Raw genomic sequence first — 57,671 nt, 5'->3', positions numbered from 1 at the left:
CCCAGGGCGAGATGGATGACGCAGATGACCACAGGTAGCCGAGCTAGGACTTCATCGAGGGCGGCGCCGCCGACCGCGCGTTCGAGTGACTTGAGGTGGATGGGAGTATGAGCAGAGCGAAGGAACGATGCCGCTAGGATCTGCGAGTGCCGGATCAAGAGTCACTCTTTGGAGATCTGCTCGATGACGGTCAAGGGGGAAGTGCGGGTGGTGAACCAGCCGCCCCTCGGCTGTCCGAGTGGAGGACCGACCTGCTGAGGGCAGCCCTTGATGAGCGAGGGCTCTCGTCGATGCTCGAGCGCCAGAACGCCGTGGAGGCGATTGTTGGACGCCAGATCGCATGCCTCCGTGAGCTGACCCCGGCCGAAGCGACGAAGGTGCTGGAGGCATTCTCTGTTAAGCGCGACCGCACCTCGTCAAGCTGGGATGGTCGCGAAGAAGACACATGGATTGATCGACTCTGATGGTACATCGTCACAGATGCTTCTTGGGCCTTACCATTCTCTGCCCCAAAGTCGGGATTTGCAGTTGAGTGCAGGTGTTACATCCTCTGAGGCGCAGTGGCGCGACGAGTTCAATGCAGCGCTCGACAAGCTGGCAAACTTGGCTGACATTGTTGAGGATTCAGACCCTATCGCCAGCCGCGTGACTGAGGCCCAAGAGTCCTTGGGTCCGCTGCGTCAGCAGGCAGCCTGAACCATCGGCAGCGCGCGTTTTGAGATCGATGATCGCCCGGCTGAATATCGTCACGAGGCGATTGTCGAGTACATGGAGGACATCGGGACTGAGGCGAAGAACATCCTCCAGTTCTGCCTTACCTACGCTATCGCGTGCAGGGTGGCCGACGCCGACATCGACTTTGAGAATGATCTTGACGTTCGTGACTTGGATGTTGAGGGCGCTTCGCAGGCGGGCGATTCGATCAGCCAATACGGCGATTCGCTACGACCGCAAATGATGACGACGCCGACGAGGCTCTGTCGCAGACCAGATCAACGGCGACATCTCGGAGCAGTCGCGCCTCCTACGCCATCACCTAGATGAACTGAGGGACGTGGCATGGGAGGCGGTGTACTGGCTCGCGGGGTGACGTGCCTGCATCCATCTGCGGCAGGAGGCCGACCGTCATCACCGTAAGGCAGCAGCCGCACATGATGGCTGGTTCGACGCTGTCGGGCTGTCGGGGCCATGAGCAATATTGACACTGGGCGTCTGGGGCCGCTCGGTGAGGAAATCGACATGTTCATGGCTTGGCTGCGAACGACGAAGTGAGCTAGAGAACGGCCAGTGGGCGTGCAACCGCGCCTCCATGAGATTCAACGCGCCAGCCACTACGGTCGGCCATGTGACTGATCGAGCACTCGTCCGGCTGCTCGTGGACTGCAGCCCGGAAGGCACTGACGAGATATGACGAGCTGGATCATCACGATTGACAAGGATCACCCCCAGCACTGGGGGATCGCCAAGCGACACGGCTTCTGGGACATGACCAAGTCCTTTCCCATTCAGCACGGGGACACGATCTACTTCTGGCAAGCCGGCGCCTCGATGGTGTCCAAATGCCGCGCCACGGCGTCAGCCCTGGCAATCAACGCTGGTCATCGCACGCCGTGGCTCGACGGTGGGCTGCGGGCCTACCGCGCTCGGGTTCCTTTCGTTGTTGTCTCCGAGCGGCCCAAAAGCCAGCCAAAGTGGGGTGAGCTCCAGGAGCGGATGAGCAAGAAGGTGATGCTGCAGACGCCGCGGTCATTCGACAGCCCGCGCGATGAAGAGGTGCTCGCTCGCATCTTCGCCTGACAGCCGTTCGAGGAGCGCAAACCTACCGGCGAGCGCTATCGCGATGCTGGGCCAGTAAGCCGATGTCAGGATGGTTCGACGGGTCTTTGGGAAGGCGGACCTTTCGCCCCTTGAGTGCCTCGTACTCGCTGCCCTTGAGCTGAGACGAGACTCCCACGCGCAGGCTCTCGGTCACCCACATGAGCCCTTTGTCGAAGAGGTCATGCACATCGCCTCGAAGAAGCAGTCCGTTGCGCACGGAGTTGTTCCCGGAGCTGGCGTACTCGTGGATATGGGCTGCTTGCAGAACCTCCTTCACCGCTGTCCCTGTCAACGCGCACTGTCCACCGTAAGCAGCCATGAGGCGAGACCGGAACAGAGGTTGGCCCTGCCGCGCGATGACGCTGGCGAGCTGGCGGGTCACATCGTGAGGTGCTGCGTCGTCGGTTCGTGGTGAGAACGACTGGTCTGCGCCTACAGCGGTCAAGAGCCCTGATAGCTCTGACGGCGTTAGCCTTCGCACCCCCTGCGTGTGCTTTTCAAGGATGCCAGGGACCGGATCAGCGGCCATTTGCCGGCATAGGGAATGGTCCCACTCGACCTGGAACGTCCACACGTCGCCGCCCTCGGCCTCCTCAGGCTCAGTGGTCACCGTGCCGCAGCCGACGAACGCGGCGAGTGGCAAGGTGGCTCGAGCCCAGATCACGTCACCGGCGTGGAACTCCTTCAGGCGACGGCTCAGGGTCCAGATGTGGTAACCGGTCGCGGTTTCTCCCGCATGGTCACCGGCAAAGAAGTCAATGACTGGCAGGCGGCTGCCGTCGGGACGGAAGTAGCCCCAGTTCTTATAGTGATCGTTGACCAAGTAGACCCAGTGCGTCGTCACGGTGATCTCCCTTCTAGTTGGGTCAGCATTGCACTGGGCTTGCCCGCCCGACTGAGAAGCGGCCTCCGGCGGGCTACCTGTCCACGAGTTGATGACTCAGTGACACCTGCCCCACCCAGAATGCTTCCTTGTCTTCGGGGCTGGCCTTTGCGCCGAGGAGACCCAAGTCCTGGGCGAGGGTGTAGAAGCCGTGTCCAACGTCTGCCTGGCCCTTCAGTGTCACCAGCGACGAGAGCATGACGCCCGAGATGGGGTAGTCGAGTCGCGTCACGTCATCGAGCAGGCTTCCGATCGCGTGACGACCGATGTCAGTCCGTAGATCGAAGGTCCGAATTCCGGTCTCTTCGGCGAGGCGAATGTTCAGCTCGCCGTAGGTCAGCGCGCCACGCTCGTACGCCGTCGAGCGGAGCAGTTTCAGTGTCTCGTCGACGAGCGTCACCCACTCCTCCGGGTCACGACCGTAGCGGCGCCAGGTGGCAGGTCGACCCGTCGTGGACGAACGGTCCCCACTTCCGGCCGGTTGTTTGGTGTCCGACACGGTGACAGGGACTGAGGTGGGGGCGACGGGCTCGTCCGTGCGCACGACTGCGTCGGTGGCGGCTTTTGCTGCTTCGTCCGAGCCGAAGGCCAAGGCACGGACCCGGTCGAAGCAGTGTCGCGCCTCGTCCGTCAACGACCGTCTGTCGAGGAGGCGCACCGCGTTGCGGTAGAGCTCTCCCTGGGTGTCCCACTCGAATCGGCTGTCCGCGACGCGAAGCAGCTCGGCGACCTCGCGGGCTGGGACCTGCTCGTATGAGCGAGGGCCTAGGTGCCGGAGCCGCACGAGCGGCTGGTTGGGGAGGCGGTAGGTCTTGCGCTTGACGCCACCCACCGAAAGAGGATCGTCCTCCACGAGCTCCTTGCTCTGGACGGCGCGTGAGATGGCCTGATTGAGCAGTTGGGTGACCTGCTTGCTGGGACGGCCGAGCGAGCACGCCTCGACGTAGGTGGTCTGGAGCCGATCCCCGGTAATCGGGCCCTCTGCCCGGACGATGTCGATGAGCCCCTCGTGGATCGCCTGGAGCGAGCTGCCTGTGAGCTTCGGAACCGTCCCTCTGAACGACGTGTAAGTGAGGATCTCACCTAGCTCAGGCTCGTCATCCTCTATGTCGTCCTCGGCCTTGTCGAAGAGGCTCCACTCGTAGGCGGGTGCCTCCGCGTCCTGTGTCGCGAGCGACACGGTGACAGAGTCGTCGGCCGCTTCCTCCACAGCGGCGTACGAGCCGTCGGTATCGACATCTGGTTCATCGTCGGCTTCGGCGGGGAGGGCCTCATCGCCGGCGGCGTCGACTGCTGCAACACCCTCGTAGTCGTGCGCGAGGACCTCCGCCTCGGCGGACTCGTCGAACGGCAGGATGCTGAGCTCATCGAGAAGCGGCCAGAGCCCGCTAAGCGCGGCATCACCGTCTAGGTAGAAGGCCGACTCGCGCACGCGGAAGAAGCGCCAACCGCAGCGTTGGAGCTCGCGCTGGCGCGCAAGCTCGGTCGCGTACGAAGTCTCGCCTCCCCAGGTGTCGCCCTGGCACTCGATGGCGAGTCGCCCTGAGGCGCCTACGACGACGAGGTCGAGCAGCCCTTCAGTTGAGAGGTAGCTGGGCATGACGGTGTACCCGCGCTCGACGATGCGGTTGTAGACACGCTGCTGGAACAGGTCGTTGAACCGTGCCTCCAGCGTGCTATCGGACGCGACCTCCGACGGCTGAGAGTCGAGTTCTGGGGCTCGGTTGACCACCGAGTAGCAGTACTCAAGCAGCTGGTAGCGCAGATCGTCCTTTAGCTTTAGGTCGGTCTGCGTCAGCGAGTGGAATAGCCACAGCTGGTCCTTTGCGCGTGACACCGCGACGTTGAAGCGCTGAAGATACATCTCGGTGTTGAGCGCGCCCAGAGTGATGTCCTCCCCGACGGACGAGACCATGGAGAGGAACATGACGTCACGCTCGGAGCCCTGGAAGTCAGCGGCGTCTCCGACGCGCAGATCCCGGGCGCTCCATTCTTCGGCCGGGATCTCGGCAAGCAGCAGCTTGAAGATGTGCTTAGCCTGCGCGCTTCCGACGAGGGAGATGATGCCAAAGGTCAATCCGTCGTAGCGCGGGTCGTCGAGCAGCGCCTTGATCTGGTCGACGAGGGCTCGCGCCTCCACAGGGTTGGTCTTTGCGCTCGAGCCCTGCTGGTGGCCGTCTGCGACGTGGACGACTTTGATGGGGTCGAGACGCCGTGCTCCGAACTGGCGAACGGGGATAAGCTCGACGTTGTTGGGTCGGTAAGCGACCGTATTAGAGAACTCGATGATCTCGGGCACACAACGACGGTGCTCCACGAGTGTCAGTTGACCGCCGTACCGCTTGACAGCCTCGTTGAAGAAAGACTGCTTCGGGTCGGCCCACGTGCCCTTATGCGGGTGGTCGGGAATGTACTGGTCGGCCAGCTTGATAAGGCTGTCGGTGTCAACACCGACAGCCGTCGGGGACACCTGCATGTCGTCACCGACGACAACGATCTTCTTGGCGAGGTACTGGAGGAATGTCGCCTCGTGTCCCGCCTGGGATGCCTCGTCGACGAGGACGACGTCGAACATGTCCTCCTCGGCGGGCAGCTGCTCGGCGATGCGGTAGATCGGCATGATCCACACCGGCACGGACGAGCGGCAGCGGTCCATTGACCGTCGGATGTCGGCCTGGACGAGGGCAGCGTTCTTGCCGGTGCCCTTGCCCAGCTTCTTGACCAACTGCGAGTAGTGCACCAGCTCGGCGCGCGCCGACGCCGGAAGGCGGGAAGGGCTAACTGCGTGTCCCCATGCGCGGTGCTGCGCCACTGCCGCGACGCAGTCGTGGATCTCCGCCTCGAGGGCGGTGAGCTGGGCTTGCACGTCGTTGACGTCGGTGCTGTCCTGCGCGACGAGCCACGAGCGGGTGGTCGCCCAGTTCCACGCTGCCGTCAGAGACGCAAGCCGCTCGGGCCACGCATCGTCGATGGGCGCGTTCTCTACGGAGTTCGCCAGGACCCCAGCGGAGAGCCGCACCCGCTCGCTCAACGACTCGCGCTCACGCAGCTGCTCTGCGACGTCGTGCAGGCGCTGGATCCGGCGCTGGGCTGCAGCGTAGGCCTCATGGTCGGTGCTGACGACGGCTTCACGAAGCTGGCGCACACAGGGGGCGGCATCGGGCCACGCGGCGATCGTGCCTAGCAACGTGGTGAGCGCCTCGATGGGCTGTGTCGCGCTGCGCCAAGCCTCGTCGGCGGCCGCGGCGTCGACGAGATGGGCGTAGTCGAGCACCTGCCGCACGTCGGTCCAGTCGGGTCGGGCCAGCCCGACGCTCGCGAGCGACTCCTCTTCGGCCATGAGCGTTGCGCCGAGCTCGAGGACCAGTGCGAGGCGACTCACCTGGGTCTCGTGCCAGGCGGCGCGCTCGCCGATGGTGTCTTCCGCAGGGATTCGGATGGTCGCAGGCCAAGCACGGTCGAGCTGCTCGAGGATACTGCCGGCCTCGACGTGCGCGAGGAACGCGTCGAGCGCGTCCGTTGTCGTCGGCTGACGGCGGTTGACCCGAACGGACTCGAAGAGCACGCGTGACTGCTTGACCGCGCCCGGCGTGAGCAGGCCAATCTTCGCCGTGCCATCGGGGTTGGTCTTGATCGTGCCGCCGCCCACGAGAAACGCCGTCAGGTGCTCGGCAAGCGCGGTCAGCGTACCTAGGTCTCCGGTGTAGGAGACATCGGTGCCGAGCGGCAGCCGAGCAGTGAGGGCATCCAGCCGCTCCAGCAGCGCGCGCACGTGCGTGGCGCGGTTGCTCCACACCTGCGGAGCGCCAGCACGGATATCGCTGAGGGCATCACGAACCCACTCTTCGCGAGCCTGCTCAAGCCGTTCGATCATCTGGATGATCCGACGCATGCGCGCCTGCAGGTCGTGCCGCTCGACAGCTGACATCGACTCGACTGCGCGCGCCGCTTCAAGGGAGAGCAGCTCCGAATGCGCGGATCGCACATCGCCCGCGGAGCGCTGCTGATCCACCAATGCCAGGAAGCTCTCGGGTGTGGGGACCTGCTCGAGGTCGACGAGACGCATGCGGCTCTCCGAGGCGTCGTCGTCGAGGGTCGAGTCACGCAGCAGCTTGAGCCAGCGGAGGGCTTCGGCGTCGGTCAGCGGCGCCGTGTCTCCGGGGAGTGCTGGCATCGTCACAGCAATCCAGTCGAACCGGGATTGCTCAGCGGTCAGCTGTTGCGCGATCGTGGAGAGAGTGCCCTCATAGGAGCCGTGGCTGCGCCGCACCGCCTCGGCCTCGCGTGCGCGGACGAGGGACGACGTGAGGTCGCTGCGTCGGGCGCCGAGGTCGTCGAGGCGTGCGAGCAGACGGTCGATCTCGTCGTTGTTCGCCTTGGCGTTAAAGTTCTGGGCGCGGTGCGCGATCGTCTCGACCGCTGTCTTCAGTTCAGTGAGCTCCTCGCGCGACGCGCCGATGACCGAGACAGCGAGGGCCTGAATCCCCTTCGGAAGCTTGCCGCGGACCTCCTCGAGGGCGCGGTCAGTGTGCGCCGTGACAAGGACGCGCTTTCCTTGGGCGAGCAGGTGTGACAGAAGCGCGGCAGCGGTATGCGTCTTTCCGGTGCCGGGCGGGCCCTTGACGAGCGTCTGCGCGTGGGTATCGACGCGGTTGATGATGTCGCGCTGCACGGTGTTGAGCGGTAGCGGCGAGAAGGTCTCGCCATCGACGACCTGAAGCGCCCCGGGTGCGGGGTCGGTGAGCGCCTGCGGCGGTTGGTCGGGGTCGACTAGGGTGCGCAGTCCTGCGGGCACCGTGTCGCTCGTCTCGATGTGGCCCGCGATGTCGTTGAACATACGGACGAGGCCGGCGTTGGTCCGCGGCCGAAGGATGAGCGCGGGGTCGCGAGTGATCGTTGGGTTGACCCCGGGTGCGGCGGTCACCTCCGCGTTGTACGTGCCCTGCGAGCCGAGGCTGTTGACAACGCTGAGAGCGAGGGCCTTGAGCGCGTCGGCATCGAAGGGGTGGGCGTCGTAGGTCTCGCCTGCGGACCGGGTCTCCTGCACCAGACTGGCGCGCGGAAGCAGGGACGCCTCGAGCATCTCCAGCTCGGCGCTGAGCCCGACCGTGGGGGCGTCGCACTTGAAAGTGAGGCGGCCGGTGCGGTTGTCCATCGTCGCAACGACCGGACACGTGAACACGTGGCGGCGCACCGTGGGGTGCAGGTCTCCCGGGTTCCACGAAAGGAGCCCGACACCGAGCACGAGCTCGAACTCGTCGTTTCGGGATTCGGCCTGGAGGAAGGTCTCGTAGAGGGCGGCGTAGTAGTCGCGGACGGGGGCGTCGAGCTTCTCGCGCTCGGACCACGGGCGCCACCGCGACATCCACCGCTCAAAGGTCGCGCTGATCTCGGGGTGGTCGATGAGCTGGTCGAACTCCTCGACGTCCTGCTGGGTGGAGAAGTCGAACCGCTTGCCCTTTCGGCGGCGCTCGAGCAGCGCTGGAACGACGGTCGCCTTGTCTGGGTCGCCCTTGAGCCAGGGCACGATCTCGGGCGGCACCTCGGGAGGGGCTTGGCGGATGAGGCGGTCGACCGAGAGCAGGAACCCGTCAGTGGGCTCGACGTCGCGGTACGCGCTCCTCACCGCCGAGTGTTCGGGGGCCTTCGCCACCCAGTGCACCTGACCACCCGCAGCCGAGCGCTTGTAGTCGTCGACGTCGCGCACGGGTCGCGAGCGCATAGCCTGCGCCTGCGCGAGGAACTGGAAGAGGCGGGCGGCGCGGTCAGAGAGATCGGTGAGGTCGGCGTTGTCAATCATGTGAGTGGTGCTCCTGCGGGACTTCATCGACCCGCGGGCACATCAGCGCTGACCCGAGAGACGAAGGTGCTGAGGGGCACGGCGACGACCCCTGTCTATGCCGAACCATATGCACCCTCGGCGACAGTGTTCGCAAAGCCACCAGTCATGTCCGAAATGTGATCTCGGGATTGAGCGCGACGAGTCGCGTCAATGTCCCGGATCTCATGCGTTGGGGCGGTAGGTTTACCGTTCTTGGGGACGGCCGGACCAACGACGGCCACGCAGGGTTGAGGGTGAGGAAGCGCAGTGGTGCAGACAGGGGATGACCGTTGGGTCGAGGTGTCCCCGTCGCAGTTCACGCACGAGGCGGAGGGCCTCGCCTTGATCCGCGCGATCATGCCCGACGAGACTCCGTTCCGCGCGTGGTCGAACTTCGAGTTTCGCGACAGCCACGGACGCTGGCACGAGGTCGACCTCCTGCTCCTCGGCCGGGGCCGCCTCCACCTCATCGAGCTCAAGCACTACTACGGCGTGCTCCGAGGCGATGACCACCGTTGGCTTCGAGACGGCATGCGCCCCGAGGACTCGCCCCTCAAGCTGGCCCGCCGCAAGGCGCAATACTTCGCAACTAAGCTGCGCGACGAGCTGCGCGTTTGGGCCCAGGAGACCAAGGCCAACATCCCCGACGAGCGCGACCTCATCCCGTTCGTCCAGCAGTCGGTGTTCCTCCACCACCCGCAGTTCACGAGCAAGCTCAGCGATGCGGCGGCGATGGGCCTCTACGGGCTCGACGGCGCCGAGGAGAAGTCGAACCTCTGGGGCATCTCCGAGCTCGTGCTTGAGCCGGCCGGGAAGCGGTCGATCACCCTCCAGCAGGAGCGCCTCCTCACGAATCTCATGTCGAGGATCGGGCTCGTCCAGCGGCGCCAGCGTGAGGCTGGGTCGTGGGTCATCGAGGACGAGTCGATCGACTCAGGCGATGGCTGGCAGGACTGGCTCGCCACCCACAAGGTCGTCCAACAGGACCGCGCTCGCATCCGCTTCCAGGTGCTGGCACCGAGCGCCACCACGACCGCGCGCGCAGATGTGCGACGCATCGCGGAGCACGAGTTCCGGCTCATGGGGCGCCTGCACCACGACGGCATCCTGCAGCCAAGAGACCTCGTGGAGTCCGAGCTCGGCGTCGGCCTCGTCTACCCCTACGCACCCGAGTGGGAGCGGCTCGACCTCTGGATGGCCGGGCAGGAGAACGGCGTCCCGCTTGAGACGCAGCTGTCGATGGTGCGCCAGATCGGCGAGGCACTGCAGTACGCCCACAGCAACAAGGTCGTGCACCGCGGGCTCTCCCCGAAGGCGGTGTGGGTGCGCGAGGTCCCGGGCACGACGCACGACGTGAAGGTGCGCCTCGGCGACTGGCAAGGTGCGGGCACCGTTGCGGCCGACGGGTTGACGCGCTCGTCCGTCCCTGGCGTCACGTCCCTCTTCGGCATCCACGCACCCACGCGTAGGAGCGACGCGACGAGTGCGTCGTCCGCCCCTGACACCCCTGACGCGGACGGCCGGATCGATGCGTCGTTCCAGGCACCCGAGGGCGTATGGAACGCCGCAGCCGACCGCGTGCGCCTCGACGTCTTCGGGCTGGGTGCCGTCGCCTTCTACCTGCTCACGGGAACCGCACCGGCGCCGAGCGCGAGCGCGCTCATCTCGCGGCTGCAGGCTCAGCAGGGACTTGACCTCAGCGTCGAGCTGCCGCAGATCTCCTCCGACCTGCGCTCCCTCGTGCTCAAGGCGACCCACCCGTCGCCGAGCCAGCGCACCCCGGACGTCAGCACGGTGCTCGCCCAGCTGTCCAAGGCCGAGCGCGAGACCGCCAGCGACCTCGCCCAGGAGGACCCGCTCGAGGCCCATTCCGGCGCTGTGCTCGACGGACGCTTCGAGCTGGTCCGCCGGCTCGGCCAGGGCTCCACCGCGGTGGGCCTGCTCGTCATCGACCGCCATGCCAGCGGCAGCGAGGCCCAACGGGTCCTCAAGGTGGCCCTCAACGACGAGGCAGCGTCGCGGCTCACCGACGAGGCCGAGGTGCTGCGCAGCCTCGACAACCCCCGCGTCGTCAAGGTCATCGAAGGGCCGATCGTCGTCGGCGGGCGCCCGGCGCTGCTGCTGGAGAACGCCGGAGCCGAGACCCTGACCGAGGTGCTCCGCACCCGGTCCCGTCTCTCGCTCGACCTCCTCGAGCGTTTCGGCGTCGACCTCCTCGACGGCATGGTCGTGCTCGACAAGGCTGGCGTCGACCACCGCGACATCAAGCCCTCCAACCTCGGCGTCCGTGAGAACCGTGGTGACCGCACCAAGCACCTCGTGCTCTTCGACTTCTCGCTCACCCGTGCGGCGGCGTCAGCCACGTCAGCGGGCACGCCGCCCTACCTCGACCCGTTCCTCACCGGCGCCCGCGACCGCTACGACTCCGCCGCCGAGCGGTATGCCGCGGCCGTTGTTCTTTTCGAAATGGCGACGGGCGCCACCCCGGTCTACGGGGACCGCGACGCCAACCCGGCCGCCGTGCAGGACGAGGCCACAATCACCCCGGAGATGTTCGACCCCGCGCTGGCCGAGGCTCTCGTCGGCTTCTTCCGCACGGCTCTCGCGCGTGACGCGGCCGCGCGTCACGACACTGCCGAGTCGATGCGGTCGGCGTGGCTGTCGATCTTCGCCGCTGACGCCACCACCGAGCCCGATGCGTCCAACGACGAGCTGGCGCGTGCGGCGACGATGAGCACGCCGCTCGCGGAGTCCGGTCTCACTGCACGCGCGCTGTCCGCGCTCGAGCCGTATGCCGTCACCACTGTCGGCGAGCTCCTCACCGTCGACCCCGTCCGACTGTCGCGGATGCAGGGCGTCGCCAACGCGACGCGTTTGCAGATCAGCGCACGGATGAAGGAGTGGCGCGAGCGTCTCGGCGACGCCCGCGAGACTGACGAGCTCGACGTCCGCCCGCCGACGCCGGCCGAGGCCGCAGACCTGCTCCTCTCGGCCGTGGCGTCCAAGCGTGCCCCCAACCGTGGAGCCATGGTGCGCCTCGTCCTCGGTATCGGTACCGACCTCGAGGCCTTCGCCACCCACGCGCAGCTCGCGGCACATCTGCCGGAGCCCGTGACCACCGCTCGCGGCACGCAGATCCTTACCGCTCTGCAGGAAGCGTGGGCCTCCGACGACCGCACCCGCCGGCTCCTCGACCTGCTCGCCGACGCCGCGAGCACGCGCCTCACGATGCTCGGTGGCGTCGCCACCCCGGGTGAGGTCGACGATGCCGTCGTCGGGGCGCTGAGCACGTCCGACGACCGCGACGAGCGACTCGCGCTCGGCCTGCTGCGCTTCGCCCTCGAGCGGCGGCGTGCCCTCAACCGGGCCGACGGCTCGGCCGACTCCGTGTGGCTGCGCCGTCGCGACGGCAAGGTGACCCTCCTCGCCGAGGACCAAGCCCTCTTCGAGGTGGCCGAAGTGCTCGGCGGCGAGGCCGAGCACCTCGTCCAGGCCATCGACGACCCACGCCGCGGTGTCGTCGCCGCCGCGCAGGTACGGGCCAAATTGGCCGCGGCCGTGCGTCAGCTCCGGGACCTGCCCGCCCCGCTGACCGACCCCATGCGCCAGGCTCAGCTCGCGGCGGCCATGTCAGCAAGCGGCGCCGTCACCGGCGGGGGCGAGCTGCACCACAAGGGCCTCACGCAGGTCGCGGCCCTCGAGCTAACGTTCAAGGACTTCGGCGGTGGCCTCCAGCTCGGTCCTGCGGAGATTCGCGACCGCGTCAGCGTCCGCTTCCCGTCTGTGCCAGAGCTGCCGCAACGCCCGACACTCGACGCCTTGGTGCAGGACGCCGGGCTTGGTCTCGTGTACGACGACCGCCTCGGTATCTACCGCTCGCCCAAGCTGGGAGCGACGACCGGCCTCGAGTCACGCCAGCCGACGAGCCTGTCGGTCACGACCTCGCCTGTTGGTGTCTCGGGTGCCATCGGAGCTCGTCTCGAGGGGTCCATCGCCAGTCGCTCGTTCTTGGCCCTCGGAGTCCGGGCCGACAGGCTGACGAAGTTCGTCTTGGCAGCCGAGGCGCAGTATGCCGCTCGCGTCGTCGACGTCACCGGCGTCCTTCTCGACGCGCTGCGGGCTGCCTCCGAGCGCACCGGCCTCCCGTGGGAGCTGGTGCGTGCAGCGGATGCCGAGTCGGAGACGAGCCGCGGCCGCCGCGGGCTCAACGAGCTCGTTAAGCGATCCTGGAGCCAAGTGGAGCAGGCGGTCGACGCAGCGCTGTCGAGTTCCGGCCACGATGCGCCGGTGCTGCTGACCGAGGCCTCACCCCTCGCGCGGTACGACAACATGGGCCTCCTCGCGAAATGGACCGACCTCGGCGCCTCGCGTCAGCAGGCCGTGTGGCTCGTCGTGCCCCAGCTCGCCAGCAACCACGGGCCGTTGCTCGACGGGCGGCCGGTGCCGCTCGCGGCACCGAGCCAGTACGTGGCTCTCGATAACGACTGGATCGACAGCGCCGCCACCGTGGGCGCGGCCGCACAGAAGGAGCATTAGACGTGGCTGTATCGCCTGACCTCACCGCGGCGCTCAAGAAGGTCGTGCTGTCCCTCGAGGACGACCTCCGCGACCGCGTGGAGACCCAGCAGCCGGACGTGCTCACCGAGTGGCGCTCGCTGCACGAGTCGGCGGTCGCCCGCGAGCGGACGGCCATGTCGTGGCAGGCCTGGCGCGACGACCGCGTCACGCAGGCCGCGGTCGCCTGGGTGTTGACGTCGGTGTTCGTCCGCTTCTGCGAGGACAACCGCCTACTCAAGCCGGTATGGATCGCGGGACCGGCCGAGCGTCGCCAGGAGGCGCTCGACGCCGAGCTCGAGTACTTCCGCCGCAACCCCGAGCACACCGACCGGGAGTGGCTGCTCCAGGCCGTCGATCACCTCCGCGCCATCAAGGGCACGCGCGACCTCGTCGAGTCGCACTCGCCGCTGTGGACGGTGTCCCCGTCCGGTCAGGCAGTCAACCAGCTCATCGGCTTCTGGCGTCAGACGACCGAGGCCGGCGACCTCGTCTGGGACTTCAGCGATCCTGACCTGTCGACGCGCTTCCTCGGCGACCTCTACCAGGACCTCTCGGACTACGCGAAGAAGACCTTCGCGCTGCTCCAGACACCGGAGTTCGTCGAGGAGTTCATCCTCGACCAGACGATGGAGCCCGCGCTTGCCGAGCGACCGCTCGAGGGCTTCACCCTCATCGACCCGACGTGCGGGTCCGGACACTTCCTCCTTGGTGCCTTCGCACGCCTCAACGACCGATGGGCGCGACAGGCACCGGGCCTGGAGATCCAGGCTCGTGTTCAGAAGGCGCTCGATGCCATTCACGGCGTCGATCTCAACCCCTTCGCCGTCGCCATCGCCCGCTTCAGACTCATGGTCGCGGCGCTCCAGGCGAGCGAGCTGATCTCGCTCGAGGACGCCCCTGCCTTCCAGGTCAACTTGGCGGCGGGCGACTCGCTTTTGCATGGTGGCCACCAGTTCTCGATGCAGTTCGATGGTTTGGACGCAGACTCCGCGGTCAGCGGCTTCGCCTATGACACCGAGGACCTCGCCACCTTGCGTAAGATTCTCGAACCCGGACGTTACGACGTCGTGGTCGGCAACCCGCCGTACATCCAACCGCCTGACAGGAAGCTCAACCTCGCCTACCGCGAGCTCTACACCACCTGTTCGGGAAAGTACTCGTTGACTGTCCCGTTCATGGAACGGTTCTTCCAACTCGCCAAGCGGCATGTCGGAGACAAGCCAGCCGGATGGGCGGGCCAGATCACCTCGAACGGGTTCATGAAACGCGAGTTCGGGGTGAAATTGGTCGAGCAGTTCCTGGCCAAGCAGGATCTGCGGCTCATCGTCGACACGTCAGGCGCCTATATTCCGGGGCACGGCACACCGACCGTCATCGTCGTTGGCAGACCGCAGCCCCCAGTCGAGCCAACACTCAGTGCTGTTCTTGGAGTCCGTGGTGAGCCGGGGCAACCGAAAGTCCCCGCAAATGGACGCGTCTGGACCGAGATTGTCGAGCGGGTCGGCGAGAACGATTTCGATGGCGAGTTCGTCACAGCCACAAGCCTGCCGCGCTCTTCCCTCTACACGCACCCATGGTCCCTGACTGGCGGTGGCGCCCCTGAACTCATGCGTCAGGTCGAGAACGCCGCGACTCGACGCCTGGGGTCAGAGGCGAAAGAGATTGGAATCATTGCAGTCATCGGAGAAGAGGACGCATTCGAACTTCCTTCGTGGAGCAGCGAGCCCTTTGCGGAGGCGGTGTTCGGCGAGGGGGTCCGGGATTATCAGGTCACCGGGGAGAAGCGCTTTTGGCCCTACGACGAGCATCTGCAGGTGCTGACAGACTCGCTGGACTCGCGTCACATGTGGCCGTCGCGTCGTGTCGTCCAGGGCTACCTGATGTTTGGCAAGACGCGCGCCGATCGAGGCATGGCGTGGGTCGAGTACGGGATGCTGGCCAAGGCCAAATTGCGGACCACGCTGTCCATAGGTTTCGCCTTCGTAGCGACCCACAATCAGTTCTCTCTGGACCGAAACAGGCGGATTTTCACTAGAACCGCGCCGGTCATCAAGTTGCCAGCGGACGCAACGGAGGATGAACACCTCGCGCTGCTCGGAGTCCTGAACTCGTCCACGGCCTGCTTCTGGCTCAAGCAGAACAGCCACAACAAGGGCAGCACGGTCGATACCAAGGGAGCACGCCAGACCCAGGCTCCATGGGAGGACTTCTACGAGTTCACCGGCACAACGCTGAAGGACTTCCCGCTGCCACGAACGCTCCCGCTCGAGCGGGCACGCACCATCGACCGGTTTGCGGGGCTAGTAACCGAGCGCTTCGAGGACACTGCTCGCCAACGCGATGGTGTCCCGAATGAGGGACTGTTGCAGCGGGCATATGACGGAATCATGGCCAATCGAGCCCTGATGATCGCCGAACAGGAGGAACTCGATTGGGAGGTGTATCGCTCGTACGGGCTCATCGACGGAGACCTGACGTACCAGTGCGAGCGCCTGCCCCCTATCTGCCAGGGAGAGCGTGCCTTCGAGATCGCACTTGCTCGTAAGGCTGCAACGGGGGAGGCCGACGCAGCTTGGTTTGTTCGCCATCGCTCGACTCCGATCACCGAAATCCCATCGCACTGGCCTGAGGACTACCGACAGCTCGTCCAGCGTCGCCTCGACGTCATCGAGTCGAACAAGTTCATCCGTCTGCTTGAGAAGCCGGAGTACAAGCGTCGCTGGGCGACCGAGCCGTGGGACAAGCAGGTAGAAAGTGCCCTCCGGGGCTGGCTGCTCAACCGCCTCGAGGATCGGCGGTTCTGGTTCGACAAGCAGGGTCGTCCCGCCGCGCGTTCCATCGCGCAGCTGGCCGACCTGGTCGAGCGCGATGACGACCTCGTCTCCGTGCTTGGGCTGTGGTCCGGCCGTAGGGACCAGTCTGTGACGCAGTTGCTCAGGAGCCTGCTCGACACGGAGAGCGTGCCGTACCTCGCGGCCTTCCGACTGAAGGACTCGGGCCTGCGCAAGCGGGAGGCGTGGGAGCACACCTGGGACCTGCAGCGCCGTGAGGACGCGGGCGAAAAGGTCGGTGACATCCCGGTGCCGCCCAAGTACACGTCAGCGGACTTCCGCAAGGCGTCGTGGTGGCAGCACCGCGGCAAGCTCGACGTGCCGAAGGAGCGGTTCATCCTCTACCCCGACGCGTCTCGCGAGACTGACGCGACACAGCTGCTCGGCTGGGCCGGCTGGGACCACGCCCAGCAAGCCCTCGCACTGGCATCCGTCATCCAGGAGCGCGAAGCGGAAGGCTGGAGCGACGAGCGACTTATCCCGCTCGTCGCCGGCCTTGCGGAGCTCCAGCCGTGGGTGCGGCAATGGCACGACGAGGACGACGCAACCTTCGGCGTCAACCTCGCCGACTACCTCGAGGAGGAGCTGCGCACCCGCGCGCTCCAGGTCGGCCGCACCATCGACGAGCTCAAGGCCTGGCGTCCCGCGCCTTCCACCCGCGGCCGCAAGCCCCGGACCACGTGAGCGCACCCATGAAAATTTACGCAGGAGCCATCGTGAGCACCCTTCTTCGCGACGTCATCGACATCCCCGAGCGGGCCGGCGCCGAGGACTACGTGCTGCGCCTCACCGACTCGGTCGGCGCCGAGGCCGCGAGCCGAACCATCGACGACTATGTCGTTACCGAGGCCATCGCCCAAGCCTTCGACGACGCGCTCGGGCTCGTCGCTGAGGCCGTCGGCTCCGGAGTGAGCCGCGGTGCGTTCCTCGTCGGTTCGTTCGGCTCCGGTAAGTCGCACTTCATGGCCGTGCTGCACGCCCTCCTCCGGCACGAGCCTGCCGCGCGCGCCAAGGCCGAGCTGCAGGCTGTCATCGCCAAGCACGACCATGCCCTCTACGAACGGAAGATCCTGCCGCTCGCCTTCCACCTCCTCGGTGCCAAGACGATGGAGCAGGCCCTCTTCGAGGGCTACATCCGCCAGATCCGCGAGCTGCACCCTGGCGCCCCGCTGCCGGCCATCCACAAGTCCGACGCCCTTCTTGAGGATGCGTCGAGCATGCGCGAGCGCCTCGGCGACGACGCCTTTTTCGCGGGTCTGAACGGCGGCGCCTCCAAGGGAGACGACGGCGCCGACCCGTGGGCCGCTGTCCTCGGGTCCGGCAGCTGGGACGGGGCGCGCTACGACGAGGCGCGGGCGGCGTCCCCGGCGTCCGAACTGCGCCAACAGCTCGTCTCCGCGCTCGTCGAGACGTACTTCACGGCATACACGCAGCAGGCTGAGTTCGTCGACCTCGACACCGGCCTCGCCGCCATCTCGAGCCACGCGAAGGGGCTCGGCTACGACGCCGTCGTCCTCTTCCTCGACGAGCTCGTGCTGTGGCTCGCCTTCTCGGTGCAGGACCGTGAGTTCTTCCGTCGCGAGTCGCAGAAGCTGACGAAGCTCGTCGAGTCGTCCATCGGTGGGCGCGCCATCCCGCTCATCTCCTTTGTCGCCCGGCAGATGGACCTGCGTCGCTGGTTCGCCGACTCGGGCGCGAGCGGCTCCGAGCAGGAGGCGCTCGACCGCGCCTTCCGGCATCAGGAGGGGCGCTTCGGCCGCGTCGTCCTCGGCGACGACAACCTCCCGTTCGTCGCCAACCGCCGACTCCTGCGCCCGCGCGATGCCGAGGCCGAGCACCAGCTGCAGGATGCCTTCCAGGGCATCGACCGCCGGCCCGACGTGTGGGACGTGCTCCTCGACGGGGTCAACACCGACGAGCGCCACCGAGGAGCCGACGAGCAGGCCTTCCGCCTCACCTACCCCTTCTCGCCGGCGCTCGTGTCGACGCTGCGCTCGCTGGCCAGCGTCATGCAGCGCGAGCGCACTGCGCTCAAGGTCATGCAGCAGATGCTCGTCGACCGGCGCGACACCCTGACCATCGACGAGATCCTCCCGGTCGGCGACTCCTTCGACCTCATCGTCCAGGGACAGACGGGCCAGGCCCTCGACCCCCAGGCCGCGGCCCTCTTCCGCTCGGCGAACAAGCTCTACACCGAGAAGCTGCGCCCGCTCCTGCTGAGCAACCACTCGATCGACGAGCGCACCCTGCGGGACGAGCCCGAGAAGGTGCCGGCCGGCTTCGCCCCCGACGACCGCCTCGCGAAGACGCTGCTGCTTTCAGCCGTTGCGCCGAACGTCCCCGCGCTCAAGTCGTTGACGGCCGCCCGGCTCGCGTCACTCAACCACGGCTCGATCGTCTCGCCCCTTCCAGGTGGAGAGTCACGGCTCGTCCTCACCAAGGTGCGCAACTGGGCCCGGGATGTTCCCGAGATCCATCTCGACGGCGACGGTGCCAACCCGACGATCCGCGTCCAGCTCTCCGAGGTGGACTACGAGTCCATCGTCGAGCGCGCCAAGGGTGAGGACAACGAGGGCCGGCGTCGTGAGCTCATCAAGGACCTCGTGAGCGACACGCTCGGCGTGCAGCTCGGCCAGCAGGACATCCAGGGGGCCTACAGCCACGACATCATCTGGCGGGGCTCTCGCCGCAAGGTCGACGTGCTCTTCGGCAACGTGCGCGACCGCAGCTGGCTCTCCGACGACCACTTCCGGGACGTGCCTGGGACGTGGAGGGTCGTCATCGACCACCCGTTCGACGACGCCGGGCACTCCTCGTCGGAAGACCTGCAGCGCATCGATGACATGCAGACCAAGGGCTTCCAAGCGCGCACCATCGTCTGGCTGCCGCGGTTCCTCTCGGACGAGAAGATCCGCGACCTGCGTCGCCTCGTCATCCTCAACTGGCTCCTCGAGGGCAGCGGTGACCGTTGGCAGAGCCATGCCGACCACCTCAACGAAGCCGACCGCGCCCTCGCCAAGGGCATCCTCGAGTCGCAGCGCAACACCATCCGCCGCAGCCTCGAGGACGCCATCCAGCAGGCGTACGGTGCCGCATCCCCGCGACCGGGGACTCTCGTCGACGACCCCGCGCACGACCGCACCCTCGTCTCGCTCGACCGTTCCTTCGCCCCGTCGAACCCTGTTGGCGCCACGCTCGGGATCGCCTTCACCAACCTGCTCTCGCAGGCGTTCGAGGCGACCTACGCCGGGCACCCGACCTTCGAGCCCGGCGATGTGGAGGTCAAGGTCAAGGACCTTCGGGTCGTTGCTGCGCACATCGCCCGAGCCGCCGCTGACAAGGAGAAGCGCGTCGAGCTGCAAGGCGACACCGCCGCGGTGCGGCGCATCGCCGGTCCGCTTGGCGTCGGCACGGCCACGGAGATGCACTACCTGCTCGGCGACGAGCGGTTCAGCCCCTGGGGCCAGGAGATCGAGCGTGCCCTCGGCCGCCGAGATCAGGACAAGGGAGTCGGCCCACACGAGCCGGTGTCGGTCGCCGAACTGCGCGCCTGGATCGATGACGTCAAGCCTGCTCAGGGGCTGCGGCCCGAGGTGAGCGACCTCGTCATCATCACGTGGGCGGCGCTGCGCCAGCGCGCGTGGTTCCAGCACGGCGCTCCGCTATCTGCTGTCCCGGAGCCGGGCGCCCTCGCGCCGAGCATGGAGCTGCGCACCCAGCCGATGCCCACCGCCGGCGAGTGGTCCGCGGCAACGGCTGCCGCGGGCGGCCTGCTCGGCATCACCGGCGCTCCCCATCTCACCGCTCCCGCGGTGGCCGACTTCGAGAGGAAGGCCACGGAGGCCGCCAAGGAGCTGTCCTCGGCAGCGCCGACGCACGTCGCTGCCATTGAGGCGGCATACAGCAGGTTGGGCGTTAGCGCTGGCGCCCGACTCGACACGGCCCGTGCTAGCGGAGCACTCGTCCAGCAGCTGCGGCACTTGACCGGCGTCGACCTTGTGCGTCGTCTCGCCACGGCCGACCTCGGGGGTGCCACGGCGACGGCTGCGGGCAAGTCGCTCGCCTCGGCTGCCGACGTGGCGCGAACGCTCGATGGCTTCGAGTGGAAGCGGCTCAACCCGCTGACGGCCGCGATGCAGGGCGAAGGTGACGCGGCCACGCAGGCAGCCGGTGTCATCAACGATCTGCGCTCGGCGCTCGAGCAGGACGAGATCGTGACGCCGGTCGCCAGGGCGCTCAAGGCCGCTGAAGACGGCATCTTCGACTGGCTGACGCGCTTCGTTGACCCAACGCCGCCGATCGTCGGCCCGGGCCCAGGTCCTGGCCCGATCGAGCCGCGAGGATGGCTCTCGGGCAAAGCCACTCGTGGAGCGAGCTCCTCCAACAGCGACGTCCTCAACGAGCTGAGCGCCTTCCTCGACCAGTACGCGGGCAAGTCCGTCGAGGTCACCTGGCGGGTGGTCGAATGACCGCTGGTGTCTCGGCGACCCCCGTCAGCACGTCGATGGTGCTGGCGATCGTCGACGAAGCGCGGGAGAAGGGCTATGCGTCCGGAGTCATCGGTATGCGGGGCGCACCTGACCGAGGTGTCAGCGCCGACGTGCAGCATCATGCACGCACCGTGCGGATCCGCCCGGCCGAATCGGCGCTCGCGGTCCGTGAGGTGCTGCGTGAGCACCACGACGGCGACTGGATGGTCGTCGTCACCGACCGCGACGACGCCGACCTCGGTGCCGGCGTGCTCGCCCACTTCGTGTGGCAGCGGCTGCGCAGCCCCGACCCGTGGGAGGCGGTGCGGCACCGCTTCGCTGCCACGGGCATCGACCCGGCTCTCACCCTCGGCCAGAGCAAGGACCTCGCCGTCGCGCTCCTCGCCGCAACACCCCCGACCGGATGGCCCGCGGCGCCTGCTGGCATCTTGACGCGGTCCCATGCCTTGGCGTCCGTGGCACGTGCCCACCTGGACCTCGAGGGCGACACCGCGGACGTCCTCGCAGTGCTCCGGTGGTCCATGCGGCCCTCGGCGGTCACCTCGGTGGCCGAGCTGCGAGAGTCCTTTGGCGACAGACTCGCCGACGAGACGCTCAACTGGATCGCTGACCGTTCCGGTGCCTCAGCGGCCCCGGTGCGGGCCATGCTGCGCCAAGGCGAGATGGCCGACATCGTCCCACTCGGCATCGTGCTCAGTGTGTTGACGTCCGAACGCATCGCGTCGCCTGAGTCAGCGCACGCGGCTCAGCTCGCCCTGGTGCGGTTGGAGCCCCGATGGAACGGTCTCGTGCCGCCCGTCCAGGCGCTCCGGGCTCTCGGGGGAGCGGCGACGGCGCTCCTGGCCGACCTCGTGCACGACCAGCGTTGGCAGGCGCACGTCGAGCGCGTCCTCCAGAGGGCTGACGCCATCGTCACCCAGGTTCAGGCCGAGCCGCTGAGCGTCCATTCGGACCTGCTGCCCAGCGGCTTCCGCGCGCGACTTGCGGTGCTGGCCGACGCCCTTCGACGCGGCGCGTCGTCGACCGATCCCGCGTCGTCGGCAGGCGACGACATCGAGACGGCGTGGGGGAGGGTCACGGCCCACCGCCTCGGCACGGTGGGCGGTCCGCTACTGCGGCCTCTTCACGCGGCCGTCCGACTGACCCGCTGGCTGCGCGGCACCCCACAGGTCACGTCATCCGACCTTGGCTCGCTCGCCCGCGCCTACATGGACGACGCAGCCTGGGTCGATGCTGCGATCAACGACGCCTTCATCGGCGTTGACGACCCCCACCTGACCGCGGGGCTGGCGGCGGTCCTCAACACTGCGCGGGCACGGCGCTCGGGGGATGAACGGTCGTTCGCCTCGGCGCTGGCTCACAGCACGGCCCAGTCGGGCAGCGCTGACCTTGACGGTCAGGCCTCTGATGCCGGCACCATCTGGTACCTCGAGCGACTGCTGCCCAAGGTCGTCCTCCCAATGGCCACCAAGGCGCCGGTGTTTCTTCTGGTCATGGACGGGATGAGCGCCGCGACCGCGACCGAGATCCTCACCGACGCCACCGAGCGGCTCGGCTGGGTCGAGGCCGCCTTGCCTCGCACCCCGGCACAACGGCGGGCGGCTGCGCTGGCGGTGCTGCCGTCTCTCACCGAGATGAGCCGTGCGTCGATGCTCAGCGGTCGGCTGGCCCAGGGCCAGCAGGCCGTCGAGGTGAAGAACTACGTCGAGCTCACGACGAAGGCCGGCAAGCTCAAGGCGGCGTTGTTTCACAAGAAGTCCGTCGACAGCACCGCCGCGGGCGCGTCAGTGGGGGCGGACGTCGGCGCCGCGCTCGATGACCCCGAGACGAAGCTCGTCACCGTCGTGCTCAACACCATCGACGATGCCCTCGACCGCAGCGACCCCGCCGGCACGACTTGGAACGCCGAGGCCGTCAAGCACCTTGAGCCGCTGCTGGCTCGCGCGCGGGGGGCGGGGCGAACGGTCGTCATCACGGCCGACCACGGCCACGTCGTCGAGCGCCGTGAGGGGACCCAGCGTGCGTACGCCGAGATCACGAGCGGACGGTCGCGCGCCGTGACCGGGGCCGTGGAAGAGGGTGAGGTCGAGGTCGCAGGGCCGCGCGTGCTGACGCCCGACCACCACGCCGTCCTGGCCGTGGATGAGGGCCTTCGGTACGCGCCGCTCAAGGCCGGCTATCACGGCGGCGCTAGCGCCGCAGAGGTCGTCGTGCCCGTCGCGGTGCTCTTGCCGGACGAGGACAGCAACCCGCTCGGGCTCGACCTGCTTCCACCTCAGGTGCCCGCGTGGTGGCTGACCGAAGAGAGCGCCGCCGTTGCTGCTCCAGTGCTTGTGGCGAGCCCCATGCCCGACCTGACGCCGCTCGTGGCCACAGGCAAGGATCTCGGTCCGACACTCTTCGACGAGGTCGTCCCTGCAGCTGGACCGGCGGAGACCGTGACGCTCGGCGCCGCCGTCGTAGCCAGCAGCGTGTATAGGGCGCAGCGGCGGATGGCCGGCAGGCTCATCGTCAAGGACGACCAAGTGACCGCTCTCGTCGACACGCTCGCTGCCGCCAACGGCGGCAGGCTGCCGCTCGCTCTCGCGGCACGCGCTCTGGGGCTCAACGAGACCCGACTCCGTGGGGCTCTCGCGCAGGTGCAGCAGCTGCTCAACGTCGAGGGCTATGCCGTGATCGGCTCCGAGCCGCAGACCGGCACTGTGGTGCTCGATGAGCGACTGCTGCGCGACCAGTTCGAGGTGCGGTGATGGTGCAGGACGTCTCGAGCCGTCGCCGCCGCGATGTAATCAACGCGCTCCGCCGCGGCACGGTCCCGGAGTCCGGCCTCGACTTGCTCGCCGTGGGTCTCGACCGGTTCGGCGGGGCGATCGATGCGGAGCTCGATGCCGTGTCGGACGGCGGCGCCGTCTTCAAGGCCGTGCGCGGTGAGTACGGAGCGGGCAAGACCTTCTTCACGAGGTTTCTGGCTGAACGCGCGATGCGTCGCGGCTTCGCCACGGCCGAGGTGCAGATCTCCGAGACGCAGACCCCCCTGCACCGGCTGGAGTCGGTCTACCGGCGAATCACGGAGTCGATGCGGACGACGTCGATCCCGCCGAGCGCCTTCCGTGCGGTTCTTGACTCGTGGCTGTTCACCATCGAGACGGACGCTGTGGAAGCCAACCCCGCGCTGGCCTGGGCGGATGAAGCGGCTGTCGGTACGGCCGTCGACCAGCTGCTCGAGAGCCGGTTGGCGACGGTGAGCTCGAAAACGCCCGTCTTCGCGCAAGCGCTGCGCGGATATCGCGCCGCCGTGGCACGCGGAGATGGCGCCACCGCTGATGGGCTGGCGGCCTGGATGGGCGGGCAACCACAGGTCGCCGGCGCGGCCAAGCGAGCGGCCGGCATCCGGGGAGAGCTCGACCACTTCGGCGCTATGGGCTTCCTTCAGGGCCTGCTCACGGTGCTCCGCGACGCTGGACACCCCGGGCTCGTGCTCGTGCTCGACGAGGTCGAGACCCTCCAGCGAGTGCGAGGAGACGTGCGCGACAAGGCGTTCAACGCGCTGCGCCAGCTCATCGACGAGATCGATGCCGGACGTTTCCGCGGGCTCTACCTCGTCATCACCGGGACGCCGGCGTTCTATGACGGGCCCTCGGGGGTACCTCGGCTTCCTCCCTTGGCGCAGAGGCTTTCGACCGACTTCGGCACCGACGCGCGGTTCGACAACCCACGTGCCGTGCAGATCCGACTGCCCGGGTTCAGCCACGACTCGCTCGTCACCCTCGGCCACAAGGTGCGCAACCTCTATGCCGATGGTAGCGAGCGCGGTGACCGCGTCCGATCAGTCGTCGACGACGCATACATCGGCGCACTCGCCGATGCAGTGGCTGGTCAGCTCGGCGGACGCATCGGGATCGCTCCTCGGGTGTTCCTCAAGAAGCTCGTGTCCGACGTGCTCGACCGAGTGGACCAGTTCGAGGACTTCGACCCGCGGGTCCACTACTCCTTGACCGTCGACGTGGGCGAGCTCTCCGATGTCGAGCGGGTGGCCCACGGGCGCTCAGCGCCTGGGAAGCCGGCCGGTTCGCTGGATGAGATCGACCTCGACGTGGACGAGGACTGACGGTGGCGGGGGAGCCGTTCGACCGGCTGCACCCCGTGGTCCAGCACCACATCGTCAACAGCCTCGGCTGGCCAGGGTTGAGGCCGCTCCAAGGTGAGGCCGTGCAGCCGCTGCTGGCAGGGTGGGACGCGGTGCTGCTGGCTCCGACGGCCGGGGGCAAAACCGAGGCTGCGATGTTTCCCCTTCTGACGAAGATGGAGAACGAGCAGTGGGCGGGTCTCTCGCTGCTCTACATCTGCCCGCTCAAGGCGTTGCTCAACAACCTGCAGCCGCGCCTCGAGAGCTACGCCGCATGGCTGGGGCGGGAGGTGTCCACCCGTCACGGAGACACGTCGGCGGGCGCACGGAAACGTCAGACGACCGAGCGTCCCTCCGTCCTTCTAACGACCCCTGAGTCCGTGGAGGCCATGCTCGTCTCTCGACTGGTGGACGCACCGCGCATGTTCGGTGACCTCCGGGCCGTCGTCGTCGACGAGGTCCACGCCTTTGCAGGCGACGACCGTGGATGGCATCTGCTCGCGGTGCTCGAGCGGTTGACCCAGATTGCCGGGCGTCCCGTGCAGCGGGTCGGACTCTCGGCCACCGTCGGCAACGCGCCCGAGCTGCTGACCTGGCTGCAGGGTCGCGGTGCCGGGGGGCGCCCGGCGACCGTGGTGTCGCCGTCCGCTGCCGCGCCCGGAGCCGCGGATCTGGCACTTGACTACGTCGGGAGCGTAAACAACGCCGCAACTGTTCTCTCGCGCCTGCACGTCGGTGAGAAGCGGCTCGTCTTCGCGGACTCTCGCCGCACGGTGGAGGAGGTGGCGACGCAGCTCAGAGAGCTATCGGTCGAGACCTTCGTGTCGCACTCGTCGCTGTCTCTTGAAGAGCGACGCCGGGCGGAAGCGGCGTTCGCCGAAGCACGGAACTGCGTCATCGTGTCGACGTCGACGCTGGAGCTCGGTATCGACGTCGGCGATCTTGACCGCGTGGTCCAGATCGGGGCTCCCAACTCCGTAGCGTCGGTGCTGCAGCGCCTCGGGCGCGCCGGCCGGCGTCCCGGGACGACGCGCAACATGACCTTCCTTGCGCTCGACGACGTCGAGCTCGTTCGCGCTGCCGGACTCCTGCTCCTGATGGGTGAGGGTTTCGTCGAGCCCGTGACAGCGCCCAGCGGACCGAGGCACGTTGCGGCCCAACAGCTCTTGGGGACAGCGCTGCAGAAGGGGCACATCGACGTGCGCGCGGAGTCGACGTGGATGAGCGGGCTCGGCCTCGCGACCGACGCCGAGCTGGACCAGGTGGCGCAATGGCTCGTCGACACCGATCACCTCAGCCTGGACTCCGGCCTCGCATTCGTTGGCAATGCTGCCGAGCGACGGTACGGGTCACGCAACTTCATGGATCTGCTGGCCATCTTCACCGCCGTGCCCGAGGTGACGGTGCTCCACGGACGCACCGAGGTCGGCAGCGTCGACCCGCTTTTGCTGACGTCGAAGGTCGAAGGTCAGCGTGTGATCGCCTTGGCCGGCCGACCATGGGCCGTCACTCACGTCGACTGGAAGCGGCGGCGTGCCTACGTCGAGCCGAGCGAGCAGCCCGGAAGGTCCAAGTGGAGCGGCGACCCGAGGCCGTACTCGTTTGAGCTGTCAGGCGCCATCCGTCGGCTCCTTCTGGGGGCAGACCCGGCCGGCGCGAAGCTCAGCGAGCGCGCCGTGGTCCGTCTGAGCAAGGTGCGAGAGTCGTTCGCCACACGCGTCGACCATGCCGCAACAGTGGTTGCTCAGGAGCACGTCCGCCTCAAGTGGTGGACCTTCGCGGGAGCACGCGCCAACGCGGTGCTCACGGCGGCTTTTGGTGCCGTCGCACCTGAATTGTTGGATGAGTGGACCTTCAGCAACCTCAACATCTCACTTCGCTCTGATGCGACGGCTGCGGCGGTTCAAAGCGCTCTCGGGGTTGCTCGAAGGGAGTTCGGGGACGACCTCGCAGGTGTCGCCCCCGAGGTCAGCGTGGATGCCCTGAAGAAGCTCAAGTTCTCGGAGCTGCTACCGCCAGAGCTGGCACTGCGAACGCTGGCGGCCAGGGGAGCCGATCACGTGGGCGCTGCCGCCATCAGCCGGCGTCCCGTGGTCCACACCTCTGCGTCAGAATGACCGTCGAGGGCTCGCAGCCTCAGAGTCCTGCATCGACCAGTGATCTCAGGAACGCGGCGGCCTTGGCAACCCGGTCTTCCGCGTCCACCAGTTCTTCGTCCTCAAATGTTTGACGCACGGTGAGGAGGGCGAGCCCATCGCCGTCACGAGTGATGGCCGGTGTCGCATCACAGATCGTCTGGAGTAGCGCGGCGCTCTGGAGGTCGGCGGGAGGCTGGACCAGGTAGCCGCCGTCGACCGCCCGCATCTGGGTGCCAGTCCGTCTGAGAGTCAGCCATCGCGGGGTGTGGGTGTAACCCCTGAACCAGGGGTCCTCGACCTCGCTCGGCGAGCCCGCCTCACGGTAGACCGCGTACAGGAAGGCATCCCGGTAGTTGCTGTTGAGCTGCGTTCGCCTGAGCATCACGAGCGAGTACCCGAGCTTCCCATCGCGTCCGTAGTACAGCCCCGATGCGCCCTCGCGCATCCACTCGTACTTGACGAGGTAAAAGCGCCAGTCCATGGCCTGCTGACGGGCTGCCTCGTCGAGCCACGTCTCCGCCGTTGAATGAAGCACGTCGGAAGCATGAGACCCGCCTGCGCCGACCGTGTCGAGCAGGCCGGCAAGGACGAGACGGGTCTCCGCCAGGTTGCGCCGCCCGGTGCCGGTGAAGAGCTCTCGCCACACGCCTTCGTTGTTCGGCGCTCCGGTGCCAAAGAGGAAGGAATCCGAGTCCCGCCACTGTCGCTGGTACTCACCGGCGGCGAGAAGGGCTCGCGCGGCAGCCGGCCACATCGAAGAGTCGGCGAACACCGCATGGAAGGCCAGCACCTGTGTTCCAGGGTGGCTGGGTTCAGATCGAAGGCGATGAGCGACCCGCGCAGGATTGGCTCGTCCTCCAATGCGAAGAGCGTCGCGGACAGGTGTGGGTGTTCCTCGAGCAAGCGCCTCTTTCGCTGCTCGTCCTCGATCTGTGCCCGGTTGAAGGCCGATCGCTCGCTCAGCAGACCGTGACGAACCAGGGCCTCGACCTCCTGCGTTAACGCAGGCATGCTGTCGCGACGGACCTCGTTCTCGCTGGAAGAGAGGAGGTTTCGAAGCATTCGGAGGCGTCGGGGGAAGTCCTGCGTTGTGTGGATGCGGTGCAGCAATACGGCATAAAGAAGTAGCGATTGCTGATAGGAGAAGACTCGATTCTTGCCGCGGAGATCGCCGAATCTGTGACAGCACTCTTCGAAAAGGTTGACGTTGACGTCGTTGCCGAAGAGGACGATCCGCTCAGGGGCGTGCGAGTCATGCCGTGTGGCGAATAGCTCCCGGAATGCGGCGTCTGCCGCCGACGAGCTCTCCCAGGACTCGAAGGCCTGGAAGAGGAAGTCCAGATGCTCGTTTGCGCGCGGATTGTCGAGGGCGAACAGGCTGCGCATGCGTCGCCCCACCGCCCCATCTTCAAGCCTGCCCTCTCGCCACTCACATAGCTCGGCAACGAACTCCAGGTACCGCATGAACTCGTCGTCCACGATGTTGTCGCCGCCGTGGATGGGCCACAGCAGGTCGGACCAGTCGCCGTCGATCTTGTGCGCGAACACCTTGGCGCGGTCCGGATCAAGCTCCTTGAGCGTTGCCTCGAACCGGGCCTTGAAGTTCTCGAATGGGGTCAGGGGCTTTCCGCGTGAGTTCATCTTGATATAGAGCTGCTCCTCCGAACCCATGTTCTGGATGGGGAGGAGGTGGAACGAAATTGCTGGATCGGCCGGGTTCGTGAGGCGGTCCCAAGCGGCCCGAGGGTCGAGGTCCCGGAAGCGCGCGTTTATGTCGTCGATCATGACGAGCATCGACTGGATCGACGGGTCGCTTTCCCAGTCGTAGCGGTACCACGGCTGGTTAACCAGCCAGGTTGACGGAGCATCTGAACCAGTCGGCAAAGGGTTCTCAACGAGCTGCTGGCAGAACCGTCTGGCGCTGTCGCGGGTTGCATACGAGAACTGCGCCCAGGGAAACCCGGCAGGCCGTTGACCTGATCGACAGGCGAGGTACCAGTGAAGGAGGAACAACGTCGTCAGGCGCTGCTGACCATCGAGTGGGCGGAGCGTGCCGTCCTGCACTGTGCCGTAGACGAAGTCGAGCCCGACAGGCTCGCGGCCGCTCGCTGCGTCATGTAAGACGTCGAGGAAGTTGCCGCGGATCTCGTCGACGTTGGGCGACGTGCGCCCCTGGGCGTAGTCGCGTTGGATGAGGGGAACCTCAATGCGCTGCACAGGTGGGCGTTCATCGACGGCCTCGCCGAACATGCCCGCGAATGAGGTCAGGTAGCCCTTCATCCGGCACTCCTCTCAGTCTCTGGCGTGAGGTATGGATCTAGCACCTCGCGCAGGGCGTCGACGTAGGCGGCCCTATCGAGGTCGCCCCAGAAGTGAACTTGTTGCCCGGCCGAGTCGGTGTAGTACTTCAGGAAGACATTGCGCGTGCACACCGGAATGAACGACCCCGCAAAGTCGCGCTTGAGGATCTCCTGCCGCTTGACCTCGAAGACGGAGTTGCTGAGCGCGCTGTTGTCGCCTGCCGAGAGCAGAGCCAAGTTGCTGATGGAGTCGATGTCCGAAGGTGCCGAGCGGGCCGTTCCGCTGAGACACTCAATCACCTCGCGCTCCAGAGGTCGGAACGAGGCTTCCGTGATGGTGGGAAGAGCTGTGTCGATGCGCGCGACCAGCTCGTCGCGAGCCACAGGCTCGAGCACGGATTCGGGCAGGCCTTTGAGAGCCGACCGGTGCAGCTGGAGCCACTCGGACCACTGGTCAGCGCGGTTGAGTTTCTCTGCATTCTGCGCGTGGATATGTTCGAGCGACCATGAACCGGACGCGTGCGCGGCGAATGAGTACCGCTCGGCCGAATGTTTCATCCGACGCACCGTCTCAACGTTCATCAGAAGCAGCGCCGCTGACGCCCTCTTGTTGCGGTAGTCGAGGTCCTCGAGCTGGCTCTGGGTGATTGCCAGGGCATCGCGGATTCGTTCTGTCAGGGCGAGTTCGAACTCTGTCTTCGTGCTGCCCTCGGCCAGCCTGACGAGCTGAAAGAGGGTGTAACCGTTGGCGGTCAGGAAGCCAACCCTGTGGAACAGATCGCGGTTCTTGTACCAACCCGCCACCAAGGCATGCAGGTCGACCACGCGCTCCCAAAGGTCATAGGCACTTGTTTCGATGAGAGGACGCAGCGTCTCGAACGTGTGGAACAGTGGGCGCTCTCGTCCGAGGTGCTCGCCGGTATGCAGGTCGGCCAGAGTGTCGAGAAGCAGGCTGATGTGCGTAGGGACCCCTGCGCTTCTGCCTGTGGCAAAAGCCCATAGTTCGGGGTTCCGAAGCTCGCGTTCGATGCTGTCCCAGCGGGCCGCAATCTCATGGGACCGGCTCGTGTGTCCGGGCGCCGTGACACTGATTGACAACAGCTGCGCCTTCACTAGCTCGGCGTCGGTGAGCGGGATGCGTCCGATGTTCAGCCGGGTGAAGAGCGTGCTGGAGTCCATGGCCGATGGCGCCTCGTACCAGATCACTTGGACGCTCTCGAAGAGGTACCCGTACAGCTTGTTCGCGATGTGCTGCCGACGGTTGCCCTTGGCGTCGAACCATAAGCCGATGGAGCGGAATGCTTCAAAGATGTGGAAGAAGTCGATGTTGTCCTGGCTGTGCGACTCGTCGGGATCGCCCAGATAGTCGGCGCTCGCGCGCCGGGTCTCGTACTCGAGCGAGAAGGCAGGTCCCATGCTTTGCAGAGACTCCTTCTGCATGTAGCGCAGCAGAAGGTGCAGCGTCGTGAGGCGCTGTTGTCCGTCGACGAGCTCCCATGAGCCGTCCGGCCTCGCCTTCACGACAATGGGCTGCAGGTAGTAGGGCTCGCCCCCGCTCGCATCTAGGTCGTCGAGCAGCCGCTCGACCTCGACCGCACCCCACCGATATCCCCGTTGGTAGTCGGGAACATAAAAGGCGCCCTCGATGTCGCCGACGAGCATGGGTTCAAGCCGGGCTACATCCTCTGCGATGACCATGAGGACTCACGGTAGGCCTTGGTTGCCCCGCGTGGGCGAAAAGCTTGGGTCGGATGGCTGGGAGCACGAAACTCGCGGGCCCCCGATCCTCTGGACATGCAACGTGGTTCCGATCAGGAGCGAGCCGTTGACACAGCAGGGGCGGGACGAACGGGAGTCCTGGCGACGTTGGACTCCGCTGACTGGCTCATGCCTCGCTTGTGACTCATCGTCTGTATCTGTGCGTCATTGCCAGGTTTGAATCGAAACTGAGTGCGTAGGCAAGCTCAGAAGTCAACGTCATACGTCACTTGGAACCGGTGGGATCGCTCCGCGACCTTCTTCAGATCAACTGAAAGGGAACTGACTCGAAGGTCAAGACGGGCTGCAGCGTTTAGAGCCCGGCTCCCCTCTTGGCTGAGGTCAACAGTCATTGTTCGCTTCTTGACGGGATTGCCTGCATGGGCGCGCGAATCGACGAGCGAGCGGAGAGTGATATCTCGATCTAGGCCCTTCTGCTCAAGGTGTAGTAGAGCGCCCTTGGTATCAGGCTCTCCGCCGCTAAACGTCTCGCTCCAAGAGAGCCTAGAGACCAGCTGTTCGATGGCTGTTCCGTCCGCAGAGACCGAGCCCTTGGCGGTCACATACTTCCCCTCGGCGCTTACTTCCAGGCGATCCTTTGTCTTGAGGTCCACTGCCGCCTTGATCGATGTCTTGCGTGCTCCAACCAGTTGACAGACCCTGATGAAAGCCTCGAACTTCTGGAGGCTGAATGCGTCGGATGCCTCGTCGGCGAGTTGGTAGTCGTCGGAGTCATAGGGGCTCACCAGCAAGACGTGTCCTGGGTTGAGGAGCGACTGTCGTTCGAGGCGCTTGACGAGTTCGTCAGCCTTGGAATGGTCGGGTTGCGACGACAGCACGCAAACGTGCGGTTGGCTCGACAGCTCGCGCATAAGCTCACCGCCCTGCTCGATCTCCACTGGATCCACGACGAAGATCACGCGCCTCTGCGATGCACGACTAGGCAGGCGGTCGCTCATACGCGTCGCCACCATAGGCAGCCGTTGCGTGCTGACAGTGCAACACTCTCTACGCCAGCACGGACGATGTCCGCATCCACCTGGTAGCCGGCGCCGTTCCCAAGTTCCGTGAGCGTTCCCCCAACTCCTTCGAGTTCATGTGCCGTCCAGGAACCGGTTCGAAGCGCGACGACTCCTGTAGGAGTCGGCTGACCCGACGGCCGAGATAGAGGGATCTGCCCCACAACCACGTTTCCTCTCCGCGAAAGGAAGCCACCTCCGGGCAGCGGCCGGCGTCGGCCACGGGCCGTGGTTTCGACGGTACCGATCCATCTCTCGCGATCAGTCTGCTCGGCTCTGGTCAGAACGTGACCGTTAAGGGACATGATGTCATCCGCGGCCGGGTCGAGAGGCTGGACCCAGACGTACCAGTCGCGACTCGTCACAACGCCTCACCGCCGAGCAGCTGAGCGGTAAGCAGATCCGCAGACTCGTTCGAACGAAGGCTCCCGACAACAATTCGTCTGCTTCCAAGGATGTTGTTGAGTCTCTGAACCTCGCCGTATACGGCAAGTGTCTCAACCCGAACTCCGTCAAATCCTTCGTCTAAGTCACAATGAGTGATGACCAATATCGTCTTTGCTCTTAGTCGAGCGGTCGCAACCGCCCGCGCCTTCGTCTCTGCCTTAATGCGTTGGTCATCGTCTGCGAGCTGCGCAGCGGACGCAATGAACCAGACTTCATCCGACGTCTTCGCGGCCTCGCTCTTGGTCCACTCCTGAACTTGGTCATCACCACCGCCGAAGTCGCGCACATTGAGAAGCCATCGCACGCCGCTGAGCTGCACTTCGTACTCATTGTGAAGTTGGGTCGGTGTGTACTCCAAGGGGAGATCCACCTTCTCAGCCAAATACCGGGTGAGGCTTGTCTTGCCGGTCATTCGCGGACCGACGATCGAGATGACCTTTCCGCCTTCTTCATGGATCTTGTCATATATAGACTTGCCGACAACTGCGGCAACCACCGCAGCGCCGATCCATGGCAGTGCTCCGAAGACTGGCATAGGGCCCCTTGTCTGATGCAGTTGGCGCTGAGACTACACACGGAGAGCGAAACCTGCCGCAACCGACGACGAAGTCCTCGCGGAATGAGCCCTTCGGCACCACTCGCGCGTTGTGGGTCCCAGCACCACACTCCTACGGGGCCGTCGATCTATGTTGAGGTCACGCGGCTGACTTCTCTGATCCGAGCGGCGACTTGAGAGCTGAGGGGAATTCTCGCGCTTCGCCTTCGACGCGCATAGTGGTGACGCGACCAGTGCAGCCGTGCCGTAGTACTGAGTCAGCACCCCACCTCGTCGATGCCGTAGACGATGTTGTCGGGGCGATGTCGTCGTCGACATCTGCTACACGGTCGCCCGCGAGTGCAGCGCGACCGCCGACGCGAGCCGGGGCGTGCGGTCGCAATTCAGCGCATGATCGTACAAGACGTGCAGTGTGGAGTTCACTGCGCACGTCTCCGATGTCAGAGGTCAGAAGCGACCTCGGTCGGCGATGACTCCGGCCCGGACGCGGTTGTCGACGCCGAGCTTGGTGAAGGCGCTCTGGAGATATGTCTTGATGGTCGTCTCGCTGACGTATATCTCGCGGGCGAGGTCGGCGTTCGATAGACCCCGTGCCAGGCCATTCACGACGTCACGCTCTCGCGCCGTCAGCCTCGCCATGTGCTGGGCCGCCGCGGCACGCTGAGCCGTAGCCGGGTCTTCACTGACCTGTGTGAAGAGCTGATACGCGGTCAGTGGCGAACCGCGCCGAGCCCGCTGGCGACATTGCGGTTGCCGCCGCATATCTCCTCGCAGGATGCCGTCTTGAGCAGGAAGCCGTCTGTGCCGGCGCGAATCTCGCGCTGAGCCACGTCGTCGGGGTCGACGCGGGTTAACATCAGAACCTTGGGCGCCTCAGGCCTGGCCTGGACCGCGGTGATCGTCTCGATGCCGCCGACTCGGGCCATGTGGAACGTCGAGCACGATGACATCGGGTCGGTGCGCCTGAACGCCAGCAATCACCTCGTAGCCGTCACTCCCCTCGGCCACAACTTCGAGCTCCGGCGCAGCACCCAGCATGTGTCGCACCCCATCCGCGCCATCGGGTCGTCGTCCACAAGCATGACGCGGATCGCGCGCTCTGAACCTGCTCCACGTCGAGAACGACCTCGAAGTTGCCGACGGCCGCGTGGTAGCGCTCGCCACACCAGCCGCCCGGGTGCTTGGACGCCGTTGGCTGGCGGTCGGTGCGTTACCTGCTACCGGCTAGCACGGCCGCGGTGGGTCGTGCGGGTGCGGGAGCAGCCGGCTCAGTGAGACTTTCGGGCTCGGTCGTCTCCGGCGCCGGCCGGCAACGCGGCGCGGCCCTGACAGCGGGACCTCCACGGCAACGGCAGCTGGCGAGAGTGCAACCTCTGTCTCGGGCTGGATCTGTCGAACGTGTACGGTCTCCTCGATGAGTGACCCGTCCAGGATGAAAAGGTCATCGGACTCGCGGATGGGGTGGCGCGATACGGCGTGACGTCTGCCCGACCGGTCATGAACGGCCATGAGCACCCCTGCCTACCGTGGTTCTGGGCCTCCTCCACAGGCTCCCTCAGGTCGTCGTCTCCGGAGAGCAGGAAGATGACGTCGACCGAGCGGCTGCGGCGGTGGGCCGCGAGGTCGACGCCCTTCCGCTCACCTGTGGCGACGTGCGTGGCTTGACCCGCGGCAGGAGGCCACTGGCTTCCTGCGTCGAGTCCGGCATGCCAACGGGCCGGTTGGCCGAGTGGTACCAGTGCGCAACCGGGCGGAAGGGCGGCTCTTCACGAGTGCCTACGTGCAAAGTCCTGACGGACACCGCTCGGCGCGTGACGATGGGACTTCGGAGGGTGATCATCGAGGGGGGCTGATGAACGAACCCATCACAGAACTCAGTAGGATCAACTTCTTCCACGGCCGGCTCCTCTCCGCCGACGACCTTGCCCACGAGCAGCAGCAGGCCCGCGCCAGGCAGTGGCTGCACAATCGGCTCCTCCACGGTCACGGCGTCGTCACCGGGCTCGAGGTCACCGTGGTCGGCGATCACGTCGAGGTGGCACCCGGCGTCGCCTTGGACCCCCTCGGCCGCGAGATCGTGCTCGGCGACACGCGCCGCCTGGACGGGGCCGATGTCGTCCCCGAGACGCACGGTCGCGTCCAGGTCGTCATCGCGTGGGCCGAGAAGCCGGCCGGCGACATGCCAGGGCCCGGCGGCCCGGTCCCAGACCGTTTCGTCGAATGCCCGCTCGTGACGCTGGCCGACCACACGCTGGACGAGCCCCCCGAGCACGGCCTCCCGCTCGCGCGCCTGTACCGCCGCGGTGCCGAGCTGCTCGTCGACCCCTCGGTCCGTCGGCACGCCCACCGGTAGCTGCGTCCCGCTGGCCTCAGTCGCAGTTGGGGCAGGCGCCGGAGACGGGCATCTCCATGAAGCATGTGGGGCACACCGCGCCGCGCCGCTCCTCCGCGTGAACCGTCCTCGCCACCGGGGTCCGGGCCCGGACGACGCGGGCGCGGACGCTCAGCGTCGGTTCGGCGTCGGCGGGGACGTCGGCGCCCCAGTGGCGGTAGCACTCGAGCCGGGCCGCGGCCGCCCGGTTCTCGCGCTCGAGAGGGTCGCTGGCCGGTGACTCGCCGGCGACGCGGAGGACTTCGTCGTAGGCGGCACCGACCTGCCCGTCGTCCTTGTGGACGACCAGTGACGCGAGCGGCGGCTCCTGGCGGACGTGGTTGACCTTCACCAGGTCGACCAGCAGGCCGCCGATCCAGTTGCGCATCTGCGACTTCGTGCGGAGCGACGAGCGGCGCTGGACCTGCTCGGCGAGCTCGGAGTAGGTGATGACGGCGTTGTAGCGGCCGGCGGTCTCCACGAGTACTTCGTATGCCGCCTTCGCCCAGTAGGGCTGCGCGAACTTGGGAGTCACGTACGCCTCGTGCTCAGACATGCTCAGCCATCCGATTCCTTCGTGGTTGCGTCGACGAGCACCAGTCTCCACCAGCTTCGGGTGCGCGACCGAAGCGGGCGGCCACAGCCGCTCGACCTGCTCCGTCAGGCGGAGCAAGATCGCAGCGCCGCGCGAGCAGAGTGGCACCCGTCGCGGTGTGGTCGTTCAGTCAGTCGTCTCGCGGACCAGCTCCCAGAAGTGGTCTCGCAGGACGAAGCGCAGCTGGTCCTCGACGTCGTACCGGTCGAGCCGGGCCGACAGGTCGAGCAGCAGCGCGCGGTCGAGGTCGCCCGGGATGAACGGCTTCTGGCTCATCAGGCGGGTGCGGTCGGCGGCGCTCGCGGTGATGGACCAGGTGGCGATCACCCCACGGCATACGTCCTCGATGGCCTGGAGCTCACGCTGGCCGATCGCCGAAGCCGGCGACGGGCGGTCACCGCTGCCGGCACTGTCGCTGGCGCTCGACCACACGAGCCGGCCCGGCGTTCCAGCTGCAGCCGCGGCCGGCCGGTGGGGGACTTTGCTGCCGGCCAGCACTGCCGGGGTGGGCCGGGGCGCCGCCGCGGGCGGAGGCGCGGTGCTGTCGGCAACCGCAGCCGCCGACGGCTCGTCCGGGACCGCACGGGGTCCGGGGAGCGGGACCGCGACCCCAGCCGCTGCTGGCGACGGGGCGGCCTCCGTCTCGGGCTGCTTCTGCCGCACGTGCACGCTCTCGTCGATGACAGCGCCATCGAGCACGATGAGGTCGTCGGACTCACGGATGAGGTGCCGCGACACGGCGTGCGGCTTGCCGGCCCGGTCCGGGACGGCCATGAGGACGACCTGCATGCCGTGGCTCTGGGCCTCCTCCACCGCCTCGCTCAGGTCGTCGTCTCCCGAGAGCAGGTAGATGACGTCGACCGAGCGGTTGCGGCCGTGGGCGGCGAGGTCGAGGCCGATGCGCAGGTCGACGCCCTTCTGCTCGCCCTGCGGGGAGGTGCGGCCCAGGCGCAGCTTGACCCGCGGCAGCATGCCGATAGCCTCCTGGGTCGAGTCAGGGTTGCCTCCCGGGCGGTTGCCGGAGTCGTACCAGTGCAGCCGCAGGAGCGGCAGACCGCTCGCCCTCTCGGCATCGGCGATGAGGCGAGCGACGAGGTCGGGGTAGGAGACCACGACGCCGTAGCGCAGCGACGTGCCGGTCACGCGCGTCGCCGCCGCGGCAAGCAGGTAGCCGACGTCGACGTAGAGCGCGCAATAGGACCTCATGGGGCAGGGTCTCACGAGTCGCAAGCAGTCACACGGCGGCGCGGGCGTGGGCACGGCGGGATCCGTCCTATGGTCGAAGACCAACGACAGGGAAGAAGGTGCGCCATGGCGCAGTACAAGGTCGTCGAGCTTCGCTAGGGCATGATCGGCGGGAAGATGTCGGGCGAGAAGCTCGAGAAGGTGCTCAACGACTACGGCTCAAAGGGCTGGTCCCTCAAGGCGATCACGTCGGTTGACGTCAAGGGTCGCGTCGGACCGGGAGGCGTCAGCGGCATCCTGGTCACCTTCGAGAGGGACTGAGTAGGGCGACCCTCGAGCCGCTGTTGTCGGGAGTGAGCCGCTGGGTCAGGAGCCCGGTGCAAGGGCGAGGTGGGGACGCAGTCGTGGTTCGTGGCCGGCGCGCCGGTCCATGACGCCGGTCCACCCGTGCGGCGTCACGACGTAGATGTCGCCGTCGATGGCACGGGTGAGGTGGTTGCTGTAGCGCCACGCGCGGAACCACCGGTGCTCGGTCATCGTGTCGATGACCCGGCCTTCACGGCACACGACCATGACCAGCAGGTGCGTCATGGGGGCCCACCCGCGGCGCGTCGCCGTGCGCTGCGGCACGAGTTCGATCGCGACGTCGTGCAAGCGCATGCTCGCCTCGTGGGGGTCCCAGCAGGCTTGCGGTTCAGCCGGTTCCGGCACCACAGCAGCAGCGACGACCTCCTGTGTGTCGAGAGTCAGCGAGGCGACGACGACCCGGCCGGCCACGAACCGGCACAGGTCATCGATGGCGTGCAGCACCATTTCCGGACTCTCGAGCTCCCACCGTCCACGAGTTCTGGTCATCTGTCGACCGTGCCATCGGCACGGACGTCGGGGCTCGCGTTGTCCCCAGCCGCGCGCCGGAGGTCGTCAGACGGGCCGCACCTGTGGACGACGGCATACGGCCGATGGCGGACGGTGGTTGAGTCGCTGCCATCTGCGCACCTGGGCAGCGACGGACGGAGGATGCATGGGACACAGCACGCGCTATCTCGGCCGGCTCGACATCAATCCGGTCCTGAGCGAGCCGGAGATCGAGTGGCTTCGTGCGTATGCGGAGCTCCACGACCCGGCCGCACGCGGCTACGACGTCCCGCTGAACCCTCGGGCTGCAAGAGCGGACGAAGCACGCCGCACTGGGACGACGGCCGAGGACGTCGACGACCCCCAGGTCCGGACCCCGTGGGGCCGGTGCGACTGGAGGCCCTGTGTGGAGGGGTGCTGCCTGAACTGGCGAGAGGTGGAGAAGTCGAACAACGCGGCTCAGTGGCTGACCCACCTCGTCGACCACTTCCTGTGTGCCGACGGCCTGGCTCGTGGTGCCCGTGACGACTTCGAGGACTTCACCTTCGACCATGCCGTCAACGGTGTCATCGCAGCCGAGCGCAGCGACACCCGTGAGCTCTACCTGATCCGGGCCGTCGACAACGTCATCACGACCGAGACGCTCGTTCGCGGCGATCGCTGGGACTGGTGATCTACGGTGACTACAATGCCGTATGAGGTGGTCACTGTGAGCTGCCAGCGAGTCGGGATCCGTGAGCTGAAGAGTCGACTGAGCGAGTACGTCGACCGTGCCCGAGCCGGAGAGACGGTGGTGATCACCGACCGTGGCAGGCCCGTGGCGGAGCTCCGGCCGCTCTCTGGTCGCACCGCCCTCGAGACCCTCATCGACGCTGGGCTCGCGACGCCGGCCCGTCCCAAGCGCCCGGCCCCCCGCCCCCTTGTGGTCGAGGGCGGGATCAGCGACCTCGTTGACGACCAGAGCCAGTGATCCTCTACCTCGACACGTCGGCCTTCGTGCCACTGCTCGTGGCCGAACCCACCTCCGAGCTCTGCCGCCGTCTCTGGGACGCCGCCGATGACGTCGTTTCCTCAGTCGCCTTGCGGCCGGAGACGGCCTCGGCCCTGTGGCGAGCGCACCACTCCGGGCGCATCACGCGTGATCAACAGAGCGGCCTGCTCGATGCCCTCGCCGAGCTCACGGGGCAGATGCACCTCGTGGCCGTCGACGACCGGCTCTCGCAGCACGCAGCCGACCTGGCCATGACCCATGGTCTGCGCGGCTACGACGCCGTCCACGCCGCGACCGCCATCACCGTGCTGGCGGAGGACGGATTGGCGGCGTCGGGCGACAAGGTCTTGCTCGCAGCATGGCAAGAGTCGGACCTCGCGACGTGTGACATCCATGGCGCGCCGTAGGTGAACAGGTGGCAGGATCGGCGGATGTCCGAGCACGAGCTACTCCTGCGCCACGCCTCGAACTGGGCCCAGCATCGCCACCGGGTCTGCGACACCGAGCTGCTCGAGACTGCCCTCGAGCTCCGCTTCCAGCATGACGACCTGCCCCCGAACCTGTGGCCGTCCGGCAGCGTCGAGGACCTCATGCTGCACCGCTGGCCCGCGCACGGTGACGGCACTCCGGACGTCGATGCGCTCGCCGACTCGCTCGACACGTTCGTGCGGTTCCTCCGCGGCACCGGCCGGATGGCCTCCGGCTCCGGTGACCCGAGGGCGCTGGCCCGAGAGGCCCACCGGGCAGCCCCCAAGATGGCCGCCGCCTGTGCGGATTCCCGGAACTACGGGCCGTCGAAGTCGCTGCTCGCCTTCGGACGCGAGGCCGGCTTCCCCGTGGACGACGCCAGCAGCATCGAGGAGCTCCAGGCGACGCTGAGCCAGGTCACCGACGCCTGGAACTCCCTTCCGCTGGAAGAGCGCCGAGCACGTATGCCGCTCCCTGGCGACAGGGCGGACGGCTCCCCTCCCGGCCCGCTGGCCCACGCCTTCGGCGACCGCGGAGTCAACGGAGACGGCGACGACGACATCGACCTCAGCGGCTTCCTCGAGCGCGGTGACCCCGTGCGGGCGGCCGAGCAGGCCCGCCAGGCGCCGTTCGTGCAGGCGTGCCTCCGGCTGGCCGACTGGGTCGGCGACCGCAAGCAGGTGACGGGGACCGGAGTGCTCCGACTGGCCGAGGCCAAGCGCGCCTACGCGGAGCTGGAGCTGTGGCGCTGGCAGGAGGAGGTCGTCGGCCAGCGCCTCGGTGCTCCGGCCGAGCGGGTTCGGCAGTTCCCGTGGCGAAGCGCAGGCGACGCCCTGCCGCTCGAGCGGCTCTGGTTCGCCTCGCAGGAGGCGGGTCTCGTCGAGACCCTCGCCACCGTGGCTCGTTCCTCGGCGGTGCAGCCGCAGGACGACTACGCGTGGATCGGACTGAGCGCGTCACTGACCCTGGCGCTCTGGCGGATCGTGGAGTCGGCCTACGACCGGTCGCCCGTGCCGGTGCTCGCGGTGCTCGGTGGCTGCGCGCTGATGGGCTCCATCCCCCGGAGCCAGGTGCGGGAGCAGTGGGAGGACCACCCGCGCAACGTGTGGCGCCGCGAGTTCGCGGACGGCGACTACGCGAAGGACGCACAGACGTTTTCGGATCGGGATCTCGACCTGTCCCTGCACTTCTTCGCCGACACCGGCATCTGGGAGCTCGACGGCGAGACGTACCGCCTCACCGACCTCGGCCGGGAGTTCGCCACCGTCCTGTTCAGCTACCTCGAGGAGCAGCACGGCTGAGCCGTTCCATCCGTCCGGTCCTGCACGGCATACGTCAGTCCAGCGGGTCCCGGGTGGCCACCCACAGCGCCGTGAGGCTGGCGACGGCCACCGCCGCCCAGAGCGCCAGGGACACACCCCACCGCAGGTCTGGCTCGGACGGGAAGAGGGCGACCCAGCGATCGAAGGGGTGCGTCAGGGCGAGAGCGAGGACCAGAGCGAGCAGCGCCCCGCCGACCGACTCGCCCGGCTCGGCGACGCGACGGCGAAGGGTTGCCGAGGCAGCAACGGCCACGAGCGTGAGACCGACCAACTGGACCATGATGCCTGCCTTGGCGCCGCTCCCGCTGCGCAGCGCGACGACCCCGAGCGCCAGCGCACCCACCCCGACGATCGCCGCCGCGACGATGAGACGGGTCATGCTGCGCGCTCGCAGCGAGGTCGGGACCGCCGCCACGGCCTCGCTGGCCGCCTCGTCGAGCACGTATGCCGCCGCTGCCGCCAGGAGCGGGGAGCCCACCGTCACAGCCGTCGCCGCGACGGAGCTCCCGGTCCAGGCCGCGCCCACGAGGAGCAGGCCGACACCACTGCCGGTGAGCACCGCGACGGGCCGCCATGGGACTCCCGTGGCAGGCCCGAGCACTCGCGGAAGGTTCACTTCGTCACGACGACGCTGTGGCCGTCGGGGAAGGTGCGGACCGGCTGGCTCTGACCACCGCTCACCGCGAGGCCGTAGGTCAGCGCCGACAGGACGAGAGCGACCGCGCCGGCTCGGACGACCCGGCGTCGGGCCCTGCCCTCCGAGCGCCACAGCAGGGCGGCCACCGCGGCGAGGGCGCTCAGCGTGGTCAACCAGGCGAGGTACCACCACGGCGATCCGGTGAGACTCGTCATCACGGTGCTGTCTGCATTCGCCGAGGTGAAGTAGCCGAACGGCGCGAAGAGGCGGAACCACCGGGTCCAGGCTGCAGGAGCGGTGTCGCCGCTGCTGAAGGCGCCAAGGACACCGATGGTCCACGTCATCACGGCCAGCACGAGCACCGCCGAGGCGCCCCGGAAGCCCCACCACCGGCCGGCCGCGACGCCGAGCAGGGTGGCCCCCGTGGCGGCGATGACCGAGTTGCCGAGCAGGACGGCGGTGACGTCGGCGTGCGAGAACATGCCATACATCCACTCCGGGACATGCAGCGCCGCGGGCCTGACGCCGTAGTAGAGCACCATCCACAACGAGGCGATCAGCGCGGGCACGATCGCGGTCAGGCAGAGCGCAGCCGTCCGGGTCGTGGCCGAGGTCGGGGAGGCCTCGAGGAGCTCGTCGGTCCGGTGGAAGGACCGCGTGAGGTGGAAGGCGGCCAGCATCGCGCCGATCCCCACCGATGAGGCGACGACGGGCAGCGCGAAGGCCTCGTCCGTCGCCGTGCCGGTCGCCTGGGTCACCGTCGTGATGGTGAAGGCGACTCCGACCGCGGTGCCGACGAGCAGCGCCGGGTGCTTGGCGAGGCGCATCGACTCGATACGGGCGAGCGCGCCGAACCGGCTGCCGTAGCCCGCCCGCGGGGCGAGGGCGGTCGTCACGGCGAGGGCCCCCTGCGGTGTGCTGGTCATCACGCCACCTCCGCCGAGGTCGTGGTGTCATCGGACCGTGCGCTCGCGAGGCCCACGGCGCCCCGGAGCAGGAGGTAGGCGTCCTCGAGGCTGGGCTCGACGAGCTCGGCGCCCGACGGCACGTGGTCCCCGACGTTGCGGTAGCGGCCGGATGCCGTGCGCCACGAGGCGTGCGCCGCGGCGTCGGGCTCGGCCGCCATCCAGACCTTGCCGGTCGCGAGCGCGACGAGCTCGGGCACCGTCCCGTCGAAGTGGACCCGCCCCGCGTCGAGCACGACGACGCGGCCGCAGAGCGCAGCGACGTCCTCCGTCTGGTGCGTCGAGATCACCATCGTGGAGGTGGCCGCGATGTCGGCGAGCACGCCCCGCAGCGAGGCCCGCTGCTCGGGGTCGAGCCCGGTCGTCGGCTCGTCGAGCACGAGCAGCTCAGGCGTGCCCAGCAGGGCCTGGGCGAGCGCGACCCGTCGGCGCTGGCCGCCGGAGAGGCGACTGATCCGCTTCGTCGCGACGTCGCCGAGACCGACGAGGTCGAGCACGCGCCGCACCTCCGCGGTGCGACGGCCACGGTCGGCCCACTCCTTGAGCACGGCCATGTAGTTGACGAAGGCCATCGTCGAGAAGCCGCGCGGGAAGCCGAGCTCCTGGGGCTGGTAGCCGAGCCGACGGCGCACCTCGGTGCGGGCCTGCGGGTCGCCGGGGTCCCGCCCGAGCAGGTGGACCTGACCCTCGTCCGCGGCCAGCACCGTGGCCATGACGCGCAGCATCGTCGTCTTGCCGGCCCCGTTGGGACCGAGCAGGCCGGTGATGCCCGAGCCGAGGTCGAGGTCGACGGAGTCGAGGGCGGCGAGGGAGCGGTAGCGCTTGGTGACGTCGCGGAGCGAGACCGTGGTCGGGCGGGTCGAAGTCATGGCGAGATCCTTCCGATGGTGCCGAGACGCCGGGCCCGCAGCACGAGGACCAGCGGCCCGAGGACGAGCATGACGAGGTAGAGGACGACGTAGCGGGGGGCGAAGACCGCCCAGACGGTGTCGAGTCGGCTGGCGGCAGCGGTGCCGACGACCCAGACCGCGGTGATCGCGGTGGCCGGCCGCCACGGGCCGAACCACGTCGACAGCCCCAGCACCGCCGCAGTGAAACCCAGGGCGGGAAGGAGCCACACCCACGCAGCCAGCTCGGGGAAGAAGAGCTGTCCGAGGAGCACGACGGGCAGCGCAGCAAGGAGCACCGCCCCGGTCCGAAGGAGCACGAGCCGCACGAGGGGGTAGGGGGCCGCGCTCTCCTGCTCGAGCGCCGGACCGCCCTCGGGACCGAAGGCCGTGGCGACGCCGAGCACCGGGACGATCGGGGCGACGGTGAGGAACAGAGTGACGTTTCCCGTGCGGGCAGCCAGTCCACCGCCCAGGGCGAAGGCGACGGCGAGCGCCACGGCGCAGATCCACGACCCGCGCAGGGCGGGGGCCGAGGCGACGAGCATCGCGTCCCCCGGCGGCAGGCCGAGGCGGACGAGGAGCCGCTCGAGGGCCGACGGCCGCGGCAGCTCGATCTCGTCGCGGACGGCCATCCAGACGACGGAGAGGTCCGGGAGCGAGCCGACGGAGGGAGCGCCGACCTCCGCACCCGGCCCCACGGCATACGCCGGCGGAGCCGTGGGCGTCGCCAGCTCGTCGGCGACCGCGGCCTGGCACGCCGCGCAGTGGACGACGTGCTGCTCCACCGAGGCCGACACGAGACCGTCGGCCGCCCCGCTCACCCAGGCCCGGAGGTCCTCGGGCAACACGTGGTGCGTGCTCATGATCGACGTCCTTCCAGAAGGCTGGCGCGCAGGTGCGCCTTGGCGCGGTGGGCCCGCGTCTTGACCGTGCCCTGGGGGATCCCGAGCAGGCGGGCGGCCTCCCGCGTGGTGAGGCCGTCGAGCACGGTGGCCTGGATGACGGCGCGCATCTCCGGGGAGAGGGACGCCATGGCGTGACCGAGGTCGCCGTACTCCACCCCCTGGAGCAGCTCGTCCTCGACCGCGAGCGAGGGGGCGCCCGAGGCCGAACTCCCCATCGACACAGGGTTGCCCATGAGCACGACGTCCCTGCGCGTGCGGAGGCGGCTCACGAGTCGCCGGATCGCGATGCCCCACATCCAGGCACCGACCTCGCCCCTGCCCTGGTAGCGCCCGGCCCCCTGCCACACGGCGACGAAGGTGTCCTGCAGCACGTCCGCCACGACCTCCCGGTCGTTGCACCGCCGCGTCAGGCGCACCGACAGCCAGGGTGCGTGCCGGTCGTAGAGCTGGCTCAGGGCGCCGAGGTCACCGTCGGCCAGTGCCTCGAGGAGGGCCTGGTCGTCAGGGACGACGCCTGATGCCATACCTCTACTGTCGACCTGCCGCCCTCGAACGGTTCCCCGATTGCTTCGGCATGCCGTCCCGCCTTCGTTCAGCCGCGGGCGCGGTAGGCGTCCCAGATCTCCGGGCGCAGCCTGCCCCGGTCGCTGACCGGAAGGCCCTCGCCCAGCGCCCAGGCGCGCACCGCAGCGGTGCTGGGCTCGGGATCCGGCACCGGCCCAGCGGGCGTGAGGTCGGCCAGCCGGGCGTCGGCCAGGCCTTCCGCGCCCACCTCGCGCAACGCGGCCGCCAGGAAGCGGTACGTCCACTCCTGCGCGAGCGCGCGGGTCTCGGCGAAGACGATCGGCACGCTCGGATAGCGGGCCTGGCACTCGGCGATCGCGTCGGCAACCACCGCCGGGCGCACGTGCGTCAGGGCGAAGACGCGTGAGTAGCGCTCCTCCACCACGACGGCAGCCCGCGGTATGCCGCTGAGCTCGGCGAGCGCATACCTCAGCTTCCCGTTGAGCAGCGACGAGGAGAGGTCCTCGAGGCTCTTGCGTTCGACGGCGGCGACGACCCGACCGTCGAGCTCGACGGCGTAGTCACCGGCATCGAGGCGCTGCTTGCGCGTGCTCACCTGTTGCTGGCTGAAGCGCCAGGCGTAGCGTTCGTGCGCATCGACGACGATCTCCAGCGGGCCGGCCGTCTCACCGTCGACTGGGCTGCCGGCTGCGCGTGCTGTCGGGATGCGCACCGCGGGTCTGGCCTGCTTCGCCGTCCGGGCGCTCTGCCAGAAGATCGCCTCGCGGCCCTTGACGTGCGTCAAGACGAACTGCGACCGGCTCTCCTTGGTGCGGTCGAGGACGAGCTCGATGGCGGCGCCTCGTCGCACGCAGACCCGGGTTGCGACCCGCTCGACGACGTCCGCGTCCTCCGGCCAGCCGTCCGCCCGGTGACAGTAGACCTTGCTCGTGCGCGGCCAGGTGTCCTTGCTCTTCAGGACGATCCCGTGCTCGCCCAACGGGATTCGCACGAGGTAGGGCAGCGTGCTCGCCTCGTCCGGGTTGCGGGCGATGAGGAAGTCGTCAGGCACGCACCCATCGTGGCGTATCCGTGAGCTCCCGGCCGCTCTCGGCTCGCACGACCCCCGAGACCCTCATCGACGCAGGGCCCGCCACGCCCGGCAGCCGAGCTGAACCAAGACACTGCTCCGCGGTGCGCAGCAGTGTCTGAGTCCCAGGGGCGCCGCTCCATCGCCGCGCGGCCCGCCCGCCGGCCCCCACGGACTCGTCACATGTCTTGGTCTGCCGTCGGCTCCGCGGCGATGACGTGCATGACGGCGTTGATCAGGGCCAGGTGGGTGAACGCCTGCGGGAAGTTGCCGAGGTGCCGGCCGGTGTGGTGGTCGATCTCCTCGGCATAGAGCTCGAGCGGGCCGGCGAAGGACAGCAGCTTGGCGCACAGCTCGTGGGCCCGCTCGTGCTCGCCGATCTCGCACAGCGCCGAGACGAGCCAGAACGAGCAGATCGTGAAGGTGCCCTCCTCGCCGGTGAAGCCGTCGTCGGTCTCGTCGACCCGGTAGCGCAGCACCAGCCCGTCGACCGTCAGCTCGTCCGCGATGGCGAGCACGGTCGTCCGGATCACCGGGTGGTCCGGCGGCAGGAACCGCACGAGCGGCGCCAGCAGGAGCGACGCGTCCAGGGCCGGGCTCCCGTAGTACTGCGTCAGCACCCCACGCTCGTCGACGCCGTGCTCGAGGATGTCGGCCTTGATCTCGTCGGCGGCCAGCTGCCACTCGGCGGCCTGCGAGTCCTGCCCGATCATCGACGCCAGCCGGGCGCCGCGGTCGACCGCGACCCAGCACATGATCTTCGAGGAGGTGAAGTGCCGCAGCTCGCCGCGCACCTCCCAGATGCCGGCGTCCGGCTCGCGCCAGTGCTTGAGCGCCGCCTCGACCTGCTTGCCGAGGATCGGCCAGATCCGGCCGTCGAGGTGGTCGGCGACCTTGGAGTGCAGGTAGACCGAGTCGAGCAGCGCGCCCCAGACGTCGTGCTGCACCTGCGAGTGCGCGGCGTTGCCGATGCGCACGGGGCGCGACCCGGCGTACCCGGGCAGGTGGTCGAGCGTGGACTCGGGCAGGTCACGCTCGCCGCCGATGCCGTACATGATCTGCAGGTCGTCGTCGCGCTCCGCGACGTCGGCGATGAACGAGAAGAAGTCGACGGCCTCCCAGTCGAACCCGAGCGAGTACATCCCCCACAGGGCGAACGTCGCGTCGCGGATCCACGTGTAGCGGTAGTCGTAGTTGCGCGCGCCGCCGATGCTCTCCGGCAGCGAGGTCGTGGCCGCGGCCGCGATCGCCCCTGTCGGGGCATACGTCAGTCCCTTGAGGGTCAGGGCGCTTCGCTGGAGGTAGCTGCGCCACGGGTGGTCCGGGAAGCGGCCGCGGGCAAGCCAGTGCTGCCAGTGGTGCGCGGTCCACTCGAGTCGGTCGTGTGCCTCCTGGCTCGTCGTCGGCGGCGGCACCGCGCCCCAGGACAGGGCGACGAAGCGCTCGTCCCCCTCCTTGAGCAGCGTTCTCGCAGTGGCCTGCCCACCCTCGAAGCCGAGGCGCAGGTCGGTGGTGAGGGTGAGCGACACGTCGGAGAACTCGCCCTCCGCGTGCCCCTGGTGGTAGCCGCGCTCGCCGTGCGTCCACGTCACCGGCGTGCGCCCGTAGTCGAGCACCGGCTCGCACTCCATCACCGTCTGCACCTCGCCCGCCACGCACCGGATCGTCCGCAGCAGCGTGTGCTCGGCGTCGTAGTCCATCGGGGTGCGGTGGTGCTTCGGCGACACCCCCTCGTCGTGGTGCCACGGCCCGATGAGCATGACGTCGCGCACGATGATCCAGCCGGTCGGCGTCGCCCAGCTCGACTCGAGCACCATGGTGCCCGGCAGGTAGCGCCGCGCCGTCGGCACGCTGACGTCAGACGGGCCGAGCCGGAACCGACCCGCGTGCCGCCCGAGGAGCGCCCCGAAGATGCTCGGCGAGTCCAGTCTCGGCACGCACATCCAGTCGACGTCCCCGCCCGGCGCGATGAGGGCGGTCACCTCACCGTCGGAGAGGAAGCCGTAGTCCGCGATCGGCACAGCTGACGAGTGCGGGGTGCGCGGGGTCTGCTGCGGCGACTCGACGGATCCGTCCATGACCTCAGGGTGCGCGCGGGTCGGGGGGTGCGCAACTTCCGCAAGAAAGTCGCAAGATTGCTGCAAGTTCCGTCGATTCCCGACATATCACCACGCGTCAGGGTCTTCACTTGACGGAGTCGTCCACGGACGATCATGACTTGGCGGTTGGCCCGTTGCGGTACGTGAACCGTCCCGGGGCCCGAGCTCGCATCGCGAGGCGGGCCCCTTTGTCATGTCGTGAGAACGTCGGTAGACGTCTGAGTCACCTGGCGACCCAACGCACAGCGGACGTCAGGCGACGGCGATGTCGACGAGCAGCTCGGTGGCGAGCTGCTCCAGGTCCGCCCGCAGGGCGGCCGTGTCCGACCCGCCGGGCACCCGCACGACGACGTGGGCCTCGAAGAGCAGGCCGCCGGCCATCGGGGCCTCGCGCGTCCCCGTCGTCATCGTCTCGATCGACAGCTCGTGCCGGCTCAGCACCGACGACACCTCGCGCACGATGCCGGGGCTGTCGTTGCCGAGCAGGTCCACCGTCAGCCGTTGGGCCGAGGCGTCATCGGCCACCACGGTCGCGTCCACGGCCGACTCGGCCCCGGGGTGCGACGTCACCTCGAGCAGCCCCTCGAGCTCGTGCAGCGCCGCCGTCAGCTCCTCGACTCGATCCGCAGGGACGCCGACGACGACGATGCCGGCGAACTTGCCGGCCAGCTCGGCCAGCTGGCTGTCCTCCCAGTTGCCGTCGTGCGCGGTGACGACGTCCGCGAGAGCACTGACGAGGCCGGCGCGGTCGTCGCCGATGACGGTGAGCACGAGTCTGGGCACGCTCGCAGCCTACTGACCCCGGAACGGCACTCGGCGGCATACGGAGGAGTCCGTATGCCGCCGAGCGGGGTGTGTCAGGTCGTCAGCAGCCCGTGGCCGGTTGGCGGAAGCCGGGGAACGGGTTGAGGTCGCCCATCAGGGTGTAACGACCGCCTTGGCCGGACTGGTTCGCCTCGGAGCCGGTCGCGTTCGACGGCAGCCGCAGGAACCACGGCAGCAGGGCCTCGTCCTCGGGGTGGTAGTAGCCGTCGGCGCTCTGCGTGCCGTTCGGGTTCGGGCCCTGCAGGTAGGTGTTCGTGCCCTTGGCGAAGCCGATCCCGACGACGGGGTCGCCGGTCTCGAGGACGCTCGTGCAGCCGTACTGCGGAGCGGTCGGCGTGAGCCACGGGTTCACCCCGTTGTTGACGAACGGGTCGTCGGCCCACTCCGCGATCTCGTGGCTGACCGCGTGGATGTCCTGCAGCGCCCAGTCGGTGCCACCGTCCGGCCGCGAGTAGAAGCCGGGCCGTACGTAGGACGACCAGGCGAAGGTCTGGACCTTCGCGTTGCCCTGGCTGTGGGTGCTGCCGCCGCCGTTGCCGACCGCCCTGGTGCCGTGGTATCCGATGATGCAGCACTGGGTCGGGTCGTTGGCGCTGTGCAGGAAGATGTTGTCCGTCAGGTAGAGCGGCAGGTGGGTCGGGTCGGCGCTCTGCTCGAGGTTGTTGATCTTCGAGGACCACCAGCCCACGTCCACGTTGCCACCGAGCACGCCGCGCCCGCTCTGGATGAGCAGGCCCTGGTTGCTCGGGACCGTGATGGTCACCGGCGCGAGCACGTTGGCGTGCAGGCGCAGGTGGTAGTTGCTGGTGCCCGTCTTGGCGAACTGGGCACGCATCGTCGCGTCCTGCAGCTGCAGCGGGACGCCAGCGTCGAGCTGTGACAGGGGGCCGCCCTGGCCGCGGACAAAGGCAGGTGCCTGCGGGAAGGCGCCAGCAGCCGTGGCGGCCGGGGTGCTCCCGTAGTCGTTGTCGGCGAACTGCGGCGACGCGAGGGTGGCCGGCAGGACGTCGTTGCCGTCGAAGGTCTTGCCCCCGACGATCACCTTGATCGGCGTGATGTCGACCTGGATCGTCACGTCGCACGCAGCGCCGGAGCACGAGTGCGGGTCGGCGCCGACCATGTTGTAGCCGTAGGTGACTCCGTTCGACGGGTCCTTCGTCTGGCCGAACCAGTGCTGGATCGTCCGCGTCGTGGGCAGGACCGAGGCCCCGCCCATGGTGACCGTCGTGGCCTTGAGGTCGGCGTCGTTGATGAGCTGTGGCTCATTCGCCGACGTGGCAGTCGTGCCGGTGTTCGTGGTGCTGTGCGTGCTGGCGGTGGCTGCGCCGCCAGCCGCCAGGACCAAGGCGCCGGCGGCAAAGGCCGCCGTCGTCAGGGTGCGAATCGTCATGTGTTTTGGCTCCGTCCATGGGTTGTGGATCTGGCCCCCGATGGCCCGGAATGTAGCCCCCCGTGCCACATCGGCGGGATGTTCTGCGGACGGCAGTTTGCGAGGTCTGCGCGCGCACGCACGACGCTCAGAGGATTCACACGGTGTTGGCATCGAACTCCCAGCGGAGAACGGGCTGTCGAGCCGCTGGCACGGCCCCGTGGCGGGCCTCGGTCAGCTGGCGGCGAGACCGGCCATCCCCCAGCGCACGGCTGCCGTGCCGAGGTGCCCGAGCGGGCGCGCCACGAGGGTCGACACGACGCCGGGCAGCGGGATGCCGAGCATCTCGCGCGCCCATCCGGGCAAGAGGGACACGCCGCCGGAGGCGAGGGTGCCGTAGCCGGGCCGGGCGTAGAGGGGCAGGGGTGGGTCGAGCAGGAGGAAGCGCGCGGCCTCGCGGGCGGCCGACGTCGCCTCGAGCTCGGGGCGGTAGGCATCCAGGACCGCCCCCAGCTCGGTGACCGAGGTGGGCGGGTCGATGACGCCGAGCCGCGCGGCGGGGATCCCGGCCTGGGCGACGTAGACGTCGGCCTCGTCGGCGGTCAGCGGCGTGTCGCCGAAGGTCTGGTAGCCGCGCAGGAACGAGTCGATCTCGGCGACGTGGACCCACCTGAGCAGGTGCGGGTCGCCGGCGCGGTAGGGCCGGCCGAGGTGGTCCTTGCCGCGCACCCGCTCGTGGATCGAGCGGACCGTCGCGATGGCCTCCTCGGCGTGCTCGACCGTGCCGAAGGTCGTCGTCGCGAGGTAGTGGCTCGTGCGCTGCAGCCGGCCCCACGGGTCGCTCTTGTAGCCGCTGTGGCCGGCGACCCCGGCCATCGCCATCGGGTGCAGCATCTGCAGCAGCAGCGACGTGATGCCCGCGGGGAACATCGAGGCATCGGCGTGCACGCGCCACACGGGGTCGTCCGGCGTGAACCACCGCTCGCCCTCGGCGCCCCAGATGCGCTGCGCGCGCACCGGGGCGTCGTCGCCGGCCACCTTGCTGCGCAGCATCAGGCCGAGCTGGCGCTGGACCAGCCGGGTGCCTGCGGTGGGGCTCATGCTCGCCAACCTAACCGCAGGTCGGCGCGCCCACGAAACCACCCTGTCCAACGTTGGTCCAATGTTTGACAGGGTGGGACCAGGTCAGTCGGTCTCGGTCGTCCGCGAGGTGGTGCCGGGACCCGAAGCCTCCGGGCCGGCGTGCCGGGCCCGAAGCGGCAGCCAGACGGCGACCGCCATCGTGGCCATGGCGAGCGGCACGTGGATCGCGGTGAGCGAGTCCTTGCTGTCGTCGGCGATGAGGCCGCCGATGTAGGACTCGAGCACGAGCAGCAGGACGAGCGCCGTGCTGCCGAGGAGCAGATCCCGACGGTCTCGCAGCTTCACCCAGGCGATGACGAGCGCCACGACAGCGAGAGCGAGGGTGATCTCGCCGCCCCGGGCGTGGACCTCGATCCACGAGCTGGCGGCGTCACGCTCGCCGTCGTGCTCGAGGAAGATCCCGGCCCAGAGGCCCTGGAGCAGGACGAGCAGGGCCGCCAGGCCGGTGACGATGCTGAACAGGCGGCGGCCGGGCGCTCGGGTCGCCGACGTGGCGGGGGTGTGCTCGACACGGGTGGAGGCGGAAGTCATGGGTACTCCTCGATGAGGGAATCGTTCAGGCAGAACCGTCGAGCCTCCGGGGGCAAGGTGAACGCAGGGTGAACGGAAGGTAAGACGGAGGCCTGCCCAGCCTTGGAGAACCCTCCGAATCGAAGGTCGCGCGAGCTCAGCCGAGCCTGATCCGGATGCCGGCCCGCGGGGTCCGCGCCCGCACCCGGTCCGTGACCGCCGCGACCGCGTCGCCCAGCCGCGCCATGACGTACTTGCGCCCGATGGCGCGTTTGACCGCGGCCACGCCCTGCGGGCTGCGGTCGACGACGGCCGTGCCGGCATACGTCATCGCACCCTCGGGCACGCGCCCGCGGAAGTCGCACGGCCGCAGCTCGACCCGGGAGGTGTGCGCGAGGCGCTTGAGCTTGCCGCTCGGGTCGACGGTGACGGCGACGAGCTCGCCGCCGTCACGGGCGATCCACACCGGCGTCGACACGGGCGTCCCGTTGCGGCGGAACGTCGTCAGCGACACGTAGCGGTGGGCGTTGACGACGTCGAGGTCGTTCGGCACGGGACTCACCGGCCCAGCGTAGGCGGGGCGTGGGCGTCCACAATGAGCCATGGCGCTCGCGCTCTGTCTCCTGCTCGACCCCGTGTCCGACCGCCTCGTCCGCACGCTCTGGCGGCGGCTCGAGACGGAGGGGATCCCGACGCTGCTCACGCACACCCACGGCCAGCACGTGCCGCACCTGTCGTATGCCGTGCTGCTGGCCTGGGAGCAGGAGGCGGTGCGTTCCGCGGTCGACGGGCTCTGCGACGCCGGGCCGGTCGAGGTGGCCGTGCAGGGCACCGTCGTCTTCCCGCGCGGGCGGGCGGCGCTCGCCGGCTCGACCACAGCCGCCCTGGCCACCCGCCAGGCCCGCGCGGTCGAGGCGCTGCGGGCGACGGGCGCGACGATCCACCGGCACTACGAGCCGGGCCACTGGATGCCGCACGTGTCGGCGACGACGGGGGTGGCCGGCGCGCGGTTGCCGTCCGTCGTCGAAGCCGTCTCCGACCGCCTGCCGTTCACGCTGCGGTGCGACCGCGCCGCGCTCATCGACACGGCCGACGGAACCATGTGGGACCTGCCGGGCGTGCCATGAGGATGCGCACCGGCGTGTCGTCCCCGGCGCGGACCCGGACCGGAGGACAGTCGTAGTCAGGACAGGACTTCGGCGGTTGGCCCGTTGTGGTACGTGAACCGTCACTGGTGGCCCGGACTCGCAGGCGCGAGCCGGGCTCCATCCTTTCCGGGCCGATCCGGGCCGATCCGGGCTGAATCGCGTCGCCCGCCATGGATGCCCGGTCTACCGTGGTGAGCATGAGGCGAGTCCTCGCACCGGTCGTCGCACCGGTCGTCGTCGGTGCCGCGGCCCTGGCCGTGATCACGCTGCGCTGGTCTGCCCTGCACTGGGGCGCCACCACCGAGGAGACCCGCGAGCGCCTGCCCGGTGACGAGATCCTGCGCGACCCCGGGCTCGTCGCGACGCGCGCCATCACCATCGAGGCCCCGCCCGAGGAGGTCTGGCGCTGGGTCGTGCAGATGGGGGCCGACCGTGGCGGCTTCTACAGCTACGACCGGCTCGAGAACCTCGCGGGCTGCCGGTTGCACAGCGCCGACGCCGTCGTCGACGACTGGCAGCACCTGGCGCCCGGTGACCTGGTCCGCCTCCACCCCCAGGTGGCCCTCACGGTGGCCGCGGTCGACCCCGGTCGGTCGTTCGTCCTGCACGCGGCGCCCGCCATGCCGGGCGACCCGGCTGCAGCCCCCTACGACTTCACGTGGTCCTTCGTCCTGCGGCGCCACCCGCACCGCGCGACCCGGCTCATCACCCGCGAACGCTTCGCCTATCTCCACCGGTGGTCGCCGTTGTTCGTCGAGCCCGTCGCGGTCGCGAGCTCCCTGATGAGCCAGAAGATGCTGCGCGGCATCCGCGACCGCGCCGAGCGTCGCGGGACCGCCGGCGTCGGGACTGTCGGGATCAGGACAGCCGGGATCAGGACAGTCGGGATCAGGACAGCGGCACCGGAGCCGTGACCCGGCGCCCACGCGCGAAGTAGGCGAGCGGCCCGACGAAGTTGATCGCGATGATCGCCGCCCACTTGCCCTTGCTGCCCACGACCTCCTCCGTCGGGCGGCGCGCCAGATCGGCCCACGCGGCTGCCGCCAACGAAACCTGCACGCACCCCGCCACGACGATCGCTGCCTGCTGGCCGCTCGTCAGGTCCGACCACTTCTTCTTCGCCATGACCCCTCCTTGAAGGTCCCGAGCCATTCGTTCCAGCTCCGCCCCGGCCCTTTCAGCGCAGGATCGCGGCGAAGGCGTCGAGGAAGAGCTGGATCTCCATCTCGCCGATGACGAGCGGGGGAGCGATCCGCACCGTCGAGCCGTGGGTGTCCTTGACGAGGACGCCGCGCTCGAGCAGCCGGTGTGACGCCTCGCGTCCGGTCAGTAGCTGGGGGTCGAAGTCGACGCCGGCCCAGAGTCCGCGGCAGCGCACGGCCACGACGCCGTGACCGACCAGCTCGCGCAGCCCGCTCTCGAGCAGCGCCCCGAGCCGCCGCGCACGCTGCTGGAACTCACCCGTCGCGAGGAGCCCGACCACCGCCTGGCCGACCGCCGCGGCGAGCGGGTTGCCCCCGAACGTCGACCCGTGGCTGCCGGGCGTGAAGACGCCGAGCACGTCACGGTTCGCGACGACGGCCGAGACCGGGACGATGCCGCCTCCGAGCGCCTTGCCGAGCACGTAGACGTCGGGCACGACCCCCTCCACGTCGCACGCGAAGGTCGTGCCGGTGCGCCCCAGACCGGACTGGATCTCGTCGGCGACCATGAGCACGTTGCGGCGCCGGGTCAGCTCACGCACGTCGCGCAGCCAGCCGTCGGGCGGGAGGATGACCCCGCCCTCGCCCTGGATCGGTTCGAGCAGCACGGCGACGGTGTCGTCGGTGATGACCGCCTCGAGCGCCTCGATGTCGCCGAACGGCACCGTGTCGAAGCCCGGCGTGTAGGGGCCGTAGTGGTCGTGCGCGACCGGGTCGTCCGAGAAGCTGATGATCGTCGTCGTGCGGCCGTGGAAGTTGCCGGCCATGACGACGATCCGAGCCTGACCGTCGGGGACGCCCTTGACCTCGTAGCCCCAGCGCCGGACCGTCTTGATCGCCGTCTCGACGGCCTCGGCGCCGGTGTTCATCGGCAGCACGAGGTCCTTGTCCGCGAGCCTCGCGAGGTCGCGGCAGAAGGGGCCGAGCCGGTCGCTGTGGAAGGCGCGGCTCGTCAGCGTCAGCCGCTCGAGCTGGTCTCTGGCCGCCCCGACGAGCACCGGGTGCAGGTGACCGAAGTTGAGGGCGGAGTAGCCGGCCAGCATGTCGAGGTAGCGCCGTCCCTCGACGTCGGTGACCCAGGCCCCCTCGGCGTGCGAGAGCACGACGGGCAGCGGGTGGTAGTTGCTCGCCACCCACTCCTCGGCGAGGGAGACGTGTTCGTGCGTCGGGGTGCCCGGGGTCGGGACGGTCCGCTCACGGGCCCCGGGTCGTGCGGCCGTGTCACTCACCCTTCGATCGTGGCACTGGGCCCGGCGCTGGGTGTCGGAATGGGAGGTGATACCGCTCTCGGATCGCTGACGGGCCGACTCCCCGGTGGGAGACTCGAAGAGGCGGGTCCCGCAGCCAGGACTACTCAGTGGGGTGTGTCGGTCACGTCGGTGGCCCAGCCGCGGAGATGGCCATGAGCAACACCATGAACACCACCAGCACCGCCCCGCTCCATCGAACTCGCACCGTCATCCTCGGTGCAGCAGGACGCGACTTCCACGACTTCAACGTCGTCTTCCGTGACGACCCGACCTACGAGGTCGTCGCCTTCACCGCGACGCAGATCCCCGACATCGAGGGCCGTCGGTATCCGCCCGAGCTCGCGGGATCGCTGTATCCACAGGGCATTCCGATCCTTGCGGAGACAGAGCTGAGCGAGCTGCTCGAGCGCGACCACATCGACGTCGTCGTCTTCGCCTACTCGGACGTGCGCCACGAACAGGTCATGCACGTCGCCTCGCGCTGCATCGCGGCGGGCGCCGACTTCCGGCTCCACAGCGCGCGGCGCACCATGTTGCGCAGCTCCCGCCCGGTGATCGCCGTGACCGCCGTGCGCACCGGTGTCGGCAAGAGCCAGACCACCCGCTACCTGGCCCGGATGCTCACCGACCTCGGCCTGCGCGTCGTCGCGATCCGCCATCCGATGCCCTACGGCGACCTCGCCGCCCAGGCGTGCCAGCGTTTCGCGACATATGCCGACCTCGACCGGTACGAGTGCACGATCGAGGAGCGCGAGGAGTACGAGCCGCACCTCGACGCGGGTGTCGTCGTCTACGCCGGTGTCGACTACGAGCGGATCCTCCGGGAGGCCGAGCAGGAGGCCGACGTCATCCTCTGGGACGGCGGCAACAACGACCTGCCGTTCTACGTCCCCGACCTGCACGTCGTGCTCGCCGACCCGCTGCGCCCGGGCGACGAGGCGGCATACCACCCCGGCGAGGCCAACGTCCGGATGGCTGACGTCGTCGTCATCGCCAAGTGCGACTCGGCGCGGACGGCCGACGTCGAGGCCGTCGAGGCCTCGGTCCGGGAGCTCAACCCGCGCGCGACCGTGCTGCGCGCCGACAGCCCTGTCACCGTGGACGACCCGAGCGTCGTAGCCGGACGCCGCGTCATCGTCGTCGAGGACGGCCCGACCCTGACGCACGGGTCGATGACCTACGGCGCCGGAGTCGTCGGCGCCCGCGCGGCCGGTGCGGCACGGATCATCGACCCGACGCCGTATGCCGTGGGGTCGATCGTCGCGACCTACGCGAAGTACCCGAACGCGCGGGGTGTCCTGCCCGCCATGGGCTACGGCTCGGACCAGGTGCACGACCTCGAGGCCACGATCCGCGCGGCCGTCGAGGCGGGCGAGTGCGAGGCCGTCGTGACCGGCACGCCCATCGACCTCACGAGGGTGCTGACGGTGCCGGCGCCGCTCGTCCGAGCCCGGTACGACCTGCGCGAGCTCGTCCCCGGCGGCCTCGCCGCCGCGGTACGCGCCGCCCTGCCGCTGGACGCCCTCGGCGGCCATCGCGCCCCCTCCGCGGGCGCCACCCTCGCCGGGAGCGCGCCATGAGTGCCCCGGCCGAGCCCCGTCCCTCCGACTCACGCGACCACCGCTCAGGTCATCTTCGCGAACCTCGCGATGTCGCAACGGCACCCGGGCGGCGAGGAGGCTACGTCGGCTCCCTGCTCGTCAGCCTCATCATGCTCGTGCTCGTCAACGTGTGGCCCGGCTGGGAGGCCGTGCCGTTCCTCACCGGTCGCACCGTCCTCGTCCTCGGCGCCGTCAACGCCTCGATCATCGCGCGCGCGGTTGCTGATCTCGTCAACATCGTCCTGGACCTGCCTCGTGTGCGGGCCCTCGGCGACATCGTCTCCATCGGCTTCGGGCTCGCCGCGATCATCCAGGTCTGGCAGGTCTTCCCCCTCGATGTCATCGGCACCGCGTGGGAGGTCGTCGCCCGGGTTCTGCTCGTCATCGGCTTCGTGGGCAGCGGCATCGGCATCCTCGAAGCCTTCGTCCGGCTCGTTCGTGGCAACTTCCCCAGGATGTGAACCGCAATGACCTCACCCATGACCAACCCAGCCACCGGCCCGGGCCCCAACCCGGCCACCTACCCTGGCGGCTCTGCCGGGGGAAACCACCCGGGCGGCCGCCACCTCGTCGCCCTCATCATCGGCTGCCTGCTCATCCTCCCGGGCCTCGGACTGCTCCTCGGCGGCGCGGCCCTCGGCATCACGTATGCCGTCGCCCGGGACAGCGCCGGCTACCTGTCCCTGACGGTGCCCGTCCTGTCGAGCTCCTCGCCGGCCATCACCGCCGAGGACGCCGTCGTCGCCACCCGGCCCGACGTGCCGTCGTGGGTGTTCGACCGCCTCCAGGTCGACGTCCGCGTGACCGCCCGACCGCTGGCCTCCGGCAAGAACGTCTTCCTCGGCATCGCGCCCGCGGGCAGCCTGTCGGCCTACCTCGGCGGCGTCGCCCACGACCAGGTCATCGGCATCACCGATCCCCGCGCCGACGGTCAGCGCACGGCCGTGCTGCGGTCGACGCCAGGCGCCGACAGAGCAGCCGCCCCGACGCGACAGACGTTCT

Annotated in this window: 47 protein-coding genes (1 of these 47 cut by a window edge); 20 read left to right on the top strand and 27 right to left on the bottom strand. The window is 68.4% G+C overall.

Features of this window, described 5'->3' with window-relative positions:
* Positions 1-290: 290 nt before the first annotated feature.
* Positions 291-464: a hypothetical protein gene (locus AC1DIW_RS09555; RefSeq protein WP_478107727.1), complete on the top strand. Its 174-nt coding sequence runs from the start codon at positions 291-293 to the stop codon at positions 462-464.
* Positions 465-624: 160 nt separating this feature from the next.
* Here AC1DIW_RS09555 and AC1DIW_RS09550 read toward each other — a convergent pair whose 3' ends face one another.
* Positions 625-930 carry a hypothetical protein gene (locus AC1DIW_RS09550; protein WP_478107725.1) on the bottom strand — a complete coding sequence of 102 codons (306 nt, stop codon included), beginning with the start codon at positions 928-930 and terminating at the stop codon, positions 625-627.
* A 477-nt stretch (positions 931-1,407) separates the two neighbouring features.
* Between AC1DIW_RS09550 and AC1DIW_RS09545 the strand changes: the two genes are divergently transcribed.
* Entirely contained in the window at positions 1,408-1,797 is a 390-nt protein-coding gene (locus AC1DIW_RS09545; protein WP_478107723.1) for a hypothetical protein, read from the top strand.
* A 22-nt stretch (positions 1,798-1,819) separates the two neighbouring features.
* On the opposite strand, the gene AC1DIW_RS09540 is transcribed toward AC1DIW_RS09545, so the two are convergent.
* Both AC1DIW_RS09540 and AC1DIW_RS09535 read right to left on the bottom strand, forming a co-directional pair.
* Complete coding sequence (locus AC1DIW_RS09540; RefSeq protein ID WP_478107722.1) at positions 1,820-2,662, bottom strand: HNH endonuclease; 843 nt, start codon at positions 2,660-2,662, stop codon at positions 1,820-1,822.
* A 73-nt stretch (positions 2,663-2,735) separates the two neighbouring features.
* Positions 2,736-7,856 (bottom strand): AAA domain-containing protein, encoded by a 5,121-nt coding sequence (locus tag AC1DIW_RS09535; protein ID WP_478107720.1) that lies wholly within the window; start codon positions 7,854-7,856, stop codon positions 2,736-2,738.
* Between the two features lie 45 nt (positions 7,857-7,901).
* Between AC1DIW_RS09535 and AC1DIW_RS09530 the strand changes: the two genes are divergently transcribed.
* The 7 genes from AC1DIW_RS09530 (at position 7,902) to AC1DIW_RS09500 (ending at position 26,643) form a co-directional block, all read left to right on the top strand.
* Positions 7,902-8,663 carry a hypothetical protein gene (locus AC1DIW_RS09530; RefSeq protein ID WP_478107718.1) on the top strand — a complete coding sequence of 254 codons (762 nt, stop codon included), beginning with the start codon at positions 7,902-7,904 and terminating at the stop codon, positions 8,661-8,663.
* A 129-nt stretch (positions 8,664-8,792) separates the two neighbouring features.
* A complete protein-coding gene (gene pglW / locus AC1DIW_RS09525; protein ID WP_478107716.1) occupies positions 8,793-13,058 on the top strand; it encodes a BREX system serine/threonine kinase PglW in 4,266 nt (1,421 codons plus the stop codon).
* 2 nt (positions 13,059-13,060) lie between these two features.
* Positions 13,061-16,594: a BREX-2 system adenine-specific DNA-methyltransferase PglX gene (pglX, locus tag AC1DIW_RS09520; RefSeq protein ID WP_478107714.1), complete on the top strand. Its 3,534-nt coding sequence runs from the start codon at positions 13,061-13,063 to the stop codon at positions 16,592-16,594.
* Positions 16,595-16,626: 32 nt separating this feature from the next.
* Complete coding sequence (locus tag AC1DIW_RS09515) at positions 16,627-20,379, top strand: BREX-2 system ATPase PglY family protein (RefSeq protein ID WP_478107713.1); 3,753 nt, start codon at positions 16,627-16,629, stop codon at positions 20,377-20,379.
* Positions 20,376-23,150, top strand: a complete 2,775-nt coding sequence (pglZ, locus tag AC1DIW_RS09510) for a BREX-2 system phosphatase PglZ (protein WP_478107711.1) — start codon at positions 20,376-20,378, stop codon at positions 23,148-23,150. The genes AC1DIW_RS09515 and pglZ overlap by 4 nt, the downstream gene beginning before the upstream one ends.
* Positions 23,150-24,508, top strand: coding sequence for a BREX system ATP-binding protein BrxD (gene brxD, locus AC1DIW_RS09505; RefSeq protein ID WP_478107709.1), 1,359 nt, complete (start codon positions 23,150-23,152; stop codon positions 24,506-24,508). Before pglZ ends, brxD begins: the two co-directional genes overlap by 1 nt.
* A 2-nt stretch (positions 24,509-24,510) precedes the next feature.
* Positions 24,511-26,643: a DEAD/DEAH box helicase gene (locus AC1DIW_RS09500; RefSeq protein ID WP_478107707.1), complete on the top strand. Its 2,133-nt coding sequence runs from the start codon at positions 24,511-24,513 to the stop codon at positions 26,641-26,643.
* A gap of 19 nt (positions 26,644-26,662) precedes the next feature.
* On the opposite strand, the gene AC1DIW_RS09495 is transcribed toward AC1DIW_RS09500, so the two are convergent.
* The 7 genes from AC1DIW_RS09495 to AC1DIW_RS09465 all read right to left on the bottom strand — a co-directional run bounded on the left by AC1DIW_RS09495 (position 26,663) and on the right by AC1DIW_RS09465 (position 33,670).
* Positions 26,663-27,046: a hypothetical protein gene (locus tag AC1DIW_RS09495; RefSeq protein WP_478107705.1), complete on the bottom strand. Its 384-nt coding sequence runs from the start codon at positions 27,044-27,046 to the stop codon at positions 26,663-26,665.
* Positions 27,046-28,944, bottom strand: a complete 1,899-nt coding sequence (locus AC1DIW_RS09490; RefSeq protein ID WP_478107703.1) for a DUF262 domain-containing protein — start codon at positions 28,942-28,944, stop codon at positions 27,046-27,048. The genes AC1DIW_RS09495 and AC1DIW_RS09490 overlap by 1 nt, the downstream gene beginning before the upstream one ends.
* Complete coding sequence (locus tag AC1DIW_RS09485) at positions 28,941-30,662, bottom strand: DUF262 domain-containing protein (RefSeq protein WP_478107701.1); 1,722 nt, start codon at positions 30,660-30,662, stop codon at positions 28,941-28,943. The genes AC1DIW_RS09490 and AC1DIW_RS09485 overlap by 4 nt, the downstream gene beginning before the upstream one ends.
* Positions 30,663-30,928: 266 nt before the next feature.
* On the bottom strand, positions 30,929-31,681 hold the full coding sequence (locus tag AC1DIW_RS09480) for a hypothetical protein (RefSeq protein ID WP_478107699.1): 753 nt from the start codon (positions 31,679-31,681) through the stop codon (positions 30,929-30,931).
* Between the two features lie 421 nt (positions 31,682-32,102).
* Positions 32,103-32,723 (bottom strand): GTPase domain-containing protein, encoded by a 621-nt coding sequence (locus AC1DIW_RS09475; protein WP_478107698.1) that lies wholly within the window; start codon positions 32,721-32,723, stop codon positions 32,103-32,105.
* A 468-nt stretch (positions 32,724-33,191) separates the two neighbouring features.
* On the bottom strand, positions 33,192-33,383 hold the full coding sequence (locus AC1DIW_RS09470; RefSeq protein WP_478107696.1) for a response regulator transcription factor: 192 nt from the start codon (positions 33,381-33,383) through the stop codon (positions 33,192-33,194).
* Between the two features lie 71 nt (positions 33,384-33,454).
* The gene (locus tag AC1DIW_RS09465) at positions 33,455-33,670 is read right to left on the bottom strand and encodes a response regulator (protein ID WP_478107694.1); all 216 of its coding nucleotides are present in this window, start codon (positions 33,668-33,670) and stop codon (positions 33,455-33,457) included.
* Between the two features lie 926 nt (positions 33,671-34,596).
* Between AC1DIW_RS09465 and AC1DIW_RS09460 the strand changes: the two genes are divergently transcribed.
* The gene (locus AC1DIW_RS09460) at positions 34,597-35,097 is read left to right on the top strand and encodes a hypothetical protein (protein WP_478107692.1); all 501 of its coding nucleotides are present in this window, start codon (positions 34,597-34,599) and stop codon (positions 35,095-35,097) included.
* A gap of 16 nt (positions 35,098-35,113) precedes the next feature.
* On the opposite strand, the gene AC1DIW_RS09455 is transcribed toward AC1DIW_RS09460, so the two are convergent.
* Complete coding sequence (locus tag AC1DIW_RS09455) at positions 35,114-35,671, bottom strand: hypothetical protein (RefSeq protein ID WP_478107690.1); 558 nt, start codon at positions 35,669-35,671, stop codon at positions 35,114-35,116.
* Between the two features lie 165 nt (positions 35,672-35,836).
* Positions 35,837-36,916, bottom strand: a complete 1,080-nt coding sequence (locus AC1DIW_RS09450; protein ID WP_478107689.1) for an NYN domain-containing protein — start codon at positions 36,914-36,916, stop codon at positions 35,837-35,839.
* 141 nt (positions 36,917-37,057) lie between these two features.
* Between AC1DIW_RS09450 and AC1DIW_RS09445 the strand changes: the two genes are divergently transcribed.
* Positions 37,058-37,216, top strand: coding sequence for a DUF4177 domain-containing protein (locus tag AC1DIW_RS09445; protein ID WP_478107687.1), 159 nt, complete (start codon positions 37,058-37,060; stop codon positions 37,214-37,216).
* A gap of 45 nt (positions 37,217-37,261) precedes the next feature.
* Here AC1DIW_RS09445 and AC1DIW_RS09440 read toward each other — a convergent pair whose 3' ends face one another.
* Positions 37,262-37,750, bottom strand: a complete 489-nt coding sequence (locus tag AC1DIW_RS09440) for a hypothetical protein (RefSeq protein ID WP_478107685.1) — start codon at positions 37,748-37,750, stop codon at positions 37,262-37,264.
* 166 nt (positions 37,751-37,916) lie between these two features.
* Here AC1DIW_RS09440 and AC1DIW_RS09435 point away from each other — a divergent pair, with 166 nt between their 5' ends.
* From AC1DIW_RS09435 to AC1DIW_RS09420, 4 genes are read left to right on the top strand one after another with little or no spacing between them, the layout of a single operon-like run.
* Positions 37,917-38,423, top strand: a complete 507-nt coding sequence (locus AC1DIW_RS09435; protein WP_442277678.1) for a hypothetical protein — start codon at positions 37,917-37,919, stop codon at positions 38,421-38,423.
* A 36-nt stretch (positions 38,424-38,459) separates the two neighbouring features.
* Positions 38,460-38,720, top strand: a complete 261-nt coding sequence (locus tag AC1DIW_RS09430; protein WP_478107683.1) for a type II toxin-antitoxin system Phd/YefM family antitoxin — start codon at positions 38,460-38,462, stop codon at positions 38,718-38,720.
* Positions 38,717-39,148 carry a type II toxin-antitoxin system VapC family toxin gene (locus AC1DIW_RS09425; RefSeq protein WP_442277676.1) on the top strand — a complete coding sequence of 144 codons (432 nt, stop codon included), beginning with the start codon at positions 38,717-38,719 and terminating at the stop codon, positions 39,146-39,148. Before AC1DIW_RS09430 ends, AC1DIW_RS09425 begins: the two co-directional genes overlap by 4 nt.
* Positions 39,149-39,172: 24 nt before the next feature.
* Positions 39,173-40,510, top strand: a complete 1,338-nt coding sequence (locus AC1DIW_RS09420) for a hypothetical protein (RefSeq protein WP_478107681.1) — start codon at positions 39,173-39,175, stop codon at positions 40,508-40,510.
* 34 nt (positions 40,511-40,544) lie between these two features.
* On the opposite strand, the gene AC1DIW_RS09415 is transcribed toward AC1DIW_RS09420, so the two are convergent.
* The 12 genes from AC1DIW_RS09415 to AC1DIW_RS09360 form a co-directional block, all read right to left on the bottom strand.
* Positions 40,545-41,132, bottom strand: coding sequence for a hypothetical protein (locus AC1DIW_RS09415; protein ID WP_478107680.1), 588 nt, complete (start codon positions 41,130-41,132; stop codon positions 40,545-40,547).
* Between the two features lie 11 nt (positions 41,133-41,143).
* Positions 41,144-42,094 carry a hypothetical protein gene (locus AC1DIW_RS09410; RefSeq protein WP_478107679.1) on the bottom strand — a complete coding sequence of 317 codons (951 nt, stop codon included), beginning with the start codon at positions 42,092-42,094 and terminating at the stop codon, positions 41,144-41,146.
* Positions 42,094-43,002, bottom strand: a complete 909-nt coding sequence (locus tag AC1DIW_RS09405; protein WP_478107677.1) for an ATP-binding cassette domain-containing protein — start codon at positions 43,000-43,002, stop codon at positions 42,094-42,096. Before AC1DIW_RS09405 ends, AC1DIW_RS09410 begins: the two co-directional genes overlap by 1 nt.
* Positions 42,999-43,886, bottom strand: a complete 888-nt coding sequence (locus tag AC1DIW_RS09400) for a hypothetical protein (RefSeq protein ID WP_478107675.1) — start codon at positions 43,884-43,886, stop codon at positions 42,999-43,001. Before AC1DIW_RS09400 ends, AC1DIW_RS09405 begins: the two co-directional genes overlap by 4 nt.
* Positions 43,883-44,452, bottom strand: coding sequence for an RNA polymerase sigma factor (locus tag AC1DIW_RS09395; RefSeq protein ID WP_478107673.1), 570 nt, complete (start codon positions 44,450-44,452; stop codon positions 43,883-43,885). Before AC1DIW_RS09395 ends, AC1DIW_RS09400 begins: the two co-directional genes overlap by 4 nt.
* 68 nt (positions 44,453-44,520) lie before the next feature.
* Positions 44,521-45,504: an ERCC4 domain-containing protein gene (locus AC1DIW_RS09390; RefSeq protein ID WP_478107671.1), complete on the bottom strand. Its 984-nt coding sequence runs from the start codon at positions 45,502-45,504 to the stop codon at positions 44,521-44,523.
* Positions 45,505-45,701: 197 nt separating this feature from the next.
* Complete coding sequence (locus AC1DIW_RS09385; RefSeq protein ID WP_478107669.1) at positions 45,702-47,600, bottom strand: glycoside hydrolase family 15 protein; 1,899 nt, start codon at positions 47,598-47,600, stop codon at positions 45,702-45,704.
* Positions 47,601-47,873: 273 nt separating this feature from the next.
* Positions 47,874-48,404 carry a glycine cleavage system transcriptional repressor gene (locus AC1DIW_RS09380; protein WP_478107667.1) on the bottom strand — a complete coding sequence of 177 codons (531 nt, stop codon included), beginning with the start codon at positions 48,402-48,404 and terminating at the stop codon, positions 47,874-47,876.
* Positions 48,405-48,486: 82 nt separating this feature from the next.
* Positions 48,487-49,836 (bottom strand): hypothetical protein, encoded by a 1,350-nt coding sequence (locus AC1DIW_RS09375; RefSeq protein WP_478107665.1) that lies wholly within the window; start codon positions 49,834-49,836, stop codon positions 48,487-48,489.
* A gap of 213 nt (positions 49,837-50,049) precedes the next feature.
* On the bottom strand, positions 50,050-50,916 hold the full coding sequence (locus AC1DIW_RS09370; protein WP_478107663.1) for an oxygenase MpaB family protein: 867 nt from the start codon (positions 50,914-50,916) through the stop codon (positions 50,050-50,052).
* Between the two features lie 84 nt (positions 50,917-51,000).
* Complete coding sequence (locus AC1DIW_RS09365) at positions 51,001-51,489, bottom strand: COX15/CtaA family protein (protein WP_442277664.1); 489 nt, start codon at positions 51,487-51,489, stop codon at positions 51,001-51,003.
* A 136-nt stretch (positions 51,490-51,625) separates the two neighbouring features.
* Entirely contained in the window at positions 51,626-52,030 is a 405-nt protein-coding gene (locus AC1DIW_RS09360) for a PPOX class F420-dependent oxidoreductase (protein ID WP_478107661.1), read from the bottom strand.
* Between the two features lie 40 nt (positions 52,031-52,070).
* Between AC1DIW_RS09360 and AC1DIW_RS09355 the strand changes: the two genes are divergently transcribed.
* The gene (locus AC1DIW_RS09355) at positions 52,071-52,595 is read left to right on the top strand and encodes a 2'-5' RNA ligase family protein (protein WP_478107659.1); all 525 of its coding nucleotides are present in this window, start codon (positions 52,071-52,073) and stop codon (positions 52,593-52,595) included.
* 218 nt (positions 52,596-52,813) lie between these two features.
* Positions 52,814-53,530 (top strand): SRPBCC family protein, encoded by a 717-nt coding sequence (locus tag AC1DIW_RS09350; RefSeq protein ID WP_478107657.1) that lies wholly within the window; start codon positions 52,814-52,816, stop codon positions 53,528-53,530.
* On the opposite strand, the gene AC1DIW_RS09345 is transcribed toward AC1DIW_RS09350, so the two are convergent.
* On the bottom strand, positions 53,505-53,741 hold the full coding sequence (locus AC1DIW_RS09345) for a PLDc N-terminal domain-containing protein (RefSeq protein ID WP_478107655.1): 237 nt from the start codon (positions 53,739-53,741) through the stop codon (positions 53,505-53,507). The genes AC1DIW_RS09350 and AC1DIW_RS09345 overlap by 26 nt on opposite strands.
* A gap of 52 nt (positions 53,742-53,793) precedes the next feature.
* Complete coding sequence (rocD, locus tag AC1DIW_RS09340) at positions 53,794-55,047, bottom strand: ornithine--oxo-acid transaminase (RefSeq protein ID WP_478107653.1); 1,254 nt, start codon at positions 55,045-55,047, stop codon at positions 53,794-53,796.
* 173 nt (positions 55,048-55,220) lie between these two features.
* On the opposite strand from rocD, the gene AC1DIW_RS09335 reads away from it, so the two are divergent.
* The 3 genes in view from AC1DIW_RS09335 to AC1DIW_RS09325 are tightly spaced (at most 18 nt apart) and all read left to right on the top strand, a layout consistent with a single transcriptional unit that may run on beyond the window.
* Complete coding sequence (locus AC1DIW_RS09335; protein ID WP_478107652.1) at positions 55,221-56,648, top strand: cyclic 2,3-diphosphoglycerate synthase; 1,428 nt, start codon at positions 55,221-55,223, stop codon at positions 56,646-56,648.
* A complete protein-coding gene (locus tag AC1DIW_RS09330) occupies positions 56,645-57,130 on the top strand; it encodes a hypothetical protein (protein ID WP_478107650.1) in 486 nt (161 codons plus the stop codon). Before AC1DIW_RS09335 ends, AC1DIW_RS09330 begins: the two co-directional genes overlap by 4 nt.
* A gap of 18 nt (positions 57,131-57,148) precedes the next feature.
* A protein-coding gene (locus AC1DIW_RS09325) for a DUF4389 domain-containing protein (RefSeq protein ID WP_478107648.1) crosses the window boundary here: on the top strand, positions 57,149-57,671 show its 5' end (the start). Its footprint extends 1,148 nt past the window's final position; only the first 523 of its 1,671 coding nucleotides appear in the window; its start codon is at positions 57,149-57,151; its stop codon lies off the right edge, out of view.

The organism is Terrabacter sp. 01T434 (assembly GCF_056398545.1).
Note: the sequence above shows the minus strand (reverse complement) of the source record. Positions and strands in the feature narration are given on the sequence as shown.

What these genes read in the sequence shown, in the direction of transcription:
- AC1DIW_RS09465 (WP_478107694.1), bottom strand. Translation starts at nt 33,670, where the DNA reads ATGGCCCGAGTCGGCGGCATCGAGACGATCACCGCGGTCCAGGCCAGG.
- AC1DIW_RS09490 (WP_478107703.1), bottom strand. Translation starts at nt 28,944, where the DNA reads ATGAAGGGCTACCTGACCTCATTCGCGGGCATGTTCGGCGAGGCCGTC.
- AC1DIW_RS09400 (WP_478107675.1), bottom strand. Translation starts at nt 43,886, where the DNA reads ATGAGCACGCACCACGTGTTGCCCGAGGACCTCCGGGCCTGGGTGAGC.
- AC1DIW_RS09375 (WP_478107665.1), bottom strand. Translation starts at nt 49,836, where the DNA reads ATGACGATTCGCACCCTGACGACGGCGGCCTTTGCCGCCGGCGCCTTG.
- AC1DIW_RS09395 (WP_478107673.1), bottom strand. Translation starts at nt 44,452, where the DNA reads ATGGCATCAGGCGTCGTCCCTGACGACCAGGCCCTCCTCGAGGCACTG.
- AC1DIW_RS09470 (WP_478107696.1), bottom strand. Translation starts at nt 33,383, where the DNA reads ATGGCGAGGCTGACGGCGCGAGAGCGTGACGTCGTGAATGGCCTGGCA.
- AC1DIW_RS09545 (WP_478107723.1), top strand. Translation starts at nt 1,408, where the DNA reads ATGACGAGCTGGATCATCACGATTGACAAGGATCACCCCCAGCACTGG.
- AC1DIW_RS09485 (WP_478107701.1), bottom strand. Translation starts at nt 30,662, where the DNA reads ATGGTCATCGCAGAGGATGTAGCCCGGCTTGAACCCATGCTCGTCGGC.
- AC1DIW_RS09475 (WP_478107698.1), bottom strand. Translation starts at nt 32,723, where the DNA reads ATGCCAGTCTTCGGAGCACTGCCATGGATCGGCGCTGCGGTGGTTGCC.
- AC1DIW_RS09455 (WP_478107690.1), bottom strand. Translation starts at nt 35,671, where the DNA reads ATGTCTGAGCACGAGGCGTACGTGACTCCCAAGTTCGCGCAGCCCTAC.
- AC1DIW_RS09460 (WP_478107692.1), top strand. Translation starts at nt 34,597, where the DNA reads ATGAACGAACCCATCACAGAACTCAGTAGGATCAACTTCTTCCACGGC.
- AC1DIW_RS09345 (WP_478107655.1), bottom strand. Translation starts at nt 53,741, where the DNA reads ATGGCGAAGAAGAAGTGGTCGGACCTGACGAGCGGCCAGCAGGCAGCG.
- AC1DIW_RS09350 (WP_478107657.1), top strand. Translation starts at nt 52,814, where the DNA reads ATGAGGCGAGTCCTCGCACCGGTCGTCGCACCGGTCGTCGTCGGTGCC.
- AC1DIW_RS09385 (WP_478107669.1), bottom strand. Translation starts at nt 47,600, where the DNA reads ATGGACGGATCCGTCGAGTCGCCGCAGCAGACCCCGCGCACCCCGCAC.
- AC1DIW_RS09410 (WP_478107679.1), bottom strand. Translation starts at nt 42,094, where the DNA reads ATGACCAGCACACCGCAGGGGGCCCTCGCCGTGACGACCGCCCTCGCC.
- AC1DIW_RS09480 (WP_478107699.1), bottom strand. Translation starts at nt 31,681, where the DNA reads ATGAGCGACCGCCTGCCTAGTCGTGCATCGCAGAGGCGCGTGATCTTC.
- AC1DIW_RS09330 (WP_478107650.1), top strand. Translation starts at nt 56,645, where the DNA reads ATGAGTGCCCCGGCCGAGCCCCGTCCCTCCGACTCACGCGACCACCGC.
- AC1DIW_RS09405 (WP_478107677.1), bottom strand. Translation starts at nt 43,002, where the DNA reads ATGACTTCGACCCGCCCGACCACGGTCTCGCTCCGCGACGTCACCAAG.
- AC1DIW_RS09435 (WP_442277678.1), top strand. Translation starts at nt 37,917, where the DNA reads ATGGGACACAGCACGCGCTATCTCGGCCGGCTCGACATCAATCCGGTC.
- AC1DIW_RS09445 (WP_478107687.1), top strand. Translation starts at nt 37,058, where the DNA reads ATGATCGGCGGGAAGATGTCGGGCGAGAAGCTCGAGAAGGTGCTCAAC.
- AC1DIW_RS09365 (WP_442277664.1), bottom strand. Translation starts at nt 51,489, where the DNA reads ATGACTTCCGCCTCCACCCGTGTCGAGCACACCCCCGCCACGTCGGCG.
- AC1DIW_RS09495 (WP_478107705.1), bottom strand. Translation starts at nt 27,046, where the DNA reads ATGCTCAGGCGAACGCAGCTCAACAGCAACTACCGGGATGCCTTCCTG.
- AC1DIW_RS09370 (WP_478107663.1), bottom strand. Translation starts at nt 50,916, where the DNA reads ATGAGCCCCACCGCAGGCACCCGGCTGGTCCAGCGCCAGCTCGGCCTG.
- AC1DIW_RS09440 (WP_478107685.1), bottom strand. Translation starts at nt 37,750, where the DNA reads ATGACCAGAACTCGTGGACGGTGGGAGCTCGAGAGTCCGGAAATGGTG.
- AC1DIW_RS09335 (WP_478107652.1), top strand. Translation starts at nt 55,221, where the DNA reads ATGAGCAACACCATGAACACCACCAGCACCGCCCCGCTCCATCGAACT.
- AC1DIW_RS09535 (WP_478107720.1), bottom strand. Translation starts at nt 7,856, where the DNA reads ATGGACAACCGCACCGGCCGCCTCACTTTCAAGTGCGACGCCCCCACG.
- pglZ (WP_478107711.1), top strand. Translation starts at nt 20,376, where the DNA reads ATGACCGCTGGTGTCTCGGCGACCCCCGTCAGCACGTCGATGGTGCTG.
- AC1DIW_RS09355 (WP_478107659.1), top strand. Translation starts at nt 52,071, where the DNA reads ATGGCGCTCGCGCTCTGTCTCCTGCTCGACCCCGTGTCCGACCGCCTC.
- AC1DIW_RS09420 (WP_478107681.1), top strand. Translation starts at nt 39,173, where the DNA reads ATGTCCGAGCACGAGCTACTCCTGCGCCACGCCTCGAACTGGGCCCAG.
- brxD (WP_478107709.1), top strand. Translation starts at nt 23,150, where the DNA reads ATGGTGCAGGACGTCTCGAGCCGTCGCCGCCGCGATGTAATCAACGCG.
- AC1DIW_RS09555 (WP_478107727.1), top strand. Translation starts at nt 291, where the DNA reads ATGCTCGAGCGCCAGAACGCCGTGGAGGCGATTGTTGGACGCCAGATC.
- AC1DIW_RS09450 (WP_478107689.1), bottom strand. Translation starts at nt 36,916, where the DNA reads ATGAGGTCCTATTGCGCGCTCTACGTCGACGTCGGCTACCTGCTTGCC.